At 73.2% G+C, this 55,412-nt stretch carries 56 protein-coding genes and 1 pseudogene (2 of these 57 running past the window's edge); 32 read left to right on the forward strand and 25 right to left on the reverse strand.

Annotated elements, in window-relative coordinates:
• From Dvina_RS32325 to Dvina_RS32390, 14 genes are all read left to right on the forward strand, one after another.
• Positions 1-418: the 3' portion of a hypothetical protein gene (locus Dvina_RS32325; protein ID WP_223093078.1), read on the forward strand. The gene continues 32 nt to the left of window position 1, outside the view; only the last 418 of its 450 coding nucleotides appear in the window; its start codon lies off the left edge, out of view; it ends in the stop codon at positions 416-418.
• A complete protein-coding gene (locus Dvina_RS32330; RefSeq protein ID WP_223093079.1) occupies positions 415-1,698 on the forward strand; it encodes a V-type ATPase 116kDa subunit family protein in 1,284 nt (427 codons plus the stop codon). The genes Dvina_RS32325 and Dvina_RS32330 overlap by 4 nt, the downstream gene beginning before the upstream one ends.
• On the forward strand, positions 1,695-2,126 hold the full coding sequence (locus Dvina_RS32335) for an ATP synthase subunit C (protein WP_223093080.1): 432 nt from the start codon (positions 1,695-1,697) through the stop codon (positions 2,124-2,126). The genes Dvina_RS32330 and Dvina_RS32335 overlap by 4 nt, the downstream gene beginning before the upstream one ends.
• A gap of 2 nt (positions 2,127-2,128) precedes the next feature.
• Positions 2,129-2,365 (forward strand): hypothetical protein, encoded by a 237-nt coding sequence (locus Dvina_RS32340; protein ID WP_223093081.1) that lies wholly within the window; start codon positions 2,129-2,131, stop codon positions 2,363-2,365.
• Positions 2,362-2,856 carry a hypothetical protein gene (locus tag Dvina_RS32345; RefSeq protein WP_223093082.1) on the forward strand — a complete coding sequence of 165 codons (495 nt, stop codon included), beginning with the start codon at positions 2,362-2,364 and terminating at the stop codon, positions 2,854-2,856. Before Dvina_RS32340 ends, Dvina_RS32345 begins: the two co-directional genes overlap by 4 nt.
• On the forward strand, positions 2,853-4,586 hold the full coding sequence (locus Dvina_RS32350) for a V-type ATP synthase subunit A (RefSeq protein ID WP_223093083.1): 1,734 nt from the start codon (positions 2,853-2,855) through the stop codon (positions 4,584-4,586). Before Dvina_RS32345 ends, Dvina_RS32350 begins: the two co-directional genes overlap by 4 nt.
• Entirely contained in the window at positions 4,583-5,989 is a 1,407-nt protein-coding gene (locus Dvina_RS32355) for a V-type ATP synthase subunit B (RefSeq protein WP_223093084.1), read from the forward strand. The genes Dvina_RS32350 and Dvina_RS32355 overlap by 4 nt, the downstream gene beginning before the upstream one ends.
• Complete coding sequence (locus Dvina_RS32360; RefSeq protein ID WP_223093085.1) at positions 5,986-6,597, forward strand: V-type ATP synthase subunit D; 612 nt, start codon at positions 5,986-5,988, stop codon at positions 6,595-6,597. The genes Dvina_RS32355 and Dvina_RS32360 overlap by 4 nt, the downstream gene beginning before the upstream one ends.
• A 204-nt stretch (positions 6,598-6,801) precedes the next feature.
• Positions 6,802-7,650 (forward strand): universal stress protein, encoded by an 849-nt coding sequence (locus Dvina_RS32365; RefSeq protein ID WP_223093086.1) that lies wholly within the window; start codon positions 6,802-6,804, stop codon positions 7,648-7,650.
• Positions 7,651-7,823: 173 nt separating this feature from the next.
• Positions 7,824-8,093, forward strand: a complete 270-nt coding sequence (locus tag Dvina_RS32370) for a DUF1876 domain-containing protein (protein ID WP_223093087.1) — start codon at positions 7,824-7,826, stop codon at positions 8,091-8,093.
• Positions 8,094-8,175: 82 nt separating this feature from the next.
• A complete protein-coding gene (locus Dvina_RS32375) occupies positions 8,176-8,817 on the forward strand; it encodes an MgtC/SapB family protein (protein WP_223093088.1) in 642 nt (213 codons plus the stop codon).
• 103 nt (positions 8,818-8,920) lie between these two features.
• Complete coding sequence (locus tag Dvina_RS32380; RefSeq protein WP_223093089.1) at positions 8,921-11,359, forward strand: bifunctional acetate--CoA ligase family protein/GNAT family N-acetyltransferase; 2,439 nt, start codon at positions 8,921-8,923, stop codon at positions 11,357-11,359.
• Between the two features lie 151 nt (positions 11,360-11,510).
• Positions 11,511-12,497, forward strand: coding sequence for an Acg family FMN-binding oxidoreductase (locus Dvina_RS32385; protein ID WP_223093090.1), 987 nt, complete (start codon positions 11,511-11,513; stop codon positions 12,495-12,497).
• Positions 12,498-12,903: 406 nt separating this feature from the next.
• The gene (locus Dvina_RS32390) at positions 12,904-14,703 is read left to right on the forward strand and encodes an RICIN domain-containing protein (protein WP_246655459.1); all 1,800 of its coding nucleotides are present in this window, start codon (positions 12,904-12,906) and stop codon (positions 14,701-14,703) included.
• 82 nt (positions 14,704-14,785) lie between these two features.
• On the opposite strand, the gene Dvina_RS32395 is transcribed toward Dvina_RS32390, so the two are convergent.
• From Dvina_RS32395 to Dvina_RS32405, 3 genes are all read right to left on the reverse strand, one after another.
• Entirely contained in the window at positions 14,786-15,805 is a 1,020-nt protein-coding gene (locus Dvina_RS32395) for a LacI family DNA-binding transcriptional regulator (RefSeq protein WP_223093091.1), read from the reverse strand.
• Between the two features lie 161 nt (positions 15,806-15,966).
• Positions 15,967-17,352, reverse strand: coding sequence for a ricin-type beta-trefoil lectin domain protein (locus Dvina_RS54635; protein WP_246655460.1), 1,386 nt, complete (start codon positions 17,350-17,352; stop codon positions 15,967-15,969).
• Between the two features lie 131 nt (positions 17,353-17,483).
• The gene (locus Dvina_RS32405) at positions 17,484-18,770 is read right to left on the reverse strand and encodes a poly(ethylene terephthalate) hydrolase family protein (protein WP_223093092.1); all 1,287 of its coding nucleotides are present in this window, start codon (positions 18,768-18,770) and stop codon (positions 17,484-17,486) included.
• A gap of 253 nt (positions 18,771-19,023) precedes the next feature.
• On the opposite strand from Dvina_RS32405, the gene Dvina_RS32410 reads away from it, so the two are divergent.
• Together Dvina_RS32410 and Dvina_RS32415 are read left to right on the forward strand one after the other, a co-directional pair.
• Positions 19,024-22,359 (forward strand): cellulose binding domain-containing protein, encoded by a 3,336-nt coding sequence (locus Dvina_RS32410; RefSeq protein WP_246655461.1) that lies wholly within the window; start codon positions 19,024-19,026, stop codon positions 22,357-22,359.
• Between the two features lie 65 nt (positions 22,360-22,424).
• A complete protein-coding gene (locus tag Dvina_RS32415) occupies positions 22,425-23,906 on the forward strand; it encodes an arabinofuranosidase catalytic domain-containing protein (protein WP_223093093.1) in 1,482 nt (493 codons plus the stop codon).
• 239 nt (positions 23,907-24,145) lie between these two features.
• Here the strand turns inward: Dvina_RS32415 and Dvina_RS32420 are convergent, their stop codons facing one another.
• Positions 24,146-24,604: a hypothetical protein gene (locus Dvina_RS32420; protein WP_223093094.1), complete on the reverse strand. Its 459-nt coding sequence runs from the start codon at positions 24,602-24,604 to the stop codon at positions 24,146-24,148.
• A 317-nt stretch (positions 24,605-24,921) separates the two neighbouring features.
• On the opposite strand from Dvina_RS32420, the gene Dvina_RS55350 reads away from it, so the two are divergent.
• Positions 24,922-25,968, forward strand: coding sequence for a methyl-accepting chemotaxis protein (locus Dvina_RS55350; RefSeq protein ID WP_223093095.1), 1,047 nt, complete (start codon positions 24,922-24,924; stop codon positions 25,966-25,968).
• Positions 25,969-26,051: 83 nt separating this feature from the next.
• Here Dvina_RS55350 and Dvina_RS32430 read toward each other — a convergent pair whose 3' ends face one another.
• From Dvina_RS32430 to Dvina_RS32440, 3 genes are read right to left on the reverse strand one after another with little or no spacing between them, the layout of a single operon-like run.
• Positions 26,052-26,342, reverse strand: a complete 291-nt coding sequence (locus Dvina_RS32430) for a hypothetical protein (protein ID WP_223093096.1) — start codon at positions 26,340-26,342, stop codon at positions 26,052-26,054.
• A 12-nt stretch (positions 26,343-26,354) separates the two neighbouring features.
• Entirely contained in the window at positions 26,355-26,645 is a 291-nt protein-coding gene (locus tag Dvina_RS32435) for a hypothetical protein (protein WP_223093097.1), read from the reverse strand.
• Positions 26,646-26,659: 14 nt separating this feature from the next.
• Positions 26,660-27,316: a hypothetical protein gene (locus Dvina_RS32440; RefSeq protein WP_223093098.1), complete on the reverse strand. Its 657-nt coding sequence runs from the start codon at positions 27,314-27,316 to the stop codon at positions 26,660-26,662.
• 87 nt (positions 27,317-27,403) lie between these two features.
• Between Dvina_RS32440 and Dvina_RS32445 the strand changes: the two genes are divergently transcribed.
• Positions 27,404-28,027 carry a helix-turn-helix domain-containing protein gene (locus Dvina_RS32445; protein WP_223093099.1) on the forward strand — a complete coding sequence of 208 codons (624 nt, stop codon included), beginning with the start codon at positions 27,404-27,406 and terminating at the stop codon, positions 28,025-28,027.
• Between the two features lie 48 nt (positions 28,028-28,075).
• On the opposite strand, the gene Dvina_RS32450 is transcribed toward Dvina_RS32445, so the two are convergent.
• Entirely contained in the window at positions 28,076-28,639 is a 564-nt protein-coding gene (locus tag Dvina_RS32450; protein WP_223093100.1) for a hypothetical protein, read from the reverse strand.
• Between the two features lie 124 nt (positions 28,640-28,763).
• Positions 28,764-29,657 carry an SDR family oxidoreductase gene (locus tag Dvina_RS32455; protein ID WP_223093101.1) on the reverse strand — a complete coding sequence of 298 codons (894 nt, stop codon included), beginning with the start codon at positions 29,655-29,657 and terminating at the stop codon, positions 28,764-28,766.
• 156 nt (positions 29,658-29,813) lie between these two features.
• Here Dvina_RS32455 and Dvina_RS32460 point away from each other — a divergent pair, with 156 nt between their 5' ends.
• The gene (locus Dvina_RS32460) at positions 29,814-30,404 is read left to right on the forward strand and encodes a dihydrofolate reductase family protein (protein WP_223093102.1); all 591 of its coding nucleotides are present in this window, start codon (positions 29,814-29,816) and stop codon (positions 30,402-30,404) included.
• Here Dvina_RS32460 and Dvina_RS32465 read toward each other — a convergent pair.
• Together Dvina_RS32465 and Dvina_RS32470 are read right to left on the reverse strand one after the other, a co-directional pair.
• Complete coding sequence (locus tag Dvina_RS32465) at positions 30,401-31,672, reverse strand: RNA polymerase sigma factor (protein WP_223093103.1); 1,272 nt, start codon at positions 31,670-31,672, stop codon at positions 30,401-30,403. The genes Dvina_RS32460 and Dvina_RS32465 overlap by 4 nt on opposite strands.
• Before the next feature lie 10 nt (positions 31,673-31,682).
• Entirely contained in the window at positions 31,683-32,048 is a 366-nt protein-coding gene (locus Dvina_RS32470) for a YciI family protein (RefSeq protein ID WP_223093104.1), read from the reverse strand.
• 179 nt (positions 32,049-32,227) lie between these two features.
• Here Dvina_RS32470 and Dvina_RS32475 point away from each other — a divergent pair, with 179 nt between their 5' ends.
• The 3 genes from Dvina_RS32475 (at position 32,228) to Dvina_RS32485 (ending at position 35,032) form a co-directional block, all read left to right on the forward strand.
• Positions 32,228-32,812, forward strand: coding sequence for a dihydrofolate reductase family protein (locus Dvina_RS32475; RefSeq protein WP_223093105.1), 585 nt, complete (start codon positions 32,228-32,230; stop codon positions 32,810-32,812).
• 304 nt (positions 32,813-33,116) lie between these two features.
• Positions 33,117-34,544, forward strand: coding sequence for a family 43 glycosylhydrolase (locus Dvina_RS32480; protein ID WP_223093106.1), 1,428 nt, complete (start codon positions 33,117-33,119; stop codon positions 34,542-34,544).
• Between the two features lie 80 nt (positions 34,545-34,624).
• Entirely contained in the window at positions 34,625-35,032 is a 408-nt protein-coding gene (locus Dvina_RS32485; RefSeq protein ID WP_223093107.1) for a hypothetical protein, read from the forward strand.
• A gap of 164 nt (positions 35,033-35,196) precedes the next feature.
• On the opposite strand, the gene Dvina_RS32490 is transcribed toward Dvina_RS32485, so the two are convergent.
• Entirely contained in the window at positions 35,197-35,421 is a 225-nt protein-coding gene (locus Dvina_RS32490) for a hypothetical protein (protein ID WP_223093108.1), read from the reverse strand.
• A 180-nt stretch (positions 35,422-35,601) separates the two neighbouring features.
• On the opposite strand from Dvina_RS32490, the gene Dvina_RS32495 reads away from it, so the two are divergent.
• The 3 genes from Dvina_RS32495 to Dvina_RS32505 all read left to right on the forward strand — a co-directional run bounded on the left by Dvina_RS32495 (position 35,602) and on the right by Dvina_RS32505 (position 37,993).
• Entirely contained in the window at positions 35,602-35,922 is a 321-nt protein-coding gene (locus Dvina_RS32495; RefSeq protein WP_246655462.1) for a P-loop NTPase family protein, read from the forward strand.
• 14 nt (positions 35,923-35,936) lie between these two features.
• Positions 35,937-37,073 carry an SPFH domain-containing protein gene (locus Dvina_RS32500; RefSeq protein ID WP_223093109.1) on the forward strand — a complete coding sequence of 379 codons (1,137 nt, stop codon included), beginning with the start codon at positions 35,937-35,939 and terminating at the stop codon, positions 37,071-37,073.
• A gap of 122 nt (positions 37,074-37,195) precedes the next feature.
• A complete protein-coding gene (locus Dvina_RS32505) occupies positions 37,196-37,993 on the forward strand; it encodes an NAD(P)H-binding protein (RefSeq protein ID WP_223093110.1) in 798 nt (265 codons plus the stop codon).
• A 61-nt stretch (positions 37,994-38,054) separates the two neighbouring features.
• Here Dvina_RS32505 and Dvina_RS32510 read toward each other — a convergent pair whose 3' ends face one another.
• A complete protein-coding gene (locus Dvina_RS32510; protein WP_223093111.1) occupies positions 38,055-39,551 on the reverse strand; it encodes a GGDEF domain-containing protein in 1,497 nt (498 codons plus the stop codon).
• Positions 39,552-39,807: 256 nt separating this feature from the next.
• Entirely contained in the window at positions 39,808-40,398 is a 591-nt protein-coding gene (locus Dvina_RS32515) for a hypothetical protein (RefSeq protein WP_223093112.1), read from the reverse strand.
• On the opposite strand from Dvina_RS32515, the gene Dvina_RS32520 reads away from it, so the two are divergent.
• Together Dvina_RS32520 and Dvina_RS32525 are read left to right on the forward strand one after the other, a co-directional pair.
• Complete coding sequence (locus tag Dvina_RS32520; RefSeq protein ID WP_223093113.1) at positions 40,397-40,933, forward strand: hypothetical protein; 537 nt, start codon at positions 40,397-40,399, stop codon at positions 40,931-40,933. The genes Dvina_RS32515 and Dvina_RS32520 overlap by 2 nt on opposite strands.
• A gap of 51 nt (positions 40,934-40,984) precedes the next feature.
• Positions 40,985-41,488, forward strand: coding sequence for a GNAT family N-acetyltransferase (locus Dvina_RS32525; protein ID WP_223093114.1), 504 nt, complete (start codon positions 40,985-40,987; stop codon positions 41,486-41,488).
• Between the two features lie 102 nt (positions 41,489-41,590).
• On the opposite strand, the gene Dvina_RS32530 is transcribed toward Dvina_RS32525, so the two are convergent.
• The 4 genes from Dvina_RS32530 to Dvina_RS32545 form a co-directional block, all read right to left on the reverse strand.
• Positions 41,591-43,198: a cellulase family glycosylhydrolase gene (locus Dvina_RS32530; RefSeq protein ID WP_223093115.1), complete on the reverse strand. Its 1,608-nt coding sequence runs from the start codon at positions 43,196-43,198 to the stop codon at positions 41,591-41,593.
• Between the two features lie 309 nt (positions 43,199-43,507).
• Positions 43,508-44,242: a hypothetical protein gene (locus Dvina_RS32535; protein WP_223093116.1), complete on the reverse strand. Its 735-nt coding sequence runs from the start codon at positions 44,240-44,242 to the stop codon at positions 43,508-43,510.
• Entirely contained in the window at positions 44,242-44,586 is a 345-nt protein-coding gene (locus tag Dvina_RS32540; protein WP_223093117.1) for a PadR family transcriptional regulator, read from the reverse strand. Before Dvina_RS32540 ends, Dvina_RS32535 begins: the two co-directional genes overlap by 1 nt.
• Positions 44,583-45,314 carry a hypothetical protein gene (locus Dvina_RS32545; protein WP_223093118.1) on the reverse strand — a complete coding sequence of 244 codons (732 nt, stop codon included), beginning with the start codon at positions 45,312-45,314 and terminating at the stop codon, positions 44,583-44,585. Before Dvina_RS32545 ends, Dvina_RS32540 begins: the two co-directional genes overlap by 4 nt.
• Positions 45,315-45,467: 153 nt before the next feature.
• Here Dvina_RS32545 and Dvina_RS32550 point away from each other — a divergent pair, with 153 nt between their 5' ends.
• Complete coding sequence (locus Dvina_RS32550; RefSeq protein WP_223093119.1) at positions 45,468-46,964, forward strand: DUF4419 domain-containing protein; 1,497 nt, start codon at positions 45,468-45,470, stop codon at positions 46,962-46,964.
• Positions 46,965-47,138: 174 nt separating this feature from the next.
• On the opposite strand, the pseudogene Dvina_RS32555 reads toward Dvina_RS32550, so the two are convergent.
• Positions 47,139-48,140, reverse strand: a pseudogene (locus Dvina_RS32555) (aminotransferase class V-fold PLP-dependent enzyme).
• A gap of 299 nt (positions 48,141-48,439) precedes the next feature.
• Between Dvina_RS32555 and Dvina_RS32560 the strand changes: the two are divergent.
• Positions 48,440-49,330 carry an NAD(P)/FAD-dependent oxidoreductase gene (locus Dvina_RS32560; protein WP_223093120.1) on the forward strand — a complete coding sequence of 297 codons (891 nt, stop codon included), beginning with the start codon at positions 48,440-48,442 and terminating at the stop codon, positions 49,328-49,330.
• A 340-nt stretch (positions 49,331-49,670) separates the two neighbouring features.
• Here Dvina_RS32560 and Dvina_RS54650 read toward each other — a convergent pair whose 3' ends face one another.
• Positions 49,671-50,150, reverse strand: a complete 480-nt coding sequence (locus Dvina_RS54650) for a hypothetical protein (protein ID WP_246655463.1) — start codon at positions 50,148-50,150, stop codon at positions 49,671-49,673.
• Between the two features lie 173 nt (positions 50,151-50,323).
• On the opposite strand from Dvina_RS54650, the gene Dvina_RS32570 reads away from it, so the two are divergent.
• Positions 50,324-50,566, forward strand: coding sequence for a hypothetical protein (locus Dvina_RS32570; protein ID WP_223093121.1), 243 nt, complete (start codon positions 50,324-50,326; stop codon positions 50,564-50,566).
• A 75-nt stretch (positions 50,567-50,641) separates the two neighbouring features.
• Here the strand turns inward: Dvina_RS32570 and Dvina_RS32575 are convergent, their stop codons facing one another.
• Complete coding sequence (locus tag Dvina_RS32575; protein WP_223093122.1) at positions 50,642-51,742, reverse strand: epoxide hydrolase family protein; 1,101 nt, start codon at positions 51,740-51,742, stop codon at positions 50,642-50,644.
• A 238-nt stretch (positions 51,743-51,980) separates the two neighbouring features.
• On the opposite strand from Dvina_RS32575, the gene Dvina_RS32580 reads away from it, so the two are divergent.
• Positions 51,981-52,409: a MarR family winged helix-turn-helix transcriptional regulator gene (locus Dvina_RS32580; RefSeq protein WP_223093123.1), complete on the forward strand. Its 429-nt coding sequence runs from the start codon at positions 51,981-51,983 to the stop codon at positions 52,407-52,409.
• Positions 52,410-52,812: 403 nt separating this feature from the next.
• Here Dvina_RS32580 and Dvina_RS32585 read toward each other — a convergent pair whose 3' ends face one another.
• From Dvina_RS32585 to Dvina_RS32600, 4 genes are all read right to left on the reverse strand, one after another.
• Positions 52,813-53,343, reverse strand: coding sequence for a hypothetical protein (locus Dvina_RS32585; RefSeq protein WP_223093124.1), 531 nt, complete (start codon positions 53,341-53,343; stop codon positions 52,813-52,815).
• A gap of 70 nt (positions 53,344-53,413) precedes the next feature.
• The gene (locus Dvina_RS32590; RefSeq protein ID WP_223093125.1) at positions 53,414-53,797 is read right to left on the reverse strand and encodes a VOC family protein; all 384 of its coding nucleotides are present in this window, start codon (positions 53,795-53,797) and stop codon (positions 53,414-53,416) included.
• A gap of 4 nt (positions 53,798-53,801) precedes the next feature.
• On the reverse strand, positions 53,802-54,341 hold the full coding sequence (locus Dvina_RS32595) for a TetR/AcrR family transcriptional regulator (RefSeq protein WP_223093126.1): 540 nt from the start codon (positions 54,339-54,341) through the stop codon (positions 53,802-53,804).
• 102 nt (positions 54,342-54,443) lie between these two features.
• The gene (locus tag Dvina_RS32600; RefSeq protein WP_223093127.1) at positions 54,444-55,067 is read right to left on the reverse strand and encodes a GNAT family N-acetyltransferase; all 624 of its coding nucleotides are present in this window, start codon (positions 55,065-55,067) and stop codon (positions 54,444-54,446) included.
• Here Dvina_RS32600 and Dvina_RS32605 point away from each other — a divergent pair.
• Positions 55,054-55,412: the 5' portion of a VOC family protein gene (locus Dvina_RS32605; protein ID WP_223093128.1), read on the forward strand. Its footprint extends 34 nt past the window's final position; 359 of the gene's 393 nt are visible here — the first part of the coding sequence; its start codon is at positions 55,054-55,056; the stop codon falls past the right edge of the window. The genes Dvina_RS32600 and Dvina_RS32605 overlap by 14 nt on opposite strands.

Raw genomic sequence — 55,412 nt, forward strand, 5'->3', positions numbered from 1 at the left:
GCCGGCCGGCACGCCGGGCGCGGCGGTCGCGGTGCCGGACGACCCGGCCCGGCGCAACGCGGTCGAGCTCGACCCCGTCTTCGCGGCCCTGGCCGCGGCGAACACCGCCGCCGGGGTGATCCGCGCGGCCGCGGAGCGCAAGGCCGCCGAGCGTGAACGGTCCGCCGCCGACGAGGCCGCGCGGATCACCGGCACCGCGCGCCGCGACGCCCGGATCGTCCGGGACGAGGCGTTCGCCACGGCGCAGGACGAGATCCGGCGGACCGGCGCCGCACTCATCGCCACCGCCCGGGCCGACGCCGCCGCCATCGTCGCGGCCGGCCCGGACGTGCTCACCGGCGCCGCCGACATCGTCGCGGAGGCCGCGATGCGCGCCGCGGGCGTCGGTGGGTCGCCGCCGCCGGGGGCGTCGCCGTGAGCACCGTGCGGCGCTTCCTGCCCGTGCGCATGCAACGGGTGGCGCTCACCGCCCGCGACGAGGACCTGGCCGCCGTGCTGGAGGTCGTCGGCGCGGCCGGCACCGTCGAACTGGAGCCGGTGGCGGGCGGCGACCGCGGCGCGGACCCGCTCACCGCGATGCTCACCGGTGCGACGCACCGGGACTGCTGCGCCGCGCTGCCGGGGTGGTGCCCGGCCGACGCCCGGGCACCGCTGGCGGCCCATATCGCACCGTTCGGCGGTGCGCTCGTGCCCCTGCCGGCCCCGCCGGGCGTCGATCCTCCCACGCTGCTGGCACCGGCCGGTGCGGCCCACCGGGCGTTCGCGCCGCTGGTGCGCACCTATGGCACGGTGCCGTACACCGACCTCGACCCGACGCTGCCCGCGGGGATCGCCTACGTGCTCATGTTCGGCATGATGTTCGCCGACACCGGGCACGGCCTGCTGCTGGCGGCGGCGGCGCTCGTGCTGCGCGGACGGGGACGGCACCGGCTGCGCCGGCTGCATCCCCTGTGGCCGCTCCTGCTGGCCGCCGGGCTGGTCAGCGCCGCCTTCGGGGCGCTCTTCGGCGAATGCTTCGGCCCGACCGGTCTGGTGCCGGCGCTGTGGCTGGAGCCGATGGCCGACCCCGTGCGGCTGCTCGTCGCCGGGGTCGTGCTGGGCGGTGTGCTGCTGGGCGCCGCCTACACCGCCGGCGTCGTGAACCGGTGGCGGGAGGGTGGTGCCACGGCCGCCCTCTACGCCCCGTCCGGCCTGGCCGGAGCCGGGGTCTTCGCCGGGGCGGCCGCGGTCGCCGCCGGCCTGTATGCCGGCCGGGTGCCGATCGCCGCGGCCGGAGCCGGGCTCGCGCTCGCCGGTCTCGGCCTGGCCGCCGCCGGGCTGCGCGCCGCGGCCGGAAAGGGCGGGGCGGCAGTCGCGCAGATCGCGGTACAGCTGTTCGATCTCGTGATCCGGGTCGGTGCGAACGTCGTGTCGTTCGCCCGGCTGGCCGCGTTCGGGCTCACCCACGCCGCCCTCGGTGCCGTGGTGTGGGCCGGTGCCACGGCCGCATGGCAGCTGGGCGGCGGCTGGCCGGTCGCCGGCGTGGCGCTGTTCGTCGCCGGCAACGCCGTGACGTTCGGCCTCGAGGCGCTCGTCGCCGGCGTGCAGGCGCTGCGGTTGGAGTACTACGAGCTGTTCTCGCGGGTGTTCGAGAGCACCGGCCGGCCGTTTCGTCCGTGGCGGCTCACCCCCGCGGGGAAGGAAGAGGTGCACGCATGAACGCCATCTGGATCGCCGGTCCCGCCGCGATGCTACCACCGGCTGTACTGCTTGTCGCATGGCGGCTGCGGCGACGGCCGGACCGCGCTCGCCGGCTTCGCCGGTGGCTGCCGGCCGCGGCCGATACCCTGCTGCTGGCCGCCCTGACCACCCTGGCCACCGTGCTGCTCACAGCCGGAACGGCCGCGGCGTACTCGCCCGGCGCGACGGGCGGCGGCAACTGGGCCGCGCTGCTCGGCGCCGCGATCGCGGTCGCCGGCTCGTCGATCGGTGCCGCCATCGCCGTCGCCTACACGGGCTCGGCCGCCCTGGCCGCCCTCAGCGAGCGACCGGAGCTGTTCGGCCGGGCCATGGTGATCGTCGGCCTGGCGGAGGGCATCGCCATCTACGGCTTGATCATCGCCATCATCCTGATCGGGAAGGCCTGACGATGGCGGCCTCGACGGTAGCGGCGATCGGGGCGGCGGCGGACGTGCGCGGGTACGCCCTGGCCGGTGTCGCCGTGTGGCCCGCGGCCGGCCCGGACGCGGCCCGGACGGCATGGCTGGCCCTCGGACCGCAGGTGGCGGTGGTCATGGTCACCGCGGAGGCGGCCCGGGCCATCGGCCCGGCGGTCGACGACCTCGCGCGGATGGTGGTCGTGCTGCCCGACGGCGGCGCGCCATGATCGCGCCGGCCACCGGGCCCGCACTGGCGCCCGTGCGCGCGGCGATCCGGCAGGCCGCCCGCGCCGAGGCCGCCCGCCGGCTCCGATCGGCCGATGCGCGGGCAGCGGCGACGCTCGCCGGCGCCCGGGCCGGCGCGCAACTGGCGCTGCGCGATGCCCGCGCGGCCGGGACCGCCGAGGCCCGCGCGCTCGGCGCCGACGACCTGGCCGGGTGGCAGCTGGAGGCGCGCACGATCGTGCTGGCGGCCCGGCGGGAGCGCTACGACGAGGTACGGCGGCAGGCGCTGGACCGGCTGCGGCGCGCCGGGCTGGAGCCGACGTTGCGGGCGCGCATCGTCGGCGTGCTCGGCACCGATGCCGACATCGAACCCGTCCCGGCCGGCGGACTCGTCGGCCGGGCGGGCGAGCGGACGGTGGACTGCTCGCTGACCGCGCTCGTCGACCACGCCATGTCGAAGGTGGCGGGCCGCATCGAGGAGGCGTGGACATGAACGGGGTCATCACCCGCGTCGCCGGGCCACTGGTGGAGTTCGACGGCCCGGACACCGTCGCCATGCACGAACTGGTCGCGCTCGGCCCGCTGCGGCTGCCGGCCGAGGTCGTGCGGGTGAGCGGCCGGACGGTGACGGTGCAGGCGTACGAGTACACCGGCGGGATGCGGCCCGGCGACGTCGCCCGGCCCAGCGGCCGCCCTCTCGCGGCCCGGCTCGGCCCCTGGCTGCTCGGCGGTGTCTTCGACGGGCTGCTGCGGCCGCTGTCCAGCGCACCCGCGTGGCTGGCCGCCGGGTCCACCGGCGACGCGCCGAGCGCCACGGCGGACTGGGCGTTCACGCCGGTCGCCGCGGTCGGCGCGCAGCTCGGCCCGGGTGAGCTGCTCGGCACGGTGGCCACTGACGGCCGGCTCGACTATCGCGTGCTCGTCCCGCCGGACGTGCGCGGAGAGCTCGAGCAGATCGTCGCGGCCGGGCGGTACGGCAGCGACGCGACGGTGGCCACGATCGCCGGACGGCCCGTCGGGCTCGCCACGACCTGGCCGGTGCGCACCCCGCTGCCGTGCCGGGCGCGGTGCGGCCTGGACACACCGCTGCTGACCGGGCAGCGCGCCGTCGACCTGCTCTTCCCGGTGGCCAAGGGCGGCACGGCGGCTGTGCCGGGTGGCTTCGGTACCGGCAAGACGATGCTCCTGCAACAGATCGCCAAGTGGTGCGATGCCGACGTCATCGTCTACGTCGGGTGCGGCGAGCGGGGCAACGAGATGGCCGACGTCGTGGCCGAACTGGCACAGCTTGACGACCCGCGCACCGGTGGCCGGTTACTGGCGCGCACCACGGTGGTGGCGAACACCTCGAACATGCCGATGATGGCCCGGGAGGCCGGCGTCTACACCGGTGTCACCGTCGCCGAGCACTTCCGCGACATGGGCTACGACGTCGTGCTCATCGCCGACTCCACGTCCCGCTGGGCCGAGGCACTGCGGGAGCTGGCCGCGCGCGTCGGCGCGCTGCCGGCCGAGGAGGGTTACCCCGCGGATCTGGCGTCCGCCCTCGCCGCCTTCTACGAGCGGGCCGGCGCGGTCACGACGCTGGGGGGCCGGGCGGGCAGCGTCACGATCCTCGGTGCCGTCTCACCGCCCGGCGGGGACCTCACCGAGCCGGTGACCGCCAACACCGAGCGGTTCGTACGCTGCCGGTGGAGCCTGGACCGGGACCTGGCCTACGCCCGGCACTACCCGGCGGTGTCGTGGTCGGGATCGTTCTCCCGGGACGCCGGCGCCGCCGGGGCCTTCCACGCTCGACACGGTGACGGTGACTGGGCCGCACGGCGCGCCCAGGCCCTGGCCCTGCTCGCCGACGCCGACCGCATCGGCGCGCTGGCCGACCTGATCGGCGTGGCCGGGCTCCCGGCCGGCGAACGCGCCACGCTCGTGGCCGGCCGCCTGGTGCGGGAGGCCGTCCTGCAGCAGAACGCGCTGAGCGCCAACGACGCGTTCTGCACGGCCGGCAAGGCCGCCGCGCTCCTGTCGGCCGCCCTGTCAGCCGGTGCGCGTTGCCGGGCCGTCGCGTCCGCCGGGGCCGACCCGGCCCGGCTCGAGCAGGTCGACTTCGGCCCGCTGGTGCGGGCGGGTGAGGAGACCGCACCGGACGACGCCGCCGGGGTCGCCGCCCGGGCCGGACAGGTCCTGGCCGCGCTTGACGCCCTCATGGCGGGAGCGGCACCGTGAACGCGTGGCCGCCGGTGGAGTACACCGCGATCCGGGAACTGCACGGCCCGCTGATCGTCGTCGGCGGCGTCGAGGGGGTCGGCTACGACGAGGTCGCCGAGATCCGGCTGCCCGGCGGCGAGCGGCGCCACGGCGTCGTGCTCGAGGTCGACCGGGACCTCGCCGTCGTCCAGGTGCTGGAGGGGACGGACGGCATGTCGCGCTCCGGCGGCGGGGTGGCCTTCACCGGCGCGCCGATGCGGATCCCGGTCGGCGAACAGTGGCTGGGCCGCGCCGCCAACGGTCGCGGAGAGCCGATCGACGGCGGCCCGCCGATCACCGGTGAGCGGAGCGCAGCCGTGGCCGGGGCACCGATGAACCCCGTGCACCGCGAGCCACCGGCCGACCCCGTGGTGACCGGCGTCTCGGCGATCGACGCCCTGACCACGCTCGTGCGCGGGCAGAAGCTGCCGGTCTTCGCCGTGGCCGGCCTGCCCCATCTGGAGCTCGCCGGCCAGATCGCGAGCCAGGCCGACACGGCCGGCCACCGGTTCAGTGTCGTGTTCGCCGGGCTCGGCCTCACCCACGCCGACGCCGCCTACGTCCGCACCACACTGGCCGGGCGGGCCCGGGCCGGCGAGCTGGTGATGCTGGTGAACCTCGCCGACGACCCGGTCATCGAGCGCATCCTCACCCCGCGCATCGCACTGACCATCGCCGAGGACCTCGCGTTCAGCGGCGGCCGCGAGGTGCTCGTGGTGATGACCGACATGACGAGCTACGCCGAGGCGCTGCGCGAGGTCTCGGCGGCCCGCGGCGAGATGCCGGCGCGCCGGGCCTATCCGGGGTACCTCTACAGCGACCTCGCCTCCCTGTACGAACGCTGCGGCCGGCTGCGCGACCATCCGGGATCCGTCACCGTCCTGCCGGTGCTCACCATGCCGGCCGGCGACATCACGCACCCCGTGCCCGACCTCACCGGCTACATCACGGAGGGCCAGATCGTGCTGTCGGCCGACGCGCAGGGCCGGGGGCTGTACCCGCCGGTCGAGCCGCTCGCCTCACTGTCCCGCCTGATGCGCCACGGCGCCGGCCCCGGCCGCACCCGCGCCGATCACCTCCCGGTCGCCGCACAGCTGACGGCCGCCCTCGCCCGGGCCGCCCAGGGTCGGGAGCTCGCCGAACTCGTCGGTGCAGCCGGGCTCACCGACGCCGACCGCCGGCACCTCGGCTTCGCCGACGCAGTAGAGCGGGAGCTGCTCGGCCAGCGCCCCGACGAGCGACGCGAGCTCGACGACACGCTGGAGCGGGCCTGGCGGGCGCTGCTGGTGCTGGCGGACGCGGACCTGACGATGCTCCCGGCCGCACTCGTGGCCGAGCATCGGCAGCGAGCCGGTGACGGCCCGGCGGCGTGTGCGCCATGACCGGCATCCGCGGCGCCCCGCCGGGCCGGGCCGGCGTGCTCTGGCTGCGCCGGCGGCTCGCCCTGGCCCGGCGCGGCAGCGATGTGCTGTGCCGCAAGGTCGCCATGCTCGCCGCCGAGCGGGAGCGCCTGCGGCAGCGGGCCCGGGTCACCGGGCGAGACCTGGCGGAGGCGGACGCCGCGGCCCGGACCTGGCTGCGCCGCGCCGCGGTACTGGACGGGGCCGACGCGTTCGCCGCCGCGGCCGCGGACGCCACCCCACTGGTCGTGCACCCGCGCTGGACGGTACTGCTCGGTGTGCGCTGCGCGGCGCCGCCGGACCAGCCCGAGCCCGGCGAGGTGGGCTGCCCCCCGCCGGCCGGTGGCGCCGCACTGCACGGCGCGGCCGCCGCGTACCGCAGCGCCGCCGCGGCCGCCGTGCGCCACGCCGCGGCCGTGCACGCGCTCACCAGCGTGGAAGCGGCGCTGACGGTGACACGGCAGCGGGTCCGGGCCCTCGACCGGCGCTGGATCCCCCGCCTCGAGGCCGCGCTCGGCGCGACTGACGCGCAGCTCGCCGAGCTCGAGTCCGCCGACGCCGTGCGGCGCCGGCGCGCGGCCCGCCCGTGACAGCATGTGGCCACCGGCCACGGCCCACAGCGCCGGCCACCGGGCCGCTGTTCACCGCGACCGCCCGGCCACAGGTAGGCACCGGCCGAAGGTCCCGCCGCCGGATGCCTGCGGTCGTGAGCCGCCGGGCCGGTCTCCTCTGCCGGGACGTCGCCGGCCGTGCCAGCGTGGAGGGATACCAACCGGCCACCTCGGGAGGGCGTCATGACCGCCATCCGCCATCCAGTGATCGTGGGCGTCGACGGATCGCCCGCGGCGTTCGGCGCGGCGCGCTGGGCCGCCGACGAGGCGGTGCGCCTCGGCCAGTCCCTGCGCATCTTCCACGCCTTGGAGGTGCACGACCCGTACGAGGAAGTCTGCGACGAGCACGGGCTCGCCGTCGAGGCCGCCACGGAGATCCGCGGTCTGTATCCCGGGCTGGAGGTGACGACCGGCACGTGGCGCGGCGAACCGGCCCGGATGCTCGTCGAGCAGTCCCGCACCGCCGCCCTCGTCGTCGTCGGCAGCCGGGGTGTCGGCGGGTTCCGGTCCCTGCTGGTCGGCTCGGTCGGCATGCACCTGGCCGTGCATGCGCACTGCCCGGTGCTTGTCGTGCACCACGCCGAGCGGTGGGCCCGCCCGCAGACCCCGCTGCCGCGGCACGGCGCCGTCGTCGTCGCCAGCGACGGGTCGGATGATGCGGAGCTCGGCCTGCGCCTCGCGTTCGCGGAGGCGGCCGCGCGCGCCGTCCCGCTCCAGGCGATCCGGACCTGGCACGAGCCCGAGCATCACTGGGGCCGCTCCCCCGACCCCGCCGCGCTCGTCGCGGCCGCCGAGCACGAGCTCACCGCCGAACTGCAGCCCTGGCTGTCGAAGTATCCGGCCGTCACCGTCGTGCCGCGGATCGAGCACTGCCCGTCCGTCCCGGTCATGCTGGAGGCGGCCCGCGACGCGCTCATGTTCGTCATCGGCGCGCGCGGCCGCGGCGGGTTCGAAGGCGTCCGGCTGGGCGCCGTCGCCCGTCAGGTCGTCGAGCACGCCGACGCGCCCGTCCTCGTGGCCCGGCGCGGTTGAGCAGCCCGGCGGACCGGGACCTTCGACCCTGTGTGCCGCGGCCCGCGAGGGGTAGGCATGGTGGCGACGCGACGCGTTCTTGGCAGGCCGGACGGCGCACCATCGTCTACCCCGGCCCGGACGCTCGCATCGGCCGACCGGCACCCGGTCGTGAGCGTGATTCGGAGGTCATCATGCCGGTATCGAAGCGATGGACGGTTGAAGTGCTCATCGGTGAGGACCACGGCAACACGTCGGCCGTGGCCCGGCTCGACACGAAGGACGGCACCCACCTCGTCGGCACCGGGCAGGCCCGGCTCAACCCGGCCGACGACGACATCCCCGCGATCGGCGACGAGCTGGCGGCGGCGCGGGCGCTGAGCGATCTGGGCCACCGGCTGCTGCTGACGGCCGCGGCCGATGTCGCGGCGGTCGCGGAGCAGCCCGTCCACCTCACCTGGTAGCTCATCCGGTCCACCGGGCCCCACCGCGGCCCGGTGGACCCCTCGCCCCGCCGTTGTCGGCCCCGCGCACGTGGAGGACGGCATGCTCGCAGACGGACTGCTGGTCGCCGGGCAGATCCTGGCCGCCGCGGTCCTCGGCGCCGCCGTCGGCCTGGAGCGGGAGTTCGGAGCCCAGCCCGCCGGTCTGCGGACGCACATGCTGGTGTCGGTCGGGGCCGCGGTGTTCGCCATCGCCGGAGCCGGGCTCACCGGCTCCGACCCGGCCCGCCTGGCCGCCCAGGTCGTCACCGGGATCGGCTTCCTCGCCGGCGGTGTGATCTTCCGGGAGGGCGTCACGGTCCGCGGCCTCACCACGGCGGCGTCGTTGTGGGTGACCGCGGCGGCCGGCGTCGCGATCGGCCTGGGGGCCTGGTGGACAGCCGCCGTGGCGACCGCTCTCGCCATCGCCGTGCTGTGGCTGGTCAAGCAGCTCGAGTGGCGCTTCCTGCCGCTGCGGCGCACGATCGTGATGCGCGTGTCCCTCCGGCCGGGTGAGCCTGTGAACGATGCCGCGCGCGCGGTGGAGGAGGTGCTGCCGCGCCTCAAGGTGATCCAGATCGGCTACGAGGACCGGCACCAGGTCATCGAGCTGACCGCACGGCCACCGGCGGGCGTGACGCTGCCGCAGCTCGCCGGGTCGATCCTGCGGGTGCAAGGCGTCGCCGGCGTGGACATCTCGAGCTGACCGGCGGCGGCGCCTCGGGACGTGCGGTGCGGCGACCGGGGACCTTCGGCCGGTCCGCGCGGGGCGGTGACGGGCCACAGTGGACGGCAGGGAGGTACCCCCGATGTCCGACGCCATCGACTGTCTGACCATGAACGGCCGGGTGGTGCGCATCCGCAGCATCCGTCCGGATGACGCGCCGGCTCTGCTCGCCCTGCACCAGGCTCTCTCGCCGCAGAACCGCTATCTGCGGTTCTTCTGCGCCGGGGCGGCGCTGGAGAGCGAGGTGCGGCGGCTCGTGCGGCCGGCCGGGCCCGAGCACCTCGGCCTGCTGGTCGAGGAGTCCGGGACGGTGCTCGGCGCCGGATCGTACGAGCGGGTCAGCGCCGATCAGGCCGACTTCGCCCTCGTCGTGGCCGACGACCATCACGGCGAGGGCCTCGGCACGCTGCTGCTGGAGTGCCTGACCGTGGCCGCCCGGCGGGCCGGCATCGCGGAGCTGGTCGGCGAGATCCTGCCGGAGAACACCGCCATGATCAAGGTGTCGCGTGACCTGTCGCCCGATGTCGTGCGCAGCCTGGTGGTCGAGAACGGCGCTGTCCATGTGCGCGTCCCCACCCTGCCGGACGAGGCGGCGCTGGCCGCGGTCGCCGCCCGCGACCGCACGGCCGCGCATCACTCGCTGCGCCCGCTGCTCGCGCCGGCCTCGGTGGCCGTCGTCGGCGCGGGACGGCGCCCCGGCGGGATCGGTCACGAGGTCCTCGCCGCGCTGCGCAACGGCGGCTACCCCGGCGCGCTCTACGCCGTGAACCCGCACGCCGACGAGGTGTCCGGCGTGGCATCGTTCAAGTCGGTGGACCGCATCGGCACGCCCGTCGACCTTGCGGTGGTCGCGGTTGCGGCCGCGGCCGTGCCGCAGGTGATCCGGCAGTGCTGTGCGGCCGGCGTGCGCGCCGCCGTGGTGCTCACCGACGGCATCGGCCCGGATGCGCAGGCGGACATGGTGCACGCGGCCCGTGAGCGCGGGATGCGCATCGTCGGCCCGCACAGCCTCGGCGTGATGAACACCGATCCCGCGGTACGGCTCACGGCCGCCTTCAGCCCGGCCGCGCCGATCCGGGGCGGCCTGGCGGTGGCCACCCAGTCCGGCGCGGTCGGTGTGGCCATCCTGCAGGAGGCCGCCCGGTCCGGCGCCGGCATCTCCAGCTTCGTGTCGCTCGGCGACAAGGCCGACGTCAGCGGCAACGACCTGCTCGCGTACTGGTACGACGATCCGGCCACCCGGGCCGTCGCCCTCTACCTCGAGTCGTTCGGCAACCCGCGCCGGTTCGCCTGGACCGCCCGCGCCCTGGCCCGCCGCAAGCCCGTCCTGGCCGTGAAGAGCGGGCGCTGCGCGAGCGGCCGGCGCGCCGGGATCGCTCGCCCGGCCGCCCCGGACAACGCCGTCGCGGCGCTGTTCGAGCAGGCCGGGGTGGTCCGCACCGACACGCTCGGCGAGCTGCTCGACGCGGCCAGGGTGCTCACCGACCAGCCCCTGCCCGAGGGGCACCGCCTCGCCGTCGTCGGCAACGCCGGCGGGCTCAACGTCCTGGCCGCCGACGCCGCCGAGGCGGCCTCGCTCGTCCTGCCCGACCGCGTCGGCCCGGCCCCCAACCCCGCCGACCTCGGCGCCGCAGCCACCGCGGAGGCGCTCGTGGCCGCGGTCCGCGACGCCGCCGGCTCCGGCGACGCCGACCTGCTGGTCGTCACGTTCGTCGCGACCCGGACCAACGACTGGACCGCCGCGCTGCCGGCAATCGCCGCCGTGCTGGACGAGCACCCGGACCTGCCCGCCGTCGTGGTCGCGGTCGGAGCCGACGGGGCGCCCAGCCGCCTCGGCCACCGGCAGGTGCCGGTCTTCGAGCTGCCCGAGCCGGCGGTCCGGGCGCTGGGCCGCGCCGCGCAGTACGCCACCTGGCGCCGCGAGCCGCTCGGCGAGCGCCCCCGGCTCGCCGGCATCGACACGGCCGGGGCCCGCAGCCTCGTCCAGCGGGCGCTCGCCGCCGGCGCCGGCCGGCAGCCGCCCGCGGTCGGCCGGTCGCTGCTGGCCGGCTACGGGATCGCCACGGTGGACACCCGGGCGGCGACCGACGCCGCCGGGCCCGCCGTCGCCGGGCAGCCGGTGGCCGTGCCCGGCGTCGAGCTCGTCGCCGGTATCACGCACGACCCGCTGTTCGGCTCCCTGGTCATGCTCGGGCTCGGCGGGGTGCACGCGGACGTCCTCGACGACCGGGTCCAGCGGCTGTTGCCGGTCACGGACCGCGACGCGCGCACCATGTGGCGCACACTGCGCGCCGCCCCGCTGCTGACCGGCCGCCGCGGCGCACCGGCCGCCGACACCGCCGCGTTGGAGGACCTGCTGCTGCGGCTCGGCCGGCTCGCCGAGGACTTCCCGGAGATCGCCGCGCTGGACCTCGATCCCGTGCTGGCCGGGCCGGACGGCTGCGCCGTCGTCGACGTGCGGCTCCGGCTGGCCGCGATCGGCGACGAGCCCGAGGCCTACGTGCGGCAGCTGAGCGCATAGCGCCCGGCGACGCCGTGGTTGGCCCACTCCGGTGCGGGCCAGCGGGGCGAACGGCGAGCCGGGCGGGCCGGACGCCCCTGTCCCGAAACGCGCGGACCGGACAGGGTGATCTCCAAGGCCGCCCGTGCGGGTGGTGTACGGAGGTGTCGTCGTGTTGGTCAACGATCGGCCGCGCCGGCCGCTGCTGGAGCCGGGCTCGATGCTCGGTGACTGCCTGAGCCTCACTGTCATGGCGCCGTCGCTGCACAACAGCCAGCCGTGGCTGTTCCGGCTGCGGCAGGGCGGACTCGACGTGTACGCGGACATCGGGCGCCAGCTGACGGTTGCGGACCCGACCGGCCGCGAGATGTGGATAAGCGTCGGCGCCGCGCTGTTCAACCTGCGGGTGGCCCTGGCCTACCGGGGCCGCACACCGCTGCTGCGCCTGCGGCCCGTCCCGGCGGCCGAGCTGCTGGCGGCCCGGGTGTCGCTGGGTCCGCCGGCGCCGGTGTCCGCCACGGTGCGGGCCCTGGCCCGGGCGATCCACCGGCGGCACAGCATCCGCTGGCCCTTCGCCGACCTGGCCGTGCCGAACGGCATCCTGGCGGAGCTGACGGCCGCGGCGGCGGCCGAGGGCGCGGTGCTCCGGCCGGCCGGCCCCAACCTGCGCACGCAGGTGCTGGCGGTGACCCGCGAGGCGGAGCAGCGCTGGCGGCCCGACCCGGACTACCGCCGGGAGCTCGCGGAGTGGACGTTTGACGTACCGGACCGCCGCGACGGCATCCCGAGGCTGGCGACGGGCCCCCGCAGCGCAGACGACGCGTTGCCGCTGCGCGACTTCGGGCTGCTGCGGCCGGCGGCGCAGCGCTCCTCGGCCGAGTTCGAGGCCCGGCCGACGATCGCGGTGCTCTACACCGGTGACAGCCCGCGGCACTGGCTGCAGGCCGGTCAGGCGCTGCAGCGCGTCCTGCTCAGCGCCACCGCGCGCGGGCTGTCCAGCAGCCTGCTCACGCAGCCGCTGGAGATCCCGCAGCTGCGCGACGGCCTCAGAGATCCGGCGAGCGGCCGGCCGGCGCAGGCGATCGTGCGGCTGGGGTACTCCCGCCGCATCGGCGCCTTCACGCCCCGCCGACCACTGCACGACGTCCTGCTCGCCTGAGGTCACCCCGGCCGCTCCCCCCGCGAGCGAACCGATTCGCGCCGGGGTTGAGCCGCTGCGATCGCCCGGCGCGTGAGAGTTTCACCGTACGGGCCAGGGCCGCAGCCCTGGCCCGTACGCGCGCCAGGCCCGACCCGTTGACATCGGCATCGGTGGTTATCTACGGTGTGAACGAATCGGTTCGACGATGCCCTGTCATGCACCGCAGGAGGCGAGGGCGCGTGCGCGCGTGGCGCCGCGCTGCCTCACCTGACGCATGACCGCCCGTCGCTCGGGCCGGTGACGATCCACTCCGCCCGGGACGAGCCGCCGACTCGCCCCGGGAACCCGCGTGGGCCGGGCCCAGGTGCATCCGGAGCCACGACGACACCCCGCGCCGAACAGCGGCGCACAGGAGGAGACATCGATGCAATCCGAACGAGCACGGAGCCGGCTGCTCACGAGAGCCTCGATCGTGATCGGCATGATCCTGGCGGCCGCCGTTCCGCTCGGCCCGGCCGGGCCGAGCCAGGCCGCCGCCGGTACGGCGCTGAGCGTCGACCTGGCCTCGAGCCGGGGAACGTCGACACTCGTCGGTGCCGGGATCCTGTACGGCATCAACCAGGACGGCACCCAACCGGCGGACCAGTTCATCCAGCCGCTCAAGCTCAACGCGTTCCGCGGCGGCGGATGGTTCTCCGGCGGCTGGATCAAGGACAACTACCAGTACGGCGCCGCGACCCAGGCCGACATCGCCTCCATCATCGCCCAGGCCCGACGGCTGAACCAGGTCGGCGATCATCCGCAGTACCAGGTGCTGCTGAGCGACCTGTACGGCCTCAACGGCGGCCAGCCGTCGAACACCGTCTACCCGTGCGACAACGGCAACTGCTCCAACTGGTCGACGTTCATCGACACCACGGTCGCCGCCCTGCAGGCCAGCGGGCTGCCGTTCGCCTACGACATCGACAACGAGCCGGACATCTCCGTGTTCTGGAAGGCCGGGGTCAACAGCACCCAGTACTTCCAGATGTGGGACACCGCCTACCGGGAGCTGCGCAGGGTCGCTCCGGCTGCGAAGATCGTCGGGCCGTCGTTCGCCTACACGCCGCAGGCCCGGCCGTCGCAGTGGAGCACGTTCCTCAACCACGTGAAGTCGGCGGCCACCGTGCCGGACTGGATCACCAATCACGACGAGGGTGACGTGGACGACCCGGTGACGGTGGCGCAGGCCCTCAACAGCCAGCTGTCGTCCGCCGGCATCGCCGCCCGGCCGCTGTCGGCGAACGAGTACCAGCCCGCCGACCGGCAGACGGCCGGCGTCACCGCGTGGTACCTGGCCCGCTTCGCCCAGTCCGGCTACAGCAACGCGATGCGCGGCAACTGGGTGTGCTGCATGACGCCGAACCTGACCGGCCTGCTCACCCAGAGCAACGGTGCCTGGACCACCAGCGGCAACTGGTGGGCGATGCGCTCCTACGCCGACATGACAGGGACCCTGGTCAACACCTCCGGGCAGGTCGGCAGCACCGCGATCTCCGCCTCGATCGACAGCGGCAACCGCCGGGCGGTCGCGATCATCGGCGACAGCAACGGCTACACCGGCGGCGCGACGGTGACGTTCAACGGCGTCTCGGCCAACACCTGGCTGGCCGGCAACGGCAGCGTCCACGTCGTGGTCGACCGCATCCCGGATCAGGCGGCGCTCGGCGCACCGCAGGTCGTGCTCGACCAGACGATGACCGTCGCCAACGGCGCCATCAACGTGCCACTGACCTTCCAGGCGTCGCACGACGCGTTCGCCGTCTACGTGACCCCCGCGACGACCGGCGGGCAGCAAGGGGTGGAGCTGGTCGGCGGCCAGTCCGGCCGGTGTGTCGACGTGCCGAACGGCACGACCGCCAACGGCACCCAGACGCAGCTCTACGACTGCACGGGCGCGTCGTCGCAGCGGTGGACCTACACCTCCGGCAAGCAGCTGCAGGTGTACGGCAACAAATGCCTGGACGCCAGCGGCCGGGGCACGAGCAACGGCACCGCGGCGATCATCTGGGACTGCAACGGCCAGACCAACCAGCAGTGGAACTTCAACAGCGACGGCTCGATCACCGGCGTGCAGTCGGGGCTGTGCCTGGACGCGAGCGCCTTCGGCACCGCCAACGGGACGAAGGTGCAGCTCTGGCAGTGCCTCAACGGCGCCAACCAGAAGTGGAGTACGCGCAGCTGACAGTCGCATCGATGACCGGGAGGCCGGTCGGCGTCGGGGACACCCATCGACGCCGACCGGCCTCCCGGCCGCGGGACGCCCGTCAGGTCGCGGGCCGGGGAGCCGGTCCGGTGCTGCTGCGCAGCGAGATCGGCGGGGTGTGCAGCAGGTGCCGTGGATACGCCGTCGGGGTGCTCACCTGCTCCAGCAGCAGCTCGACGGCTCGGGCGCCCATGTCGTGGGTGGGTACGTCCGCTGCGGTAAGCGGCGGCCGGAAGTCCTCGGCCCAGTGCCGGGCGGCCACACCCGCGACCGAGAAGTCGCGCGGGATGCCCAGGCCGGCCCGTTCCAGACCGCGCTGGATGCCGGGCAGTGCGGCCTCGTTCACGCTCACCAGCGCGGTGACCTCGGGGTGCTCGGCGCGCAGCCGCTCGACGCACGCCTCACCGGCCGGTGCGTCGTCGCCGCAGCACACGTCCAGGCCGGCGACGCCGCGTTCGGCGACGGCTTCGCTGAAGCCGGCCAGCGCCCGGTGGCCCGGTCCGTAGCCGGCGGCGATGAGCTCCGCGGAGCGGTTGACGAGGGCGATGTGCCGGTGGCCGAGGTCGGCCAGGTGGTGCACGCATCGCGAGACGAGTGCGGTGTAGTCGATGTCGACCCACCACATGCCGGCCGTGTCGCGGGTGCGGCCGATGGCGACGAACGGCAGGCCGCTGCGCCGCAGGCGGGAGACCCGGTCGTCCTCGAGCCGGATCTCCATCAGGATCACGCCGTCGACGCGGCGACCGGTGACGATCCGCTCGAACGAGCGGTCATGGTCGCCTCCGGACGGCGACAGCAGCACGTCGAAGTCGGCCCCGGCGGCCGCTTCCACGACGGTGGCGACGAAGCCCAGCTGCATGTCCGTGAGCCGCCGGCCGGCCGCCGGGATGACGAGCCCGAGCGTGCGCGTCCGGCCCTCCTTGAGCGCGCGGGCGGCGGCGTTGGGGCGGAAGCCCAGCTCGTCGATGACGGTCTGGATGCGCCGGCGGGTCGCTTCGGACACCGGCCGGTTGCCCGTGAGCGCATAGGACACCGTGCTGCGCGACACACCGGCCCGGCGGGCGATCTCTCCGATGTCCATGGCGCTCCGTCACCCGCCGCGCGGTCCGCTTGTCGAATCGATTCAACTCAACGTAGTCACGCTCGGGCGGTGCGTCAACGACGCGACGGCCCCTGTGCGGCCGTGGAAGCACGCGCACAGGGGCCGCCGGTGGGCCGCCGCTCAGGTCGCCGGGGTAGGAGTCACCGCCGGGTCCACTTCTGGTTGTTGCCGCCGTTGCACGTCCACAGCTGCACCTTCGTGCCGTTGGCGGTGGCCTGCGCGTTGACGTCGAGGCAGAGCCGGGACTGCACACCGACGATGGCGCCGTCGGACGACAGCATCCACTTCTGGTTGGCGCCGCCGTTGCAGTCCCAGACCTGCACCGCGGTCCCGGCGCCAGTGCCCTGCCCGCGCGCCTCCAGGCACTTGGTCCCGAAGACCCGCAGCTCACCGGCGGCGGTCGGGGTGTAGGTCTGATCGGTGGTCCCGTCGCAGTCCCAGATCTGCGTCGTGGCGCCGTTGACCGCCGCACCGCCGGCGATGTCGAGGCACCGGCCGGACTGGTTGCCGCTCACCCGGGTGTAGGTCGGCAGGGTGAGTGCCCCGGTGGCGGTGTCGAGTCCCCAGGACGGATACCAGCTCAGCGCCGCGGTGCCGTCGCCGGTCAGGGTGATCGGGAGCCAGACCGGCAGCGACGAGTACAGGTCGCCGGAGTTCCAGCGGTCGCCGACGTAGACGTAGCTGGTGCCGGCGGACCCGGTGATCGGCAGCAGGAAGGAGGTCTGCGAGTCGTAGGTGCGGGTGCCGGCCGGCGCGAAGTTGGTGAAGCCGCTCCACGGTCCGGCCGGTGACGTGGCCGTGGCGTACACGTTGTCGTTGGTGCCCCAGCCGGTGAGGTGCGAGGTGAGCAGGAAGTAGCGGCCGCCGACCTTCGCCATCGCGGGCGACTCCAGCGAGGCGAACGTGGCGACGGTGCTCTGTGCGGTGGTGTAGTCGGCGGACAGCCGCTCGATGCGCATCCCGGCGGCCGGGTCTTCGTGGATCATGTACGCCGTGCCGTCGTCGTCCTTGAACAGTCCGAGGTCCCGGCTCGGGTGACCCAGCGGCCGGGTCGCGCCGAGATAGGTGTACGGCCCGCACGGGGTGTCGCTGACCGCGACACCGGCCCGCTGGTCGCTGTAGGAGGTGTTGTCGATGTGCACCCACAGCACGTACTTGTGGGTCGTGCTGTTGTAGAGCACCTTGGGCCGCTCCACGATCCGGCCCGGCCCCAGGTCGCCGCCGGCCTGGCGGGACAGCGCGTTGGCCTGCCGGGTCCAGTGCACCAGGTCGGTGGAGGAGTAGCAGGCCACGGCGGTGAACGTGGAGCCGGCGACCTTGTCCTCCCCCACCATGTAGTAGGTCGAGCCGACCGTGAAGATGCCCACGCCATGGGCCTGGAGCCGGTTGCCGGCCGTGTCGGTCCACGTGGTCGCCGGGGTGATCGTGGCGGTCGCCGCCTGCGCGGGCGCACCGCCCAGCAGCGACAGGACCGTGACTATCGGCGTGGCGAGGGCGAGCCACCATCGAGCGGATGCTGTGCGCATGGCACCTCCACGTCCCTGACACCTGTTGTCGAATCGATTCGTTCGCACCGTAGGCGTACCGGTAAAACATGTCAATGTCTCGATTTACGACAGGCGCCCGGGGCGTGGAGGGCCGACCCGGCCGGGCGGGACTACGGGCTCGTGCAGGACAGGGCCGGCGTGGACGGCGTGCCTGAGCCGAGGAACCCGAACGTCGTCGACGCGGATGCGGCGAGCGCGCCGTTGTACGACACGTTGCGCACCGAAACCGCGGAGCCGCTGGTGCTCAGCGCCCCGTTCCACAGCTGGCTGACGGCCTGGCCGCTGCCCAGCGCCCACCGGACGGTCCATCCGTTGACCGGCCGGCCGCCCGCCGTCACGGTGACCTCGCCCTGGAAGCCGCCGGACCACTGCCCGACGGTGCGGTAGGTCGCGACGCAGGCGGCGCCGGGGGCGGAGGACGATGCGGGCGGGCTCGACGGCGAGTTCGAGGCGCCCGGCGACGACGGTGACGCGGAGCCCGTCGGGCCGCCCGGCGGCACCAGCGGGCACTTGGCGCTGTACCGGGAGACGCCCGTCGTGTCCGGCGTCGTGGGGCACATGAACTGCGTGTAGCGGGTGTCGCCGTCGAGGAACAGCTTCAGCCACGGGACCAGCCGGCGGATCTCGACGTCGTTGGCCCGCGTGAAGAAGAGGTGGTCGGCCCCGCCGAGCTGCACGTAGGCGCTCTGGGTGGAGGCGGGCAGGGTCGCGTACAGGTTGTCCAGATAGGACGGTGTGACGGTGGGGTCCTGCTGGCCGCCCACGAACAGCGTGGGCACCACGTCGGTCGACAGGCTGGAGAGCCCCGTGGGCGACCCGGGCGCCAGGCCGACGACGGCCCGCAGCGACGGCCGCCGCATCGCCGCCAGGAGGGCGCCGGCACCGCCGGCCGAGTGGCCCATCACGGCCAGCCGGCCGGGGTCGACCCGGTCGCGGACGGGGCTTCGCTGGGTCAGGTAGTCGAGCGCGGCGAGCAGCTGCGTGGCGCGCGCGTCGGCGCCGTCCGTCCGGGTGGTCGTCTCGATGCCGATCACCACGAACCCGAACGAGGCCAGCCGCGGCCCCATCCAGGCCTCCTCGTTGGCGAACAGGGCCGAGTAGCCCGGCACGATCGCCACGGCTCCCCACGTCCCGAGGCTGGTGTCCGTCGGGTAGTAGATGTACCCGCCGTTGAAGCCGTTGCCGGCCGGCACGGTGAGCTGGGCGGTGGCGAACGGCCCGTAGGTCGCGGCGACGCCGGCGACGCTCGGGTCCGGACCCCGCTGGTCCGCGCGGCCGGCCGCCGCCGCGGCGTGGGACGCGGTCACGGCGGCCATCCCCAGCACGCCGAGCGCGACCGCCAGTGCGGCGAACCGTCGCCGGGCCCGCGCCACACGCCCGGTGTCGCATGCTCGCATCGGGCCACCTCCTTCCGGCGGCCAGGCCGCCGACGTTGATGCATGTCGATGCAATTCATCATACGTCAGCACCTCGACGCCGAATTCGCGTCGATGAAAGATACACGCGCATATCCGGACAGAAACTACCGTATTGCCGGCCGGATGGACCGGTTTGCCGCGGTGCACCGAGTCGGCACGCTACAAAACATATGACGTAATCGATTCGAACGCCGAGCCGCCGGTCAGGCGGCCGCGCGCTGGAGGAGGCATTGTGTCCCTTCACTGGAAACTGTCACGGCTGGGCGCGGCGGCGGTCGCCGTCGCCCTGGCCGCGGCGTCGGCCGTGGCGTTCGGCCCGAGCACGCCGGCGGGCGCCGCCACCGTGACGACCGCCTGGCACAACGGCGCGTTCTCGACGAACGTCGGCGGCATCGTCTCGCGCTCCAATGTGGTGCTGGGCCGGCCCAACACGTCGGCGACGCAGTTCCTGCCGCTGGGCAACGGCGCCCTGGGTGTGGCCGCGTGGGCCGCCGGCGGCTTCACGGCGCAGCTCAACCGCAGCGACACCATGCCCAACCGGCTCTCCCCCGGCCAGCTGAACATTCCCGGCCTGGCCACGATGACGTCGGCCTCGAACTTCGTCGGCTACCTCGACCTGTACAACGGCGTCCTGCACGAGTCCGGCGGCGGCATGACCATGCAGGCCTGGGTGCCGGCCGGCAAGGACGAGCTGATCGTCGACGTGACCGGAGCGAACCCGGGCACGCGGCTGACGGCCACCGTCAACCTGTGGAGCGGGCGCTCGGCGACGGCCTCGGCCTCGGGCGCCGTCGCCGCCCTCGCCCAGACCTGGTCGGACAACTCGCAGACCGGCCACTCCAACCAGACGTTCGGCACGATGGCGGCGATCACCGCCGGCGGGCAGAACGTCGCCGCGTCGGTCGTCAACTCCACCCAGGTCCAGGTCGCCTTCAACCCCAGCAGCAACGGCTCGTACCGCATCGTCGTCGCCTCGCCGTCGTGGACCGGCGGCAACGCCGTCTCCACCGCCTCGGCGCTGATCGGCGCCGACACCACGGCGAGCAGTTCGAGCCTCCTCGCGACGCAGTCGGCCTGGTGGAACCAGTACTGGGCTCACAGCGGCCTGATCGAGGCCAGCTCCTCGGACGGCACCGCGCAGTACATGGAGAACCTCAACACCCTGTACCTGTACTTCGAGGCCGGCATCATGCACACCGGCCAGTACCCGGGCAGCCAGGCCGGCCTCGCCGATCTGTACAACTTCAACCGGGACCACCAGGCGTGGTACCCGGCCGGATACTGGCTGTGGAACCTGCGCGGTCAGATCAGCGCGAACCTGGCCTCGGGCAACTTCGCGCTGAACGTGCCGATCTTCGACATGTACCTCAACGACCTGCCGGCGATCCAGTCCTGGACCAGCGCGAACATGAACGGCAAGGCCGGGGCCTGCGTGCCGGAGACGATGCGGTTCAACGGCAACGGCTACTACAACGGCGGCGGCGTCAACTCCAACGCATCCTGCGCCGTGGCCTCCAGCCCGAGCTTCAACGCCGAGACCATCACCAGCGGCGCCGAGATCGCGCTGTGGATCTGGCAGCAGTACCAGGACACCGGCAGCCTCGCCTTCCTGCAGCGGTACTACCCGGTGCTGCAGCAGACCGCGACGTTCCTGCTGGCCTGGCAGACGGTCGGCTCCGACGGATACCTGCACTCGGTCGACAACGCCCACGAGACGCAGTGGGCGGTCCAGGACCCGACCACCGACATCGCCGCCGACCAGGCGCTGTTCTCCGCCACCGCGAAGGCGGCCACCCTGCTGGGCACCGACGCCTCGCTCGTGTCTCGGCTGCGCACGGCGCTCGGGCAGATCCGGCCCTACGCCCGCACCGACCAGGCCACGCACACCCAGCTGCTCGGCCCGTCCGCCGACGCGTCCGGCACCGACGTCATCGCCAACTCCTACCAGCCGACCGCGGCCACGCACAACACGGAGAACCTGGGGCTGGAGCCGGTGTGGCCGTTCGGCGTGATCGGCGACAACACCGTGGTCAACGGCGACGACCTCACCGCGCTGGCCCGGCGCACCTACAGCCACCGGCAGTACGTCAACACCCCCGACTGGACCTACGACTCCGTGCAGGCGGCCCGGCTCGGCCTGGCCTCCGAGGTCGCCACCACACTGACGAACAGCACGAAGACCTATCAGGTGTACCCGTCCGGGCTCGCCGCCTGGAATCCGGGATCCTTGGACGAGCCGTACATCGAGCACGTCTCCAACGTCGCCGCCACCCTCGACGAGGCGCTGGCCACCGACTACGACGGCACCTTGCGCTTCGCCCCGGCCTGGCCCGCGGGCTGGGACGTCGCGGGCACCGTGTACGTCCAGGGCGGCTCCAAGGTCGACGTCCAGGTCCAGGGCGGCACCCTGGCCACCGCGGCGATCGAGGCGGGCTCCACGCAGACGATGACGGTGCGCAACCCGTGGCCGGGGCAGTCGGCCGAGGTGGTCAACGGCGCCACCGGCGCGACGGTCGTCGCCGCGACCACCGCCGCGACGCTCACCGTCCCCGTGACCGCGGGCCAGTCGTATCTGCTCCAGCGGCCCTCGGCACCGACGATGTCGCTGCCGTTCGCCCCGGTCGGCGGGGCCGCGGCCCGCACGAGCAGGTCGCTGGGCAGCGTCACGATCGGCCTGAGCGGCAACAGCCTGCCGGCGGGCAACACCGTGACCGTGACCAACCCGGGCAGCCAGACGGGCACCGTCGGCACCGCGATCGGCGGCGTCCAGCTGCAGGCCACGGACTCGGCCGCCGGGCAGACCCTGACCTACACGGCCGGCGGACTGCCGGGCGGCCTGTCGATCAGCTCGTCGGGGCTCATCTCCGGCACGCCGACGGCCGCCGGGTCGTTCACGGTCACCGTCACCGCCACGGACGGCACCGGCGCGGCCGGGTCGACGACGTTCACCTGGACGGTCGCCGGCAACGGCCCGGGCAACACGGTGACCGTCACCAGTCCGGGCGACCAGGCCGGCACGGTCGGCACGGCGGTGAGCGGTGTGCAGGTGCAGGCCACGGACTCGGCCGCCGGGCAGACCCTCACCTACTCGGCCACCGGCCTGCCGGGCGGGCTGTCGATCGCCCCCTCGACCGGCCTCGTCTCCGGCACGCCGACCACGGCCGGGTCGTTCACCGTCACCGTCACCGCCACCGACACCACCGGCGCCTCCGGCTCGGCCGCCTTCAGGTGGACGATCACCGGCTCCACGCCGACCGGCACGTGTCACGTGACGTACGCGGTCAACGAGTGGCCGGGCGGCTTCACCGCCAACCTGACGATCACCAACACCGGCACCAGTGCCGTCAACGGCTGGACGCTCAAGTTCTCGTTCCCGGGCGACCAGAAGGTGACAAACGGCTGGAGCGCCACTGTCACCCAGTCCGGCACCGCGGTGACCGCGACAAACGTCAGCTACAACGGTGCCATCCCGCCTGGCGCGAACACCACGTTCGGATTCCAGGGCACGTGGACGTCCAACGACACCGCGCCCAGCGCGTTCACGCTCAACGGGACCGCCTGTACCTGAACCGCCACGACGGGCCCGCGGCCGACCCGTTCGCGGGCCCGTCCTCCTGACTCGTGAGGAGCCTCATGCAGAAGAACAAGATCGGCGCGATCGCCGCCGCGACCCTCGCGCTCGCCGGTGCCGGGGTGGCGGCGGCCCACACGGCCTCCGCGGCGACCGCCGGGTGCCGGGCCACGTACACGATCACCAGCCAGTGGCCGGGCGGCTTCGGCGCGAACGTCGACGTCACCAACCTGGGCGATCCGGTGAACGGCTGGCGGTTGACGTGGACGTTCCCGGGCGGCCAGACCGTCACCCAGGCGTGGAACGCCACCGTCACCCAGTCCGGCGCCGCGGCGACGGCCACCAACGTGGCCTACAACGCGGCGATCGGGACGGGCGCCACGACATCGTTCGGGTTCAACGGCGCCTGGTCGGGCAGCAACGCGGTACCGGCGTCGTTCGCCCTCAACGGCACCACCTGCACCGGCACGACGACCTCACCGAGCGCGTCGGTCTCGGCATCGGCATCGGCGTCGGTCTCGCCAAGCGTCAGCGTCTCGCCGTCCGGCTCGACGCCGCCACCCGGCAACCGGGTCTGCGACCTCTACGCCGCCGGGGGCACGCCCTGCATCGGCGCCCACAGCACGACCCGGGCGCTGTACGCGGCCTACAACGGCCCGCTGTACCAGGTCCAGCGCGGCTCCGACCGGCAGTATCTGGACGTGGGGCTGCTGTCGGCCGGCGGCGTGGCCAACGCGGCCGCGCAGGACACCTTCTGCGGCAGCGCCGCCTGCACGATCACGAAGATCTACGACCAGACGAGCAACCACAACGACCTGCCCATCTCCTGGGGCGGCTTCTGGAAGGGCCCCGGACCCAACGGCGCCGACGTCGGCGCGGACGCCAAGGCCCTGCCCGTCACGGTGAACGGGCACAAGGCGTACGGCATCAAGGTCACGCAGGGCGTCGGCTACCGCATCGACCACGCCAAGAACGCCCCCACCGGCGCCCAGCCCGAGGGCATCTACATGATCACCTCCTCCAACTACGTGAACGACCAATGCTGCTTCGACTACGGCAGCGGCGAAAACTCACACACCGACACCGGCAACGCCACGATGAACGCCATCGAGTGGGGCACCGCGTGCTGGTTCGGCACCTGGGGGAACCCGAAAAACCCGTGCGTCGGCACCGGCCCCTGGGTCGAGGCCGACCTCGAAAACGGCATGTACCACACCAACACCGGCTCCAACAAAGACCCCAACAACTCCGGCGTGCACTACCCGTTCGTCTCCGCCTGGGAAAAGAACAACGGCACCACCAACTTCACCCTCAAATACGGCAACGCCACCACCGGCGGCCTCACCACCACCTTCTCCGGCCCCCTCCCCAACGGCTACTCACCCATGAAGAACGACAGCTCACTGCTGCTCGGCACCGGCGGCGACAACAGCCACACCGGCGTCGGCGAGTTCTTCGAAGGCGCCATCACCGCCGGCTACCCCACCGACGCCACCGAGAACGCGGTCCAGCGCGACGTCACCGCCGCCGCGTACCAATCCTGATCCCGGCCCGGCCGGGACAATGACCCACACCGCTGTCGCGCCGAGCGGTCGGCCTCACCCGCCGCTCGGTGCGACAGCTCCACACCGGCACCGCGACCGCTCGGCCGCCCGCGTACCGATACTGCTCACAACGCCGACTGTCCGGCCGAAAGGCCAAGAAGGGGCCGGACGGTGCATGCGGTGTGAATGGGGGCCAGGTGGCGCAGCGGTCGGGCGGGCGGGACGGCAGCAGCGGCGGGCTACGCCGGTCGCTTGTCGTGCGGATCATGGTCAGCGGGCTCGTCGCGATCGCCGGATCGGTGCTGCTGCTCGGGGTGCAGATCCAGCAGGCCGCGAACCGCGACGCCGACCGGGACGTGCAGCGGCGCACGACGCAGGCGGTGGAGAACCTGGCCCAGCTGTTCGGCCGCTGGCACGACGAGCTCCTCGTCGCGGCGCAGGACGCGGCGCTCGTCGACTGGTTCGCCGAGCCGGGCCGCCGCCCGCAGGACATCACGCAGATCAACGCGATGATGATCAGCCTGCACGGGATCTACCCGCAGCTCATCGACGAGGCGTGCTTCATCGCCGCCTCCGGTCAGGAGCTCGCCCGGCAGGTCAAAGGGCTCGCGGCGCCACCGGCCGATCTGTCGCCGGACGAGTCCGACAATCCGTTCTTCCGGGGCTCCTTCGCCGTCGGCGGTGGCGAGGTGTTCCAAAGCTCGCCGTACGTGTCGCCGGACAGCGACCGCTGGGTTGTCGCCAACTCCACGCCGATCATCGTCGGCGGGCAGAAGGCCGCCATCCTGCACTTCGAGACCAACCTCGACGCCGTACGCGGGGAGCTGCGCCGGGCGCTGGGCCCCGGGATGCGCGCCCGCATCGTCGACGTCGGCCTGGGCAAGGTGCTCGCCGACACCGGCGCCGACGCGCCGATCCTCAACAGCCCGTTCGCGGCGGCCGGAGCGTGGCCGGACGCCGCCGGGCCGGTCCGCGCCGCCGCCGCCGTGAACGCCGGTGCCGGCAACGTCAACCGGTGGCGGATCGAGCTCAGCGCACCCCGGCCGAACCCGTTCACCGCCGGGATGCTGACCCGGACCGGGCTCGGGGTGCTTGTCGCGATGCTGATCGTCGCCGGGGTGGCCTACCGGATCGCGACTGGGACCGCCAGCAGCAGGTCGAGCGGGACATCCGCGCCCGCGCGCAGGCCGTCGTCAACGACACGACGAGCGGCATCACCGACGAGCTCGGCGCCGTCCGCGACCAGGTCGGCGCCGTCCGGACGTCCGGGAGGTCGATCGACGAGCGGGTCTCCGCCGCGGACGCGGTCACCGCGGAGCTGGTCGGCCGCGCCGGTCGGGCCAACGAGGTCCTCGGCGCGTTCACCAGCAGCCTGCGGCGCGTCGACGGCATCGCCAAAGTCATCGGCGGCGTGGCCGGCCAGACGAACCTCCTGGCCCTCAACGCCACCATCGAGGCCGCGCGGGCCGGCGAGGCCGGTAAAGGCTTCGCCGTCGTCGCCGGCGAGGTCAAGAACCTGGCCAACGAGACAGCCCGTTCCACCGCCGACATCACCGACACCATCCGGACGCTCGAGCGCGACGCCGCCGAGACGACAACTGTCATCGCCGCCATGGTCGAGGGCATCGAGGGCATCCGTGACGCCACCAACCAGGTCAAACAGGTCGTAGCCGAGCAGTCCGGCACCGTCGCGCAGCTCGAGAACGGCGTCGACCAGGCCCTCACCCGCATCGAGTCCATGGCCCGGGTCACCGAGGAGATGGAACGCCGCGGCAAACGGCGGCACCTGACAAGCGGCCCGGTCCAGCTCGGCCCCGGCCGTGACGCGACCCTGGTCGACCTCAGCGAAGGCGGCCTACGGTGCGTCGTCAACGCCGGCCCGCGACCCGCGGAAGGCGACACGCTCACCGTGGAACTCCCCCTGACCGCAACCGGCGAGCCGCTGCGCCTCACCGCCAAGGTCGTCCACCAGCACGATGACGGCAGCATCGGCCTGCAGTTCCTGAACCCGTCACCGGACGCGGTCGCGGATCTGCGACAGGCAATGGCACAGCCCTCGTAGCCGCGCGGTCGCGGGGTGGACGCGACAGGCCGTCGCATCCACCCCGTGGGCCGTATCCGTGCTCCCGGCCCTGTCCGCGCCGATCAGCAGAAGTAGCCGTCGATCACGTAGCCCGAGCGGTTCAGGATCGGGCTGTAGCCGTACAGCATGTTGTTGGCCGCGTGGTAGGAGACCGCGAAGTGCCAGCCGTCCTCCAGGTGGTCGACCGCGTGGCCGTCGGGCTTGGCCTCGCTGCGCAGGTAGAGGCCGTCGGCGTGGCAGATGGTCTCGGTGACCCCGTCGCGGCCGTTGGCGGCGGCGGCCGGCGTGGCGGTCGCGGCCAGGCCCAGGGCCGTCGTGGCGAGTGCGGCGATGGCGATGATCCGGGTACGCATGCGGTGTCCTCCTCAGCTCATGCAGTTCAGTTGCATCCAGCCCCAGTCGTTCGGGCCGAAGTCCTGGGTGTAGCCCCAGCCGTTGTTCTCGGCCTGGGCGCCGTGGGTGTGGCCGACGTCGTTGCCGTAGTAGAGGGTGCGGATCAGGTCGAACGGGCCCTCGCCGACCGTGTAGTGGGCGTAGAAGCTCGCCGAATCGCAGATCACCGAGTGGTGCTCGGGCGGGGTGGCGGCGCCGGCCGGAGTGGCGGCGGCTCCGATGAGGGCACCGGCGGTGGCCAGCGCGACAATGGTCTTCTTCATGGCGCGGTCCTTTCTCAATCGTTGTCGTTGAACAGCGGGGCCGGGCGGGTCACGCAGCCGATGGGCACGAAACCCCAGCCCTGGACGTCGTCGCGCACGATCGCGGCGGCGCCGTCGTTCGTGGTGAAGCGGTACCTGACGGTCGCGCCGATGCCACCGGCGGCCGGGTTCGCCCAGTGACCGCCGTTGGCGGCGAAGTCACTGCCGTGGAAGTAGTTGTAGTAGAGGGTGCAGCCGCTGACGGCCGGTACCGCCGAACCGTCCGTGGCCTCGTGCGCTGCGGCGTTGTAGTCCCGCCCGACCGTGCGCCGGTGCGACAGCGCCTCCCGGGTCGCCGCCGAGCAGCTGTCGGCGACGTCGCCCCGGTCCGCGCCCAGGGATCCGGGCAGGACCCAGCCGCACATGTTGACGCCGGTGACCGCCCGGCCGTAGTGCCAGTTCCCGGTGGTCGTGACCTCGTTGTCGAAGGTGTCCGCGGGCATGGCGCGGCCGATGTAGTACCCACTGGGTTTGTTCACGATCCAACTGCCGCCGCCCGCGATGGGCTGCCCGGTGCTCGGCGACGGTGCGGTCTGAATCGCGTGTGTGTGCCCGGCGTACGCCGCTTGTGCGCCGGCCAGCACCGCGACCGTCACGCCCCCGGCGCCCAGGAGGGCCATCCGTCTGTCCATGACTCGTTGGTATGCCGGTGCGCGGCCGTTCGGCTACGCTTGCGGACGGACCCGGATAGACCCGAATGGATTCGACGGAGTGCTCGGATGGATTCGGACGGCGCCACCACGCCAGCCGTTGCCCAGTTCCTGACCGACCTGCGGGCCCTGCGCGCCGCGGCCGGCGCGCCCAGCTACTCGACCCTCGCCCGCGAGTCCGGCCTGCCCCGCAGCACCCTGCACGATGCGCTGCGCGGCCACCGCCTCCCGAGCCGCGAGGTGACCATCGGCCTGGTCCGCGCCTGCGGCGGCGACCCGGCCGAGTGGCAGGACCGCTGGACCGCGCTGCGCGCCGCGCTGGACACCCCGCCGCCGTCCGACCAGGCCGTCCGGCCCGTTTCGGACGGCACCGGACGGCCGTTCTGGCGCCGCCGGCCCCGCACCGTCGCCGCGGCGGCCGCCCTCCTGCTCGCCGCGGGTCTCGTCGGCGGCTGGTCCGCCTGGCACCGCGGCGACTGCGCCGGCGAGCGCGTCTACCGCGTCGACGAGGCCGGCGCCGTCCTCGACGCCGACGGCCACCCGATCGGCCGGGTCGACGCCGGCGACACGGTCCGCGTCAAGAGCCTGGCCCATGACCGTTTTCCGCATCGGTACTTCGGGACAGTCGACGCCTCCGGCACGACCGGCTACCTCGACGAGGCGAAACTCACCTACCAGCGCACCGGCTGCTGAACAGAACCGGACCGCCGCCACGGGGCCGGACACGCGCGGCCAGAATGCTCATCCGGTGCGGGCCGAGCCGGCGGCGCCGAACCAGAAGCCGAAACTCAAGACCAACGACGGGACCAGCAGCACCACACCGACGACGATCGCGGCAACGGCCCGCCGCCGACCACTGCCACCGCGCCGGGTGCGGCGCAGGTGCACCGCGCCGAACACGATCGCGGCGACGGCGGGCACCCCGAACCCGCACAGCGACAGCGGCACGGCCAGCACCGCGGCGCACACCGCGACCACGGCGGCCACGGTGCCGACCGGAGCCGCCACCGGCCCCGCATATTGCCAGGCCGCGGCCACCGCTCCCCCGGGGGCCGTTCCCCCGGCGGCCGCGGGGGCCGGCGTGGCGGTGCCGCCGCCCGGAGAGGGAGCCGCCGCCGGCGATACGGTCGCGGTGTCGCTCGGGGACCAGCCGGGATCGGTCGGCCACGGGGCCGGGACCGGCTCGCTGGACCAGGCCGGCGCTCCGGGGTCGAAGGCGGGCGCCGGAGCGGGGTCGGCCGGCCGGCCCGAGTCCCAACCGGACTGGTGGTGGCCGTGATGGCCGCTGTCGTGATGCGGGTCCACGACACCATCCTGCCGGACCGGCCCGGGCCCGCCGGACCGGGATCGGGTCTGCCGGGACGCTCCCGCGTGCGGCCGGGGCTGCGACAGGACGGCGGCCCGGTCGCCGCGGTGGCCGAACCGGCCGTCAGGCGGGCGGGCCGGCGACGGCCGCCGCACCGCGAAACACCGCCGCGTGGCGGGCGGCGAAGTCGGCGAACTCAGTCGGCCGCACCCCGAACGCCCGATGGGTGTCCAGGTGCACCGATGAGCGGCCGAGCCGGCGGCGCTCGGCGAACAACTGCGCGAACGCGGCGGCGCGCGGCGGCGGATGGCCCGCGGCCAGCCACTGCCGGTGGCGCTCCTCGGGGGGCACGTCGACGTAGCGCACGGGCCGGCCGGTGGCGGCGGCGATGCGGCCCGCGACCTCATCCATGTCGAGCGCCTCCGGGCCGGTCATCCGGTAGGTCCGGCCCTCGTGACCGGGCGTGGTGAGGATCCGGTAGGCGACGGCCGCGATGTCGGCGATGTCGACCGGCGCGAGGGTTGTCGCACCCAACGGCAGGCGCAGTTCACCGACGCGGGCGATGTCCGCCGCCTCCTCCAGGTACACCTGCATGAACTGGCTCGGGCGCAGCATCGTCCAGGCGAGGCCCGACGCCGACAGGTACCGCTGGACCTGCTCGTGACTGCGGGTCGAGCGGAACCGCTCCGGGTCGAAGCCGTCGACGGAGTCCTGGCCGGAGAACTTCACCACGTGCCGGACGCCGGCCGCCCGGGCCGCGTCGATGAAGGTGCACTGGGTCTCCAGCAGCAGCGGCCCGGCCCCCGAGATCATCAGCACCCGGTCCACGCCGGTCAGCGCGGGGCCGAGGGTGTCCGGTTCGAGCATGTCGCCCACAACGGTCTCGACGCCGGGCGCAGCGATGGCCGAGGCCTTCTCCGCCGAGCGGACCAGGGCCCGGACCGGCTCGCCCCGCCGGGCGAACTCCCGGACGACCGCCGAGCCCGGCCGGCCGTTGGCTCCAGTGATCAGTAGCACGGTGACTCCCTCATCGTGGCGAGTGTCGGCGTCCCGGTGACGGCCGCATCCGTTGATCGCCGCCGTACCGCGGTTTTGGACGCCGGTTCCGGTCCGACTTGCGGGTCGAGCCGCGACAGGGAGGTACAGGACGATCCGAGCGAGCAGGAGCGAATCATGAGTGCACGTCCGCCGGCGCCAACGGGCCCGTATGTCATCGCCACCGTGCTGACCTCGCTGGACGGCCGGACCGACGACCCGATGCGCTTCGCCGGGCCGTACTTCGACGCCGACGCGCAGGACGAGGCCGCGCACATCCTCGACGACTGTGCCGGCGTGCTGTTCGGCCGCCGTACGTACGAGGCGTTCGCCGGCGCCTGGGCGGGCGCGTCCGGTGCGTTCGCCGACCGGATCAACGCCCTGCCCAAGTACGTGGTTGCGGCCCGCCTCGATCGCACCCGCTGGTCGAACTCGCACCTGCTCAGCGGCGACGCCGCCGGTGAGGTGGCCGCGCTGAAGCAGCGGTCGGCGGGTGGGCTGGCGATCTACGGACTCGGCCGGCTCACCCGCACGCTCCTGGGCCACGGGCTCGTCGATCGGGTCCGGTTCAATGTGCACCCGGTGCTGGCCGGCGGCCCGCCGGCCGAGGTGGACGACCGGCCGGAAGCCTTCGCGTTGCAGTCGGCACGGACCCGCGCGTCGGGTGTCGTCGTGCTCGACTACGCCGTCCGGTCCGGACCGGCGCGGCCCGCCGGCGACCGGCCCTAGCCTCGGCGATCCGGCGGGCGGCCGGCGCCCACGGCCGCCCGCCGGCGCTGCAGCTCGCGCCGCTCGACAGCGTTGTCGGACAGCTCGATCGCCCGGCCGAACGCGGCCTGCGCGCCGGACCGGTCACCCGAGCGCCAGAGGAGGTCGGCCCGCACCGCGTGCAGGGGCTGGTAGTCGGCAAGCGCGGGCTCGTCGAGCAGCGGGCGCAGCAACGCGAGCGCCCGCTGCGGGCCATGGGCGAACCCTACGGCGGCGCAGTGGTTCAGGGCGACGACCGGCGACGGCTGCAGCTCGTAGAGCACCTCGTACAGCTCGGCGATCTCCAGCCACGGCACCTTCCCGGACGGCCGGCTCTGCATCGCCGCGATCGCGGCCTGCACGAGGTACGGTCCATGCCGGCCGGGCTGGATCGCCCGATCCAGCGCCGCGAACCCCTCCGCGATCAGCTCGCGGTCCCACCGGGACCGGTCCTGATCCTCCAGGGCCACGAACGCCCCGGCCCCGTCCGTTCGCGCGGCGCGGCGGGCGTCGGTCAGCAGCAGCAGGCTCAGCAGCGCCCACGCCTCCGGCTCGTCCGGCAGGAGGCCGCAGACCAGCCGGGCCAGCCGGATGGCCTCGCCGGCCAGGTCCGGCCGCCCGAGCGTGTCGCCGTCGCTGGCGACGTAGCCCTCGTTGAAGATCAGGTAGACGACGCTGAGCACGGCCGTCAGCCGCTGCGGAAGCTCCTCGGCGGGCGGCACGACGTAGGGAATGTTCGCCTCCGCGATCTTCCGTTTCGCCCGCACGATGCGCTTGCCCAGCGTCGGCTCCGCGACCAGGAACGCGCGGGCGATCTCACCGGTACGCAGCCCCGCCACGACCCGGAGCGTCAGCGCCACCCGGGCGGCCAGGTCCAGGGCCGGATGGCAGCAGGTGAAGATCAGTCGTAGCTGATCGTCGACGATGGCCCCGGATTCCAGCCCCGTGTCGGCCTCCGCCGTGTCGAATCGGGCGAGCACGGCGAGGTTGGCGGCCCGGTCGGCCTGGGCCCGGTCCCGGCGGAGGCGGTCGATCGCCCGCCGCCGGGCGGTCACCGACAGCCAGCCGGCGGGGTTGGCCGGAACCCCGTGGCTCGGCCAGGCCTGCAGGGCGGCGGCCATCGCCTCCTGCAGCGCTTCTTCGGCCACGTCGAACGATCCGACCAACCGGATCAGTGTGGCCAGGACGGCCGGCCGGTCCCGGCGGAACACGGCTTCGAGGGTCGCGGCGGTCTCGGCTTCGGACGTCATCGCGGTGCCCTCACGAGCCCGCCGGCTCGCCCTCGACACCTGCGGACCGGCCCACGGGCCGGATCTCCACGGACCCGTACTCCGCGATCGGCAGCGCCGCCGCCCGGCGAACCGCATCGTCGAGGTCGTCGCAGTCGAGCAGGTAGACCCCGGCCAGCGTCTCCTTCGTTGTCGCGAACGGTCCGTCGGTGAGCTGCACCTGAGCGCCGCGGACCCGGACGGTGGTCGCCGTGTCGGCATCGGCGAGCCGCACGTTGGCCATCAGGACCCCGGCTTCGCGGAGCTTCTCGGTGAGCTGCATCCACCGCGGCAGGTCGGCGGTCCTGTCCTCGGTGTCCTGCGCGGACCGGTACAGCAGCAGCGCGTATTGCGTCATCTGGTCGCCCTCTCGTCTCGTCCCGGCACTTGCGCCCCCTGTCTGTCGCGGCCGGCCGGCCGCGTTGGACACCGTTCCAGGGAATTTCCGGCGCAAAGAGGGGCTCGCCGGGCGCCCCTTTTCCCGGGCCGCGGTGTCTACCTCACCGGAGACCGAAACCACCACCTAGGGAGCATCGCATGGGAAAGATCGTCATCAGCACGAACTCGTCGCTCGACGGCGTCGTCCAGGACCCGACCGGCGACGAGGGCTTCCGGCTCGGCGGCTGGTTCACCCGGGCCGAGCCGGCCGACCTCCGGGCGTGGACCGAGTTCGCGACCGCCGAGACGCGCGACACCGCGGCGCTCCTGCTGGGTCGGCGCAGCGACGAGTGGTTCGCCGAGCGGTGGACCGCGCGCAGCGGCGCGTGGGCGGACAGCATGAACGCACTGCCCAAGTACGTCGTGTCCGCGACCCTGCACCAGCCCCGGTGGACGAACGCGACGGTGCTGCGGGGCGACGCCGTCACCGAGGTCACCAGGCTGCGGGACGAGCTGGACGGCGACATCGTCGTCTTTGCCAGCTACCGGCTCGGGCAGACGCTGCTCGAGCACGACCTCGTCGACGAACTGCGGCTGGTGGTCTTCCCGGTCGTCCTCGGAGCCGGCCGGCGCCTGTTCGCGGAGACGAGCCGGGCCAAGCCCATGCGCCTGGTCGGCACCCGCGCCCTCGGTGACAACCTCAACCTGGTCACCTACCGGCCGGACCGTCGCGGCCACGCCTGATCATCCGCGGGCGGCCGCGTCGCTGCCGGACGGCGCGATGTAGTACAGGGCCGCATGTGCGCGCCCGGGGGCTCCAGCTGGTGAAACGTACATGGCGACATTGACAGCCATCGTGTGAGCGCTAACATCAGACACCGTCGCTGACCTCCGCCCGATCGGTCCGCCGTACGGCCCTCGCTCTGCCAAGCCCGGGCCCGCACGCGACGCCGACGCCGCATCGCCGTGTGCCTGCCGATGCGCGCGGTGTCTCCGGATGACCGCTGCGGCCCGCAAGCATGGCAGTGCCCTCACCTCTGGAGACCTCATGCTCGCTCGCTCACGAAGACTCACCGCCGCGCTGGCCGCCTCGGCCGCGGCCGGCGGCATCATCACCTGGGGTGTCGCCGGCGCCGGTCCGGCATCGGCGGCGGCCGGCTGCCGGGTCGACTACAAGGTCACCAACCAGTGGCAGGGCGGCTTCGGCGCCGACGTCACCGTCACCAACCTCGGCGACCCCATCAGCGGCTGGGCCCTGACCTGGACCTACACCGCCGGCCAGTCCGTCGCCCAGGCGTGGAACGCCGCCGTCACCCAGTCCGGCACAACCGTCACCGCGAAGAACGTCGACTACAACGCCAACCTCGCCATCGGGGGTACCGCGAACTTCGGCTTCAACGGCGCCTGGAACAACGCGACGAATCCCGTCCCGGCCGCCTTCGCGCTCAACGGTGTCGCCTGCACCGGCGCCCCGGCCACCGGCAGCCCGGCGCCGTCGCGGTCGACCGGCTCCTCGCCGTCGGCCTCCGCGAGCCCGTCGCGCTCCACCGGCCCGAGCCCGTCGCAGTCAGCGTCGTATCCGCCGCCGCCGTCGTCGTACCCGGCGCCGATGTACGTGGCCGGGGACACCGGGGTGCACGACCCGACGATCGTGAAGCGGCCCGAGGGCGGGTACATCATCGCGTACACCGGCACCAACATCGCGTTGAAGACGTCGACGGACCGGGTCACCTGGCGCAACGCCGGGGCCGCGTTCCCGTCGGGAGCGTCGTGGACGCTGCCGTACACCGGCAACAGCCCGAGCCTCTGGGCGCCGGACATCTCCTACCGCAACGGCCGCTACGTCATGTACTACGCCGCCTCCACCTTCGGCTCGAACCACTCGGCGATCTTCCTGGCCACCAGCCCCACCGGCGCCTCCGGCAGCTGGACCAACCAGGGCCTGGTCATCGAGTCGCGCACCTCCGACAACTTCAACGCCATCGACCCCAACCTGTACGTCGACGACCAGGGCCGCTGGTGGCTGTCGTTCGGCTCCTTCTGGTCCGGCATCAAACTCGTCCAGCTCGACCCGGCGACCGGCAAACGCAGCGACAGCACCATCCGCGCCATCGCCGGGCGGGGCGGCGGCGCGATCGAGGCGCCGTTCGTGTTCAAGCACGGCGCCTACTACTACCAGTACGTGTCCTTCGACCTGTGCTGCAAGGGCGCCTCGAGCACGTACCGGGTGATGGTCGGCCGCTCCACCAGCCCCACCGGCCCGTTCCTGGACCGCAGCGGCAAGGACATGAACTCCGGCGGCGGCACCGAGATCCTCGCCGGCCACGGCGGCATCCACGGGCCCGGCCACGAGGCGGTCCTCGCCGACACCGACGGCGACTACCTCGTGTACCACTACTACGCCGACAGCGGCGCGTCATACCTCGGCATCAACCACATCGGCTACGACGGCGGAGGCTGGCCCTACGTCTACTGAACCGTCCGGCCGGACGCCGGCACCGGCTCGTTCACCCGCCCACCGGCCGGCCCGGGCGGCGTGCTTCGCTTGATGACGTGATGAGTGCTGAGGCTGCCCTGCTGGCGTCGACCGCGGCCCACTTCGGCTTCCAGGCGACGGTCACGGTGATGGTGTACCCGGCGCTGGCGAGGGTTCCCGCGGCGCAGTGGCGGGTGGCGCACGACGCTCATTCCCGGGCGATCACCGGCCTTGTCGTGATCGTCTACGGCGCGCTGGTGCTGACCGGGGGCTGGGCGCTGTGGTCGGGGCCGAATGCCTGGACGCTCGTGGCCCTGGCGGCCACCGCGGTGGCGCTGGCGGTCACGGCGGTGGCCGCGGCCCCGGCTCACGCGCGGTTGGGCGGCGGGCACGACCCGGAGCGGATCGCGGCCCTGCTGCGCATCGACCGCATCCGCGCCGTGGCCTCGACCATCGCCGTGGCCGCGGCCGCCATCGCGCTGTCGTGAGCACCGCGCCTCGACCGAGCCGGGGGCACGAGGCCATCTCCCGGGCCCGGCACACGGCTGCGGTCGGGGCGCCTGAACCCGGCAGCCGTCCGGCTCGGCCCGATAAGCGTCGGCCCCGACCGGTGACTGCCGGCCGGGGCACGGGGCCGCGCGGCCCTTTGGGCTCAGGAGCCGGTGACGGCCGTGGACTCGCCGGTGGCGGGGTCCACGGTCTCCTCGTAGACGCCGTCGCCGTCGGCGTCGATCGCAATGAGGTCGACCTCGCCGTCGCCGTCCGTGTCGGCTTCCAGCACGTTGGCGCCGTCGTCGAGGGTGTAGACCTTGGCCTGGTCGACGACGCCGTCGCCGTTGAGGTCCTTGTCGTCGAGGGTGACGTACTCTTCGCTCATAATCGGGGTGGTCCTCCGGTCGCAGGTGTGGGAAGCGTAGCGGCCTCGAGGGCCCTCACTCCCGCGGGTCGGCGGCTGTACGCGGACCGGCCGGGACACCCGGGTCGCGGACTCCCGTCGGCGCGTGACCACCACCACGCCGTTCGTGTGGGTGCCGGGGCACACGGGGTGGCACGGCGGGTGCACAATCTGGATCGCACACGTCAACGATGCGTGGTCGCTCTGGGGTTCGTGCAGGGCGGCCGACGGGGTTTGGAGCAGTTTGTGCGCGGTCAGTCGCTGGTCGGCAAGGTCGGCGTGGTGGTCACCGCGGTGCGTGGGGGTGACCTGCCCGGCGAGATCCGTATCGTGGTCCAGGGCATACCGCACCACTACCTCGCCTATGCCGTCGAGCCGCTGCCGGCTGGGGCCGAGGTGCTCGTCATCCACTTCCGCGGCACGCGTCAGGTCGACGTGGAACCGTGGCCGCCGATTGCGGCGGACCACACCACTACTGGCTGAGAGAGGCCAACCCGATGTTCGGTTACCGTGTACCCGCCCCGAACGAAGCCCTGCTGATCAGCGGCAGGAAGCAGCGCGGAGCCGATGCCCTGCCGTTCAAGATCGTCACCGGGCACGGCGCGTTCGTCGTGCCGATCTTCTCCAAGGCGACCCGGCTGACCCTGGCCATGCAGGAAGCCGAGGTCGAGGAGGACTGCTACACCCAGCAGGGCCTGACCCTGCACGTCCAGGCCGTGATCGCGTTCAAGGTGGGCGATGACCACGAGTCGATCGCCGCCGCGGCCCGCCGGTTCCAGGGTGACCAGTCGCAGATGCCGGTGCTCGTCGGCCGGATCTTCAGCGGGCACCTGCGCAGCATCATCGGCAGCATGACGGTGGAGGCGATCATCCGCGAGCAGCAGACGCTCGCCGACGCGATCGTCGACGCGAGCAAGACCGAGATGGCCCGCATCGGGCTGGAGATCGACTCGCTGCAGATCAGCAGCATCCACGACAAGGGCGTCGGCTACATCAAGGCGCTCGCGGCCCCGCACCAGGCCCGGGTCAACCAGGAAGCCAACGTCGCCCAGGCCGTTGCGGACCAGGCAAGCGCGATGGCCCGCCAGGAGAGCACGCGCAACCAGGCCGAGTACGCCCGCCAGACGGCCATCGCCCAGGCCCGCTACCAGGCCGAGATCGACCAGGCCCAGCAGACCGCGGCGCAGGCCGGCCCGCTGGCGGCCGCGCAGGCGCAGCAGCACGTGCTGGCCGAGCAGGCGCTCGTCGCGCAGAAGAACGCCGAGCTGCGCCAGGCCCAGCTCATCGCCGAGGTCATCCGCCCCGCCCAGGCCGAGGCGGAGCGGATCGTCACCCTCGCCCGCGCCGACGCCGACGCCACGAAGCTGTCCGCGGAGGCCGCCGCCGCGCAGGGCCGCATCGCCCTCGACCAGATGATGATCGAGCAGCTGCCGGACCTGCTCCGCGCGGCCGCGGAGGGTCTGCAGGGGGCCAACCTCACCGTGCTGGACGGGGCCGAGGGGCTCAACAGCGTCGTGGCCTCGCTCGCCGCCCAGGGGACCATGCTGCTGGACGCCGTGCGCAAAGGCATGACCGCCACACCGGCCGCCGAGCCCACCACCTCAACGGATGTCGCCCGGCGCGACGCGGGGTGATCCTGCCCGCGCTGGTGCACCGACCGGCGGAACGCGCCGAGCCGGGAAGTTGAGGGGATGGGAGACGGTCACCGATCCGCGGGCAGGATTTGTGTCGGGCCGTACCGGGCATGCTCACCGGCATGATTGTGGTGAGCGGCGCGAGCGGGAACGTCGGCGTGGAGCTCGTGCGGGTGCTCGGTGCTGCCGGTCAGGCGGTGCGGCCGCTGCGCCATGCGGACGGTGAAGACCTCAACGACCCGGCTTCGCTGCGCTCGGCCCTGGACGGCGCCGACGGCCTGTTCCTGTTGCCCGGGTACGCCGACATGCCGGGCCTGTACGCGCAGGCCGCGGCGGCCGGGGTGCGGCGGGTGGTGCAGCTTTCCGGCGCGTCGGCGGCGAGCGGCGACCGGTCCAACGCGGTGACCGCGTACATGATCCGCTCCGAGGAGGCGGCGCGGTCGAGTGCCGTCGAGTGGACGATCCTGCGCCCGAGCGCGTTCGCGGCGAACGCCCTGCGCTGGCTGCCGCAGCTGCGCGACGGCGACGAGGTCCGCCTGCAGTACCCGGAGGTGGCCGCTGCGGTGATCGACCCGCTCGACATCGCCCGCGTCGCGGCGGCCGCGCTGACCGGCGACGGGCACGCCGGCCGGATCTACCGGTTGACCGGTCCGCAAGCGCTACGGCCGGCCGAGCAGCTGGCCATCCTCGGCGCGGCGCTCGGTCGCGAGCTGGTTGCGGTACCCCTGAGCAATGCACAGACCCGGGCCGAACAGCGCGCATCGATGCCCGAGGAGTACGCCGAGGCGTTCTGGAACTTCTACGCCGAAGGCGCGCTTGACGAATCCGTCGTGACCGACGCCGTGGAGCGGGCGACCGGGACGCCACCGCGGTCGTTCGCCGCCTGGTGCGAGGCCCACGCCGCCGAGTTCGCCGCGTGACGCCGTCCAGGCCGGCCTGAGCGACCGGGCCCGCACCACGCGGCCGGGCGGGCCGGTCGCCTCAGCCCCGCAGCACCGCATCATCGGTGGAAGCCGGGAGCGGGGCCGGCGGCTGCTGGGCCGATGCGGCGACCGTGCGGTTGCGGCCCGCGTGCTTGGCCTCGTACAGGGCGGCATCGGCCCGGGCGATCAGCTCGTCCGACGTCTCGGTGGTGTTCCAGACGGCGACGCCGCAGGAGAACGTCTGCGCCGCGGGCGTGACGGGGCGGAGCCGTTCGATGACCGCACCGGCGGCGTGGATGTCGGTGCTGGGCAGCAGGATGATGAACTCCTCGCCGCCGTACCGGGCCAGCAGGTCCGACTGCCGCAGCTGGCCGGTCCATGCGGCGGCGGCCTCCTTGAGCAGCCGGTCGCCGGCCTGGTGGCCGCGGGTGTCGTTGAACGCCTTGAAGTGGTCGAGGTCGATCATGCAGATGCTGACGGGCCGGCCGCTCTGCCGGGCATGCTCGAGCACCCGGGGCAGCTCATCGCCCCAGGCGCGCCGGTTCGGCAGGCCGGTGAGCTCGTCGCGGCGGGCCAGCTCGCGCACCTGGTCGCTCTGGCGCTCCACGAACCGCAGCAGCACCGTGAGCCGGGTGACCACCAGCACCGACATGATCGTCGAGCCGGCGGCGATGGCGGCACCGTGCTGGAACCCGTCGTGCGACGTCTGCAGCAGCAGCACGGCGGGGGCCATGAGCAGGGCCAGCAGCAGCATCGACATGAGCGGGATGCCCGGCGGCCGCGGTGCCGCGGCGAGGCGCTGCACGTCGGTGGCGGTGGCGTGGCGGGCGGCATAGCCGAGGATCACGAACGCCGCGAAGTAGAAGACGTCGACGCCGCGGGTCACCCAGCCGGGCACGCTGTGCGCGCCGATGAGCAGCCAGATGAGGTCACCGCCGAGGAAGCAGAGCAGTCCGGTGGCGAGCCACGGTGGTGCGGTACCCCATCGGGCGCGCCGGGTCCCGGCACCGCTGTTGCTGCGCACGAGGATCAGCGCCATGAAGATCAGCAGAAGATCACCGACGGGGTACGCCACCCGGACGAGCTGCCCGAACAGCGAGTAGCTGCCGTCCTGCAGGGCGGGGTCGATGGCGTACACCCAGGCCAGGACCCCGATGCCGGAGGTGATCGTGGCGGCGTCGAGCATGGCCGGCCGGATCAGCCGCGGTGGCCAGCGCCGGATCATGAGGCCGATGCTGCCCAGCACCGCCGGATAGAACAGCAGGTAGAAGGCGTCGGCGACGGTCGGGTAGGCGTCGCTCTGCAGCACCTCGGACACGATGGTGTTCGGCACCACGGCGGTGCCGTTCGCGAGTATGCCGAGTGCGAGCAGATGCCAGGCGGTCCGGTCGGACCGCGGCAGGCGGGCGACGGCGAACACGATCACCGCGACCGGCCCCAGCGTGTTGACGATGGACCAGCTCGTCTCCGCCCACGGGCCGAGTGTCACCGGCACATAACCGGCAATGGCCAGCATCATCGCGGCGAGGTACACCCGCCACCACCGCACACTCATAGGCCCAGAAGACCCCATCCGGGCGGCGCGCTTGAGCGGAATACAGGTGCAAAAAGGGTGTAATGGCGCGATACCGTGTCGCCGCGCCGTCCACCTCCCAGCCGATTGGGCCGACGCTCCGATCACCGTACCTGTCGCCTGTCATTTGCTATTGCCATTGACTTGCAATAAAAATCGTGCAGGCCGCCGCCGGCGGCGCTGCCCGCAGCCCACTGATCCGCCGCCACGGCGGCGAACGACCCCAGCAGTTCCGCGCCTACCTGCGCGCCGTCACCAACATCGGCGTCTCCATCGGCGCCCTGTTCGCCGGCTGGGCCGTCCAGACCGGCACCACCACCGCCTGCGACCTGATGGTGTGGGCGATCGCCGCGCTGACCGTGGCATCGGCGGCCTTCCTGGTGCTCCTCCCGCCCGCGACCGCGCCGCCGCCCGGCACCGGTCCCGGCCCGCGGTGGGCGGCGCTGCGCGACCGGCCCTGGCCTTCCTCGCCGCCTGCTGCCTCGTCTCCGGCACCACCGGCGTCCCCGCCTGGGCCGCCGCCACCCTGCTCATCACCGCCGTCATCGTCCACACCACCGGCGAACTCTGGCACGCCGCCGCCGGGTTCGAGGTCTCCTTCGCCCTCGCCCCCGAACACGCCACCGGGCAGTATCTCGGCGTCTTCGGCCTCGGCGCCGGTCTCGCCGAAGCCTTCGGACCGGCCCTGCTCATCGGCCTGTGCATCGAATGGGGCCGCCCCGGCTGGTACGTCACCGGCGCCATGTTCGCCGTCACGGGCGCCGCGGTGCCGGCCGCCGTCCGCTACGCCGAGCGCCACCGCTCCCCCCGCCCCCAGAATGGGAACCATGCACGAGGACGTTCGCCGCGGCCGACCGATCCGAGACCTCGGCGACTGGACGATCGACCGGCTCGAAGCGTTCACCACAGCCCACGACGGTGAAGCGCTGGAGCAGGTCCGGGTGGTCGCGCAGGCGCACGTCTACCGGTCCGGCGAACCACGACCCGCTCGCTTGCGGTGGGCCAAGCTGTCCCTGCTCGCCAACGCACGGCTGCACGGCGACGACCCATGGGAACAGGCCCGGATGGCCGGCCAGGCCTTCGCGCTGCGCACCTGGGTCATCGAGCATCTCGGCCCCGACGCCGACCCGGACTGGGATCCGGCGGTCCTCGCCGCCGACACGCTCGCCGCGCTCCCCGCCGGCCCGGACGACGCTCGCGCGAGGTGTGCGGGCCGGCGCGACCTCCCGGTTGAGCACATGGGCGAGCTACGCCGCCAGAAGAACCTGTCGGCCCATGCGAGCCGGCTCGCCGCCATCCTGCCGCCCGGCGCCGCCAAGGATCGGATCGCCGCCTGGGCCGCAGTGCACAACCTGCTGCCGTGAGCCACCACCCGGCCGCGAAGGCCATATGGTGCGGCCGGTAGCCTGACGATCGTGGTGGACTGGAGCCTGCGGCCAGCCTCCGGTGCGGACGTCGAGGTGATCGCCGAGCTGCGGGCCGTCGTGCTCCGCGCCGACCTCGAGCGGCTCGGGCGGTACGACGAGCAGCGGGTCCGCCAACGGCTGCGCGACGCCTTCGCGCCGGAACACACGCGGGTCATCGAGGTAGGGCGGGCGTTCGCCGGGTGCGTGGCGGTGCGACCGGACGCCGACGCCGCCTGGCTGGAGCACTTCTACCTCGCGCCGCACCTGCAGGGGGCCGGCATCGGCGCGTCGGTACTGGATGCACTCCTACGGCAGGGCGACCGCGACGGCACCCGCATCCGTCTCAACGTCCTGCAGGGCAGTAGGGCCCGGCGGCTGTACGAGCGGCACGGCTTCGTCGTCGAGCGCGAGGACCCGGTCGACGTCCTCATGGTCCGCCAACCCGCGCGGCCGGACGCCGACGGCCACGCCGACGGCGTCCAAGCCGGCGCGACACGGAAAGCTCTGCGCTGAAAACGACGACGGGGACGCCCGGATGGTCGGCGAGCACCTGCGCGGCCTGCTCCGATCGGGCCGGACGGTGCGTCGTCCGGCCCGATCGGGGCGTGCAGGCGATCAGCTGCAGGTGGAGCCGTTGAGCTTGAAGCCGGTCGGGGCGCCGGCGTTGCCGGTGTGGGTGGCCTGGTAGCCGATGGTGGTGGAGGCACCCGGGGCGAGGGTGCCGTTGTAGCTGACGTTCGTCGCGGTCACCGTCCCGCTGGCCGGCGAGTAGGTGGCGCTCCAGCCGCCGGTGATGGCCTGCCCGGCGGGCAGGGTGAAGACCAGGTTCCAGGCGTTGATGGCCGTGGTACCGGTGTTGGTGATCGTGATGTTGTTGGTCAGGCCCGTGTTCCAGGCGCTCACCGCGTTGACGATCTTGCAGGCTCCGGTACCGGCCGGGCTGCTGGCCGAGCGGGAAGGCGACGGCGAGGCCGACGTCCTGCTCGGGGACGGCGAGACCGGCGGGGAGCTGGGAGGCGTGCTGCCGACGGCGGTGATGATGGCGTTGATGATGCCCTGCTGGGTCACGGTGTTGTTGCTGCGGTTGAACAGGCCGAACCCGTACTGGCCGTTGTAGCCGTTGTCCCAGTAGGCGGTCGCGCCGCCGTACTTCTTCGCGGTGGCGACAAGGGCTTTGGCGAAGTTCGCGCGGTAGGTGTTGTTCGCCGGGTCGGCCGACGTCTTGTCGACCGAGCCGTACTCACCGACGAAGAACGGATAGCCCTTGGTGACGAAGGTGTCGTACATCTTCTTGAGCGTGGAGTCCATGTAGTCTTCCTGGCCCCAGGTCGACTTCTTGGCCGGGTTGGTCGCGGCCGCACCCCACTGCGTGATGTTGCCGTCCTCCTGGCCGTTGAAGTCCCAGGGGTCGTAGTAGTGCACGGAGATCATGATCCGCTGCTCGCCGCTGGGGATCGACGACGACCGGTTCGTGTCGGTGGGCAGCGAGAAGCCGTAGCTGCCCGTCGTGTACTCGATGTTGGTGTTCCAGCCCGGGACGAGCAGCCAGCGCGAGGCGTTGGTGCCGCCGGTCTTGCGCACGGTGTCGACGAAGATCTGGTTGTAGGCGACGATGTTGGAGTAGCACGGCTGGGTGGGGTTGCCGTACTGCCCGTCGAACTCCTCGTTCATCGACTCGAAGATCAGGTGGTCGTTGTAGCTCGCGAACTTCGTCGCGACCTGCTGCCAGACCTTCTGGTACTTGGCCTTGATCGTGGTCTGGTCCGACGCGTCGCAGATCAGCCAGGAACCGCCAACGCTCTTGTACCCGTCGCCGTGCATGTTGATCAGCACGTACAGGCCGGAGTTGTAGGCGTAGTTGACGACCTCCTGGATCCGGGTCAGCCAGGCCGAGTCGACTGTGTAGTTCGGGGCGGCCCCGATCTTGCCCAGGTACGACACGGGGATGCGGATCGTCTTGAAGCCCGACGCCTTCACCCGGTCGATGAGGCCCTGCGTGATGACCGGGTTGCCCCAGGCCGTCTCGCTGGGGATGCCGTTGGCGTTGGCCTCGAGCTGATTGCCGAGGTTCCAGCCGGCACCCATGTCGGCGACCAGCTGCGGACCGGTGAGCTGGACGGCGGCATTGGCCGCGGGTGCCCTCGTCACGCCGTACGCGGCTCCGGCGAGGGCCAGGGTGGCGGCGAAGAGCGCGAGCCCGGCCCTCCTGACTTTCGAACTCATGCGGTTTCCTCTCGTACGGTGTCGAGCGCCGGACGTGGCGGCGTCTCCGGTCCGAACCTGGCGAGGAGTGTTGCCACGGGCGCGACGGGTGTCAATCGACGCGCTTCGACGAACATGTTCGTCAGGCCGCGGCAGGCCGCTGAGCAGGAGCATTGTCCGAGACGGCGGAAAACCGGCTCTGCATCTTTCGGACATCGCCGTTTCATCGTGAACGTTTCACCGGCGCCCCGGAAGCGCCGCTGGACCTCGCCGCATCCGGCCCGCGCGGATGGAACGCCCGGCGCTACGCACGCCGATGAGCGGACGCCGTCATGGCCGTGGTCTGCGCTGTCCGAGGCGCCTGCTGCGGCTGATGGCGGCGACCAGCCCGGCGCCCGCCGCGGCCAGCAGCGCTCCGGCGGCACTGCCATAGACCCAACCGCCAAGCAGTTCATGCATTTGGTACGTGCGGAAGTCGGACTCGCGGCTCGCGATGAACGCGGCGGCCTGCAGTGGGTCGCGACGCAGACGGTCGAGGGAGGTCAGGACGATGACGGTGGCGGTGAGATCGGCTGCGCCGAAGGCGATCAGGCCGGCCACCGCACCGTTGCGCAGCGCGCGTCCGATGGTGCCGGAGCCGGCTACGCTCACCCGTCCGGTCCGCGCCAGCACGGTCAGCGCCGCCGCGCTGATCAACCAGGACCCGGCACGGCCCAGGGGCGTCTGCCAGAGCGAGCCGAGGTTCCCGGCGGCAGTTGCGGCGCTGAGCAGGGCGCCGGCGAGCGCGCCGTGCGGCACGGCGGGGTTCCGGCGACGCGCCGACCGGCCGATCTCGCGCGACCACTCGGCGACGAACCCCCGCGCGAGGTCCGGCAGGTGGCTCGCCCACAGCGCGGCGGTGGACGCCGCCCCCCGTGGCCGTCGCCGTGCCAGCTCGGCGAAGAGCAGTACGGTCTCCTCGGCCCACGGATCGCGGAAGGCACGCGGATACCAGCGCAGGATCCTCCGGTACACCGCAATCGACAGGCGGCGCTCGCCGTCCGCGCCCGGCGCCGGCCCCGCCATCAGGCCGGCCCCGGATGTATCAGCCGCTTCGTCCGTGCGATGTCGATGAGGGTCTGCAGCCGGCGCAGCTGCGCACCGGCGGCGCGCCGGCCCGCGTCGGTGATCTGGTAGTAGCGCCGCCGGGCGTCCCCGGCCGGGTCGTCGTGCGCGATCTCACTCACGAGCCCGGCGTCGTGCAGGGTACGCAGCGTCCGGTAGAGCGTTGTCGGACCCAGCTGCACGGTCCCGGCGGACTCCGCGGCGACGGCCTGCATGATCGCGTACCCGTGCCGGGGTCCATCGCCGAGTGCCAGCAGCACGTGCAGCCCGGCGGTGCTCAGCGCCGGCGGGTCATCGGTCATCATGCGGCCTCGGGCGTCGCGCGCCGGGGCCGGTACCGGGTGGCGGCGATGACGACCGATGACGCGAGCAAGCCGAGCACGGCACCCTGCCCGACGCCGAGCACCCACAGGTGCCCGCCCACACCCGCCATCGTCTCCCGCGTGACGTACAAGGAGAGATCGACGCCGCCGTCCCGCAGCCGCCACTCATCGCGCATCAAGGGGTCGGCCTCGACGAACGAGCGGAAGCAGGCCAGCAGCACGGCACCGCCGAGCGCGGCACCCAGGCCGCTGCCCACACCCGACCACACCCCGGCCCGCAGGCCCGACCGCCACCGACCGGTACGGGCCGCGACACCCCCGGCCGCCGCGACGGTGCCCACCCCCACCACCGCCCAGGTGAGGTTGTCCAGCACACCCCGCGCACCGGCCGTGGACACCGAGTGCGGGGTCAGGTTGTTGAACGCGATCTCGGCGATCCACAGACCGCCGAGCACCAGCCCGGAGCCCAGTCCCCACGTCAGCACCACCTGCCGGTCCCGCGGGTCCGCTCGGCCCGTCAGCCACCACGTGACCGCGACGAGCCCGACTGCCGAGACCGCCACCGTCAGGGACTCCGCCCACACTGCGGCGTCCCGGACCGGCAGCCGAACCACAGCCACGACGACCGCGACCGCGATCACCGCTCCCGCGGCCGCGGTCCCCCGACGCGCCCAGACCGGACGATATGACGCCGTGCCGACTATAGCCATGACGGTCATAGTAGACGCCCGCGCCCCCAACGCAACGCCACCACCGCGATGCCCGCGCCCGCTGGCAGCTCAGCGGGGTCGGCGGCTGCTGCAGGTGCAGCGGGAGCCGGTCGGGGGCACCGCGGCCGGGCGGTCGGCGCTAGGGTTCGCGGCATGGTCACGTTTGCGGTCGACGACGTCACGCCGGCCGGCGCGCCGCTGCCGGTGGGGCCGGTCGGCGCGCTGTTCCCCGACGCGTTGGTGATCGGTGGGGTTCCGGGTCTGGCGGTGCTGGCGCCGGACGGGGTGCATCCGCTGTTGAGTGCCGTCGTGCGGGCCTTTGCCGAGCATCGGCCGCTGGTGCTCTCGCCCGATGCGGTGTGGCTGACCATCGCCCAGGGGGTCGCGCAGCACATCCGTCTGCACGCCGAGGAGCTGCGGCCGCGCCTCGTCGGGCACGCGGGCCGCAAACGGCTCGCGCTGGAGATCAACGGCCCGGTGCCGCGCGACGCCGCCGGATGGAGCCGGCTGGCCGGGTCGTTCGCCGAGCTGCTGGCCGCCGAGGTCCACGACGACGCCCTGTTCGCGTGCGACTTCTCCACCAGCACCGACGTGGAGCGCACAGCGGGGCGGGTCGTGCTGCTGGAGGCCTATTCGCCGTACTTCTCCCTGTGGCTCAAGACCATCTGCGGCATCCCCTCGATCACGCTGACCGGCACGGTGGAGGACTGGCAGCGGATCCGCGCGCGGGTCGACGCGGTGGCCGGCTTCGGGCTGGAGACCTGGTGCCGTTCGCTGGCGCCGATCGCCGACGCGTTCGTGCGGGCCGCGGCCGGCGACGCGGACCGGGACTTCTGGCGGCGCATCTGCAACCCGGTCGACGTCTACGGCGGCGACGTCATCACCGGCTGGATCGTGCGGTTCTACCCGTACCTCGGCGCCGGCACCCCCGACCGGCCCAACCCGTTGCTGGAGCTGCCGATCGGCGAGCCGCGCGACGTTGCCCCGGCGCCGGGCGGCTTCTACGACGGCCCGGGCATCAACAGCGAGTCGGTCCCCGCCCTGTTGTCCCGGGTGGTCGTCAACATCAACGACCGGATCGCCGGCGACAACTACGCGGTGGCGTTGCACGGCGGTCTCGTCGGCGTCGCGCAGGACCCGGACGGGGCGCTGCGCCCGGTCGCCGGCTGGCATGTGGCCCCGGCCGGGCTCGAGATCGACGACGTGCTCGACCGGATCGTGCGCGACCACGACACCACGCCGGCCCAGGACGGGCACGGCGAGGGCCCGGCCGACCTCGTCGCGCTCTACCACCGCATCGGCACGGCAACGCTGTTCGGCGGGCGCTGGCGCCTGGTGCCGCCCCGCGAGACCCGCGGGGTCAACGGGCTCGGCCGCCTCTTCACCACGACGCTCTTCGAGCTGGCCGACGGGCGCACCATCGCCGCGGCCATGGACGAGGACGCCGAGATCGTGCACTGGGTGCTCTGCCGGGTGACGGAGGAGGACGGCGCGTACTTCCTGGCCGACGACCCGGCCGACGTGCCGGTGCTCGGCACCTCCCTGATCATGCTGCTCGACGCGGCCCTTGACGCGGACGGCGACATCGCGCACCTGGAGACCGGCCGCCTCGATCAGCTCCTGGCCGCGCCGCCCGACCGTCGAGACTGACGATGCCAGAGCCCGAGCGTCGGCGACTCGGCGGGGACGGACGGCCGGTGGACGGCGTTGGCGGGTGAGTGCGGCAGGATGCCTGTCGCACACGATGTTCCCTGCGGCGTCTCAGGAGGGACGGTGAGCCGACGGGGCTCCTAGCCGGCGCCGGCCTCGTCGCCGCACACATCCTCAGCCATGGGTGAGAGCGTTCAAGGCAAGATCCACATCCGCATCCGTCGTGTAGATGTGAAAGGACGCGCGCACGCGTCCCGCCCGCACCGCCGCCCGGACACCGGCCCGCCGCAGCAGTTCCTCGGCTCCCGGCACGTCGACCACGGTGATTGCGCTGTCGCCCGGCGGTAGCCCGAGCCCGGCGCGGAAACGGTTGGCCAGCCGTACGTTGTGGGCGTTGATCGCCGCGACGCCGATCTCCTCGACCACCTCCAGCGCCGGCGCCGTGCCCGAGTACACCGGCCACGACGGCGAGATGTCGAACCGCCGCGCCGACGACGCGAGCCGCAGCGGTTCGCCGTAGTACGACCCGTGCACGTTCTCCCCGGCGTACCAGCCGGCCGCAACCGGCAGGAACCGTTCGCGTACGTGCGGGGCCAGGTAAGCGAACGCGCTGCCGCGCGGCGACATCAGCCACTTGTAGGCGCCGACGGCCACCACATCGGCCAGCGACCCGTCGAACGGCAGCCACCCGCACGCTTGCGTCGCGTCGATGACCACCAGCGCGCCGTGCGCGCGGGCCGCGGCCACCACGGCCGCGTAGTCGGCCACCGCGCCGTCGGCCGACTGCACCAGGCTGAACGCCACGACGTCCACCGTGGAGTCCACGGAGTCGGCCAGCGACGCGGCCGGCACGGTACGGACCTGAGCCGTCGCCAACCAGGGGAACAGGTTCGAGGTGAACTCCACATCGGGCACGAGGAACCGGCTGCCGGCCAGCCCGGCGGCCACCGGCGCGAGCACCTGCGACACCTGGGCACCGACGCACACGTCCTCGGCCGCGACCCCGATGAGCCGTGCGAACGACTCCCGCGACCGCTGGGTGGCGATGTCCCACCCCTCCCATGAGGTCCGGCCGACCCGCTAGTCGGCGAGCATCGCCTGCAACTCCTCGAACGCCCGCCGCGGCGGCAGACCGTAGCTTGCCGTGTTCAACCAGCCCGGCTCGGGATCCCACATGATCGGAATATAACGAGAAACATGGCGGTCGCGGCCATGGTGAGGCTGCCGGTCGAGATGCTGTCCCGGCACTCCAAGGGCGTCTTGCCGGCCGCGGCTGGCCGGGCGGACGGCGAAGCCCGCTCGCGGTGAGGCCAGTACGGTCGCTCACTCAGCGGAAAGGTGGTCGAGCGGTCGTTTTGCGGCGCGTCTCGCGGCGTTGCTTCGGGCTGCCGCAATCGTCGACGCCCGCCCGGGCGGTCGGGCCGCGTGGTCGAGTGTCGCAACCGGTGAGCCTCGCTGTTCGGTAGGGTCTGATCATGGACGTTGTCGTGGTGGGTGCCGGGATCGCCGGGCTGGCGTGCGCCCGCGCGCTGACCGACGCCGGCGCGCGGGTGCGGGTTGTGGAGCGGGGCCGGGTGGTCGGCGGTCGGCTGGCCAGCAAGCGCTACGGCGGCCGGTATGCGGATATCGGCGCCGCCTACTGCGTCGCCGACGACCCGGGCTTCGCCGGGCAGGTCTCGTCCTGGCAGTCGCGTGGGCTTGCCCGGCCCTGGACCGACACCTTCCGGGTCTATCCGGGCGGGCGGCTGACGACCGGGCCGGTGCGCTGGGCGGCGTCGGGCGGGCTGCGGTCCCTGGCCGTCGACCTCGCCGCCGGGCTCGACGTGCGGTTGGCGACGCCTGTCGACTCGGTGCCCGAGGACGCGGACGCGGTGGTACTCGCCATGCCCGGCCCCCAGGCCCTGCGGCTGAGCCCACCACCGGGTATCGCCGCGGCGGCGAGCGCGCAGACCTGGCGGCCGGTGATCGCCGCCGTGCTGAGGTATCCGTCCCGGGAGTGGGGCGAGCTGACCGGCGCCTTCATCAACGAGCATCCCACTCTCGCCACCGTCTTCGACGACGGCGACCGCCGCGGCGACAGCGCCCCGGTCCTGGTCGCCCACTCGACCACCGCGCTCGCCGCCCGGCACCTGGACGACCCGGAGTCGGCCGCACCGATCCTCGCCAGCGCGGTCGGCGAGCTGCTCGGCCTCCGCGCGCAGCCCGAGGTGGAGGTGCACCGCTGGACCTACGCCCAGCCCGAACCCACCGACGGCCCGTACGCCGTCGACGGCCGCGTATGGCTCTGCGGCGACGCGTTCGGCCGCCCCCGCGTCCAGACCGCCTGGCTCTCCGGCCGCGCGGTGGCCGAGGCCCTACTGGGGTGACGCCAGGCCCCTGTCCGAGCCTCCGGCGGCTTCACGCTCATCGGCGGGACAGGAGGCTCCGTCCCCGGTGAGCCGTTGACGGTCCTGACCAGCCACGGTCGACGTCGCCGCGACCGCGCACGGTGCCGCCGCAACGGTCGCTGGTTGCGTTCGGGGCGGAACCGTTGTTGCCGCGCGCACGGCGTCAGTGAGCGCTGGGGTCTCTCAGCGCGGCTCGGCCGAGGGCAAATGGCCCGCGTGCTGCGAATCAAGTGCAGGTCATGCGTTGGATGGATGCCGGATCCCGGCTGTACCGAGGTGCGTCTCCAGGAGCGGGGCTCGATTGCCCGTCGGCGAGGTCCTACGCCCGCTCGCCACGGCGGAGCTTGCGCATCAGCATCGACCACACGCCGGCACCCGCTCCCGGATCGCCGGAGATCACCGTCACGCCCGCGCCAAGTAGCGTCGCTCGAACGCACCCGGCGCACACGCTCCGGCCGAGGATGCTCTTCTGCAAGGGCTCCTTGACCCGGCGTTCGCAGCTCTCACACCGGTAGCTGGAAAGCCCCATCACCGCACCTCCAGTGCACCGCCTGGCCAAGAGCGCCGGGCACCGTCCGCCCGAGGCCGCACGATCAGCGTAGCGAGCCTCGTCAATCGGCACAGTCCGCAGCAACTCGCCGCCGGTCGCGGTCCGCCCGTCCGATACCAGCGGCAGCCAGGCCGGAAGCGTCGTGTCGCCGTACCCGGCGGCGCTGGACGTCTCGCCACCTTCCCCGCCAGCGCGGGTCGCCGAGCCTCGGAAGCCGTCGTCCGCCACGCCCCGGCCCGGAATCGCCATGTACCGATGGTCCACCACGCCGGCGCCGGCGCGCACGTCCGGCGCCGATCGTGTCCACCGCTCGGCGGCAGAACGAGGGGGCTGCGTTCGGGCAGAATGAGACGGTGGAGCGAGACGAGCGCGCTTGGACTGTGGTCGTCACGTACGAGAACCGGCCGGGACGGCCGCGGCCGATGACTGCCCTGCGTGCTTGGCTGCGTGATCACGGCGTCGACTGGATGCCGTTCGCCGACGACGAGGTCAGGGTCGATCTGGCGTGCGGCATCGCCGAGGACGGCCATTGGCGCGGTTGGTACAGCATCTGGGTCGACGCCGCCCCGCTGCGCCGCCTCGGGCTGCATCCCGACCAGCCGTGGGCCGGCCTCACCTCACCGGTGCCGGCCTGGTGGCGCGCGGCCGCCGAGCGCGAACGGTAGCCGGCCCGAGCCGGAAACCCGGTCGAGGTCGGCCGGCGGGAGCAGCGATCAGCCCCGGGACCGCCAGATGCACGATCATGATTGCGGTACCAACGGCGTGTGCGCAGTACCGAAGAAGGCGGCAATGTCGGCGGCGAGCAGATCCGGCACCTCCATTGCCGCGAAGTGCCCGCCCCGGTCGAGCTCGGTCCACTGCCTGATGTCGTAGAGGCGCTCCGCGAGGGGCCGGACCGACTGGGTGATGTCGTGCGGGAGCACGGCCACCCCGACCGGGACCGGGCACGGGGCGGCGCCGCGGGGAGTTTCGCGGGTCAGGCGGGCCGAAGACCCGGCGGTCGCGGTCAGCCAGTAGAGGGACACGTCGGTGAGCAGGCGCTCGTCGTCGATCGGTGTGCGCGGGTCGGTCCACTGGGCGAAGCGCTCGGCGATCCAGACCAACTGCGCGACCGGCGAGTCGGTGAGGGCGTAGCCGATGGTCTGGGGCGTGAGGGCCTGCAGCGCCTGGTACGGCGGGCGGTCGGCCATCAACCGGCGGATCTTCTCCAGCCGCGCCTCGTCGGACCGCGACAGCACGAGACCGGCGTCGGGGTCGGGCCTTGTCGGCAGATAATTGAGGTGTACTCCAACCACCCGCGCCGCATCCAGACCGCCCAACGCCAGCGAGATGCCCGCGCCGAAGTCCCCGCCGTGCGCGCCGTAGCGCTCGTAGCCCAGGCGGCGCATCAGCTCGGCCCAGGCCCGGGCGACCCGGACGATGTCCCAGCCCCGCTCCAGGGTCGGCCCGGAGAAGGCGAAGCCCGGGATCGACGGGATGACCAGGTGGAACCGCCGCGACAGCGGCTCGATCACGTCGAGGAACTCCAGGAACGAGCCGGGCCAGCCGTGGGTCAGCACCAGCGGCAGCGCGCCCGGGTCGGCCGCGCGGACGTGGACGAAGTGGATGCGCTGGCCGTCGATCTCGGTCGTGTAGTGCGGCAGTTCGTTGAGGCGGGCCTCGTGGGCGCGCCAGTCGTATCGGGTCCGCCAGTGCTCGGCCAGCTCCTTGAGGCGGCCGAGCGGGAATCCGTAGTCCCAGCCGGCGTCGGGCAGCTCATCGGGCCAGCGGGTCCGCGCGAGGCGGTCGGCAAGGTCATCGAGGTCGGCCTGCGGAACGGCGATGCGGAACGGCGTGATCATTGGTGCTCCTAACGCTGGCGCGATGAACGTTCGTTGACAAACGTTCGCTTTCTCAACGGTCCCGACTTAAACGTTCACACCGCGAAGGTTCCCTAAGTAAACGTTCATACGGTAAACGTTTGCACTGAAAACGTTCACCATGGTTACGTTGGTTTAGTTAACGTTCGGGCTGTTAACGTTTATGACGCTAACGATACCGCGGCAGTTGGCTGGTCCAACGGTTCGTTACGCTTGTCACATGACGGCGTGGGAGGAGCTGCCGAGCTGGCTCATCACTCAGACCGCCGGCCACGCGCACCGGCTGGTCGGGGACGGGTTCGCGGCCGTGGGCGCCAAGGGGTACCACTTCCGGATCTTGAAAACCCTCGAGGAGATCGGGCCGGCGAGCCAGGCCGACCTGGGCCGCCGCAGCGGCATCCACCTCAGCGACATGGTCGCCGCCGTCAATGAACTGGCCGCGCAGGGCCTGGTCGAGCGCGCTCCCGACCCGGCCGACCGGCGGCGCAACATCATCACCCTGACCACCCCCGGCCGCCGGCAGCTGCGCCGGCTGGAACAGCGCCTGGCCGAGACCCAGGACGAACTCCTGGCGCCGCTGTCACCCGCCGAGCGGCACCAGCTGACCGGCCTGCTCGCCCGGGTGCTCGACCACCACAACGGCGGCTGAGGGCGGCTCCCCCAACCGAGGCAAGACGGCGGCGGCCCAGGTCCATCGCCAGGACCGCCCGACGGTGCCGCGCCGGCCGGCCCGCCCAGCACGCGCGTCGCAACATCGCGAACCGCCAAGCCCGTGTTCCATGCGGGCCGACTTCGCGAGTCTCCGCCAGCGCACGGCATCCGAACGGGCACGGCATCCGAACGAGCGCGGCGAGCGCGATGTAACGGCAGGCCGGAGCGGGTGGCGAATGAGCCGTGACACGGCGCGCTCGACGACCCCGGCGGTGGCGGACGAAGCTTGCCGGGACATCCGCCTGTGGGCGATCCACGCGGTGATGCCGCACCGGGGACGGTGGGTTCGCAGCGCCTCAGCAACTTCGGGCCGTCGTCAGGCCCACAGCAGACGCGCGCTCTTACCGCGGCGTCGACGAATCGGCTGAGCCACGCGGCAGCCGCGTTGCCGGCGCCAACGAATCTTTGATCACCCACACCCAGTACGCCGCACCGATCCCGGCCGTCACGACGACCGGCCAGAACCAGACCGCCACTCGAATCGCGGTGGCCCACGTCCACGGGAAGTCCCACCAGTGCTGTCCGTTCTGGAGGGGTGGTTCACACGGGCAGTGACTGGACCAGTCGGAGGTCCGGGCGTACACCGTGACGGCAGCCACCAGGCCGGGGACGGCACCGACGAGCCAGCCGAGCAGGATGCCCGACCCCCAGTCGCGATGGCCACGCCGGAAGCAGCCACCCACGACCGTCAGGCAGACGGCGCTGTACAGGATGTCGCAGGCGGCGACGACGAACATCGCCCCCATGACCCGGTCCTGCGGATCGACGTGTCCGCGCAGGGCTTCGTCGAGGAAGACCTGCGCGGCCAGCACATGCCCGGCCAGCCCGAGCAGCCCACCGGCGGTCCGCTCGGCGATCCTCCGCGGAAGCACAGCGGCAGCGTACGCCCGGCCCCTCCGCCGACCGGCCCCACCCACGCTTGCAGCGGGCCTGGAGCCGACCTCAGGCGACGCAGAACTCGTTGCCCTCCGGGTCGAGCATGACGACGTGGCCGAGGACGTCGCCGTACCACTCCTCGCGGACGGCCGTGGCGCCCGCCGCGACCAGCTCCGGCACGCGGCGGCGGATCAGTTCGGCCCGGGCGGCCATGTCCCACGGGCCGGGGCCGGCGACGCGGACGTCGATGTGCATCCGGTTCTTCGCGGTCTTGCCCTCGGGTACCCGCAGAAAGCCGATCGCCGGCCCCCGCCCCTCGGGGTCCACTATGGACGCGTTGTCGGGCTCGTCGAAGCCTGCTTCGCGCTCGTACCCCAGCGCCAGCGCCCAGAACGCCGCCAGTCGCTGCGGGTCCGCGGCGTCGCAGCCGAGGGTCCAGAAGGTGGCCATCACCTCAACCTACGCCGTGGCGGACGGCGGCGAGCAGCCGGCGGGCCTGCGTGTCGTCGGTCGCGGCCAGGGCGATGCCGTTGGCGAGCACCAGCAGGTCCCACGCGTCGGTCCCGGGGCGCACGGCCCCGGCCGCGGCCGCCCGCTCGACGAGCGCGGCGGCGGTGTCGTGCATGGCCCGGTGCCAGCGGTCGAGGCGGGTGTCGGGCCCGCGCACCCCGGCGGCCAGGAATCGTTTGGAGGCGGCGTGCGCGACGAACGCCTCCAGCCATGCGAACAGCGCGTCGCCGGGCGCCTCCGCGGTGAGCCGCCGCCGGCCGTCGGCGCACAGGGCCCGGACCTCGTCGTCGTACACGGCCAGGAGCAGCTCTTCACGGGTCGGGAAGTGGCGGTACATCGTGGCGTTGCCGACCCCGGCCCGCCGCGCGATCTCGTCGAGCGGTGCCTGGGCCCCGAGCTCGCCGAACACCTCGGCCGCCGCGGTCAGCAGCGCGTCGTAGTTGCGCCGCGCGTCCGCGCGCATCGGCCGCTCAACCGGGGACATCCCCGTTACGGTACAGCCTGGGGCGCCCGCCGAGACGCGCTGCCGCCGGAGGTGCACCCGGCCACCACGGCTGGCGCCACGGCAGCATGACGACCGGCCGCTTCAGGTGGCTCCGTCGGCCCGCAGCTCGCCCGGGAGCAGGCTGAACAGCACGGTGTCGCGGCGGGCGCCCTTGAACGGCAGGTGGGACCGCATGACGCCCTCGCGGACGAAGCCGCAGCGCTCGGCCACGCGGGCCGAGGCGGTGTTGTCGGGGCCGCAGGTGAGCTCCAGGCGCTCGACGCCGAGCCCGGTGAACGCCCACGCGGCGAGGAGGCGGACGCTGCGGCCGGCGACGCCCCGGCGGCGGGCCCACGGCGCGACCCAGTAGCCGACCGCGGCCCGGCCGCCGGCGAGGTGCACGTCGTAGACGGACGCCGCGCCCCAGATGCGGTCCGGGGCCGCGGCCGGGGCGACGGCGAAGTTGATGGAGGCGCCGGCCAGCCGGGCGGCCTCGTTGCTGCTGGCGGCGGCCAGGAAGTCGGCCAGGACCGGCGGTTCGGTGCGGGGCCAGGAGAAGCGCAGGCACTGCTCGTCGGAGAACGCCTCGAACCCCTCGGCGGCGTCCGCGTCCCGCCAGGGGCGCAGCAGCACGAGGTCGTCGGCGAGTGGCGGGTCGGGGAAGGCGAGCTCCCGGGTCAGGTTGTCCACAGCGGTGTGGTACCACAGCCCGATGACCAGTCGCATCGCCGCCATCGCCATCGACGCCCACGACCTGCGCAAGGTCGCCGACTTCTGGGCCGCCGTCCTGGGCTGGACGGTCACCGAGGAGGTACCGGACGAGATCATCACGATCGCGCCCGCCGGCGAGCCCGGCGTGAGCATCGACGTGGTCAAGGTGCCCGAGGGCAAGACCGTCAAGAACCGGCTGCACCTGGACATCCGGGCCGACGGCAGCACCCAGGCCCAGGAGGTGGAGCGGCTCCTCGCGCTGGGCGCCCGGCCCGCCGACGTCGGCCAGGGTCCGGACGTGTCGTGGGTGACGCTCGCCGATCCGGAGGGCAATGAGTTCTGCATCCTGTCGCGCTCGGT

It is taken from the genome of Dactylosporangium vinaceum (assembly GCF_019904175.1).
Classification (GTDB): domain Bacteria; phylum Actinomycetota; class Actinomycetes; order Mycobacteriales; family Micromonosporaceae; genus Dactylosporangium; species Dactylosporangium vinaceum.

Bases quoted from the DNA above. Each gene is read 5' to 3' on its own strand.
- Dvina_RS32335 (WP_223093080.1), top strand. From the start codon at position 1,695: ATGAACGCCATCTGGATCGCCGGTCCCGCCGCGATGCTACCACCGGCT.
- Dvina_RS32340 (WP_223093081.1), top strand. From the start codon at position 2,129: ATGGCGGCCTCGACGGTAGCGGCGATCGGGGCGGCGGCGGACGTGCGC.
- Dvina_RS32345 (WP_223093082.1), top strand. From the start codon at position 2,362: ATGATCGCGCCGGCCACCGGGCCCGCACTGGCGCCCGTGCGCGCGGCG.
- Dvina_RS32350 (WP_223093083.1), top strand. From the start codon at position 2,853: ATGAACGGGGTCATCACCCGCGTCGCCGGGCCACTGGTGGAGTTCGAC.
- Dvina_RS32360 (WP_223093085.1), top strand. From the start codon at position 5,986: ATGACCGGCATCCGCGGCGCCCCGCCGGGCCGGGCCGGCGTGCTCTGG.
- Dvina_RS32365 (WP_223093086.1), top strand. From the start codon at position 6,802: ATGACCGCCATCCGCCATCCAGTGATCGTGGGCGTCGACGGATCGCCC.
- Dvina_RS32370 (WP_223093087.1), top strand. From the start codon at position 7,824: ATGCCGGTATCGAAGCGATGGACGGTTGAAGTGCTCATCGGTGAGGAC.
- Dvina_RS32375 (WP_223093088.1), top strand. From the start codon at position 8,176: ATGCTCGCAGACGGACTGCTGGTCGCCGGGCAGATCCTGGCCGCCGCG.
- Dvina_RS32380 (WP_223093089.1), top strand. From the start codon at position 8,921: ATGTCCGACGCCATCGACTGTCTGACCATGAACGGCCGGGTGGTGCGC.
- Dvina_RS32390 (WP_246655459.1), top strand. From the start codon at position 12,904: ATGCAATCCGAACGAGCACGGAGCCGGCTGCTCACGAGAGCCTCGATC.
- Dvina_RS32395 (WP_223093091.1), bottom strand. From the start codon at position 15,805: ATGGACATCGGAGAGATCGCCCGCCGGGCCGGTGTGTCGCGCAGCACG.
- Dvina_RS54635 (WP_246655460.1), bottom strand. From the start codon at position 17,352: ATGCGCACAGCATCCGCTCGATGGTGGCTCGCCCTCGCCACGCCGATA.
- Dvina_RS32405 (WP_223093092.1), bottom strand. From the start codon at position 18,770: ATGCGAGCATGCGACACCGGGCGTGTGGCGCGGGCCCGGCGACGGTTC.
- Dvina_RS32415 (WP_223093093.1), top strand. From the start codon at position 22,425: ATGCAGAAGAACAAGATCGGCGCGATCGCCGCCGCGACCCTCGCGCTC.
- Dvina_RS32430 (WP_223093096.1), bottom strand. From the start codon at position 26,342: ATGCGTACCCGGATCATCGCCATCGCCGCACTCGCCACGACGGCCCTG.
- Dvina_RS32435 (WP_223093097.1), bottom strand. From the start codon at position 26,645: ATGAAGAAGACCATTGTCGCGCTGGCCACCGCCGGTGCCCTCATCGGA.
- Dvina_RS32440 (WP_223093098.1), bottom strand. From the start codon at position 27,316: ATGGACAGACGGATGGCCCTCCTGGGCGCCGGGGGCGTGACGGTCGCG.
- Dvina_RS32445 (WP_223093099.1), top strand. From the start codon at position 27,404: ATGGATTCGGACGGCGCCACCACGCCAGCCGTTGCCCAGTTCCTGACC.
- Dvina_RS32460 (WP_223093102.1), top strand. From the start codon at position 29,814: ATGAGTGCACGTCCGCCGGCGCCAACGGGCCCGTATGTCATCGCCACC.
- Dvina_RS32465 (WP_223093103.1), bottom strand. From the start codon at position 31,672: ATGACGTCCGAAGCCGAGACCGCCGCGACCCTCGAAGCCGTGTTCCGC.
- Dvina_RS32470 (WP_223093104.1), bottom strand. From the start codon at position 32,048: ATGACGCAATACGCGCTGCTGCTGTACCGGTCCGCGCAGGACACCGAG.
- Dvina_RS32475 (WP_223093105.1), top strand. From the start codon at position 32,228: ATGGGAAAGATCGTCATCAGCACGAACTCGTCGCTCGACGGCGTCGTC.
- Dvina_RS32480 (WP_223093106.1), top strand. From the start codon at position 33,117: ATGCTCGCTCGCTCACGAAGACTCACCGCCGCGCTGGCCGCCTCGGCC.
- Dvina_RS32485 (WP_223093107.1), top strand. From the start codon at position 34,625: ATGAGTGCTGAGGCTGCCCTGCTGGCGTCGACCGCGGCCCACTTCGGC.
- Dvina_RS32490 (WP_223093108.1), bottom strand. From the start codon at position 35,421: ATGAGCGAAGAGTACGTCACCCTCGACGACAAGGACCTCAACGGCGAC.
- Dvina_RS32500 (WP_223093109.1), top strand. From the start codon at position 35,937: ATGTTCGGTTACCGTGTACCCGCCCCGAACGAAGCCCTGCTGATCAGC.
- Dvina_RS32505 (WP_223093110.1), top strand. From the start codon at position 37,196: ATGATTGTGGTGAGCGGCGCGAGCGGGAACGTCGGCGTGGAGCTCGTG.
- Dvina_RS32510 (WP_223093111.1), bottom strand. From the start codon at position 39,551: ATGAGTGTGCGGTGGTGGCGGGTGTACCTCGCCGCGATGATGCTGGCC.
- Dvina_RS32520 (WP_223093113.1), top strand. From the start codon at position 40,397: ATGCACGAGGACGTTCGCCGCGGCCGACCGATCCGAGACCTCGGCGAC.
- Dvina_RS32515 (WP_223093112.1), bottom strand. From the start codon at position 40,398: ATGGTTCCCATTCTGGGGGCGGGGGGAGCGGTGGCGCTCGGCGTAGCG.
- Dvina_RS32530 (WP_223093115.1), bottom strand. From the start codon at position 43,198: ATGAGTTCGAAAGTCAGGAGGGCCGGGCTCGCGCTCTTCGCCGCCACC.
- Dvina_RS32535 (WP_223093116.1), bottom strand. From the start codon at position 44,242: ATGGCGGGGCCGGCGCCGGGCGCGGACGGCGAGCGCCGCCTGTCGATT.
- Dvina_RS32540 (WP_223093117.1), bottom strand. From the start codon at position 44,586: ATGATGACCGATGACCCGCCGGCGCTGAGCACCGCCGGGCTGCACGTG.
- Dvina_RS32545 (WP_223093118.1), bottom strand. From the start codon at position 45,314: ATGGCTATAGTCGGCACGGCGTCATATCGTCCGGTCTGGGCGCGTCGG.
- Dvina_RS32550 (WP_223093119.1), top strand. From the start codon at position 45,468: ATGGTCACGTTTGCGGTCGACGACGTCACGCCGGCCGGCGCGCCGCTG.
- Dvina_RS32560 (WP_223093120.1), top strand. From the start codon at position 48,440: ATGGACGTTGTCGTGGTGGGTGCCGGGATCGCCGGGCTGGCGTGCGCC.
- Dvina_RS54650 (WP_246655463.1), bottom strand. From the start codon at position 50,150: ATGGCGATTCCGGGCCGGGGCGTGGCGGACGACGGCTTCCGAGGCTCG.
- Dvina_RS32570 (WP_223093121.1), top strand. From the start codon at position 50,324: ATGACTGCCCTGCGTGCTTGGCTGCGTGATCACGGCGTCGACTGGATG.
- Dvina_RS32575 (WP_223093122.1), bottom strand. From the start codon at position 51,742: ATGATCACGCCGTTCCGCATCGCCGTTCCGCAGGCCGACCTCGATGAC.
- Dvina_RS32580 (WP_223093123.1), top strand. From the start codon at position 51,981: ATGACGGCGTGGGAGGAGCTGCCGAGCTGGCTCATCACTCAGACCGCC.
- Dvina_RS32590 (WP_223093125.1), bottom strand. From the start codon at position 53,797: ATGGCCACCTTCTGGACCCTCGGCTGCGACGCCGCGGACCCGCAGCGA.
- Dvina_RS32595 (WP_223093126.1), bottom strand. From the start codon at position 54,341: ATGTCCCCGGTTGAGCGGCCGATGCGCGCGGACGCGCGGCGCAACTAC.
- Dvina_RS32600 (WP_223093127.1), bottom strand. From the start codon at position 55,067: ATGCGACTGGTCATCGGGCTGTGGTACCACACCGCTGTGGACAACCTG.